The 57,671-nt window shown below is 57.6% G+C and carries 36 protein-coding genes and 3 pseudogenes (1 of these 39 running past the window's edge); 14 read left to right on the forward strand and 25 right to left on the reverse strand.

Annotation, left to right across the window (positions count from 1 at the left end; genetic code table 11):
* The 3 genes from repA (at position 1) to repC (ending at position 3,604) form a co-directional block, all read left to right on the forward strand.
* Positions 1 to 1,215 carry a plasmid partitioning protein RepA gene (gene repA, locus ABOK31_RS33305; RefSeq protein ID WP_349962991.1) on the forward strand — a complete coding sequence of 405 codons (1,215 nt, stop codon included), beginning with the start codon at positions 1 to 3 and terminating at the stop codon, positions 1,213 to 1,215.
* Entirely contained in the window at positions 1,212 to 2,234 is a 1,023-nt protein-coding gene (gene repB, locus ABOK31_RS33310) for a plasmid partitioning protein RepB (protein ID WP_349962993.1), read from the forward strand. Before repA ends, repB begins: the two co-directional genes overlap by 4 nt.
* A gap of 155 nt (positions 2,235 to 2,389) precedes the next feature.
* Entirely contained in the window at positions 2,390 to 3,604 is a 1,215-nt protein-coding gene (repC, locus tag ABOK31_RS33315; RefSeq protein ID WP_349962995.1) for a plasmid replication protein RepC, read from the forward strand.
* Positions 3,605 to 3,990: 386 nt separating this feature from the next.
* Here repC and ABOK31_RS33320 read toward each other — a convergent pair whose 3' ends face one another.
* From ABOK31_RS33320 to ABOK31_RS33340, 5 genes and pseudogenes are all read right to left on the reverse strand, one after another.
* Positions 3,991 to 4,140 carry a hypothetical protein gene (locus ABOK31_RS33320; RefSeq protein ID WP_349962997.1) on the reverse strand — a complete coding sequence of 50 codons (150 nt, stop codon included), beginning with the start codon at positions 4,138 to 4,140 and terminating at the stop codon, positions 3,991 to 3,993.
* A gap of 388 nt (positions 4,141 to 4,528) precedes the next feature.
* The gene (locus ABOK31_RS33325; protein ID WP_349962999.1) at positions 4,529 to 4,930 is read right to left on the reverse strand and encodes a hypothetical protein; all 402 of its coding nucleotides are present in this window, start codon (positions 4,928 to 4,930) and stop codon (positions 4,529 to 4,531) included.
* A gap of 139 nt (positions 4,931 to 5,069) precedes the next feature.
* Positions 5,070 to 5,368, reverse strand: a pseudogene (locus ABOK31_RS33330) (recombinase family protein); the annotation flags it as partial.
* 118 nt (positions 5,369 to 5,486) lie between these two features.
* Positions 5,487 to 7,034, reverse strand: coding sequence for a Fic family protein (locus ABOK31_RS33335; RefSeq protein WP_349963001.1), 1,548 nt, complete (start codon positions 7,032 to 7,034; stop codon positions 5,487 to 5,489).
* Positions 7,035 to 7,360: 326 nt separating this feature from the next.
* A complete protein-coding gene (locus tag ABOK31_RS33340; RefSeq protein WP_349963118.1) occupies positions 7,361 to 7,963 on the reverse strand; it encodes a LysE family translocator in 603 nt (200 codons plus the stop codon).
* 29 nt (positions 7,964 to 7,992) lie between these two features.
* Here ABOK31_RS33340 and ABOK31_RS33345 point away from each other — a divergent pair, with 29 nt between their 5' ends.
* The 5 genes from ABOK31_RS33345 to ABOK31_RS33365 all read left to right on the forward strand — a co-directional run bounded on the left by ABOK31_RS33345 (position 7,993) and on the right by ABOK31_RS33365 (position 13,501).
* Positions 7,993 to 8,490: an Lrp/AsnC family transcriptional regulator gene (locus ABOK31_RS33345; RefSeq protein WP_349963003.1), complete on the forward strand. Its 498-nt coding sequence runs from the start codon at positions 7,993 to 7,995 to the stop codon at positions 8,488 to 8,490.
* 492 nt (positions 8,491 to 8,982) lie between these two features.
* Complete coding sequence (gene tyrS, locus ABOK31_RS33350; RefSeq protein ID WP_349963005.1) at positions 8,983 to 10,245, forward strand: tyrosine--tRNA ligase; 1,263 nt, start codon at positions 8,983 to 8,985, stop codon at positions 10,243 to 10,245.
* A 345-nt stretch (positions 10,246 to 10,590) separates the two neighbouring features.
* The gene (locus ABOK31_RS33355; protein ID WP_349963006.1) at positions 10,591 to 12,609 is read left to right on the forward strand and encodes a methyl-accepting chemotaxis protein; all 2,019 of its coding nucleotides are present in this window, start codon (positions 10,591 to 10,593) and stop codon (positions 12,607 to 12,609) included.
* Positions 12,609 to 13,073, forward strand: a complete 465-nt coding sequence (locus ABOK31_RS33360; protein WP_349963008.1) for a chemotaxis protein CheW — start codon at positions 12,609 to 12,611, stop codon at positions 13,071 to 13,073. Before ABOK31_RS33355 ends, ABOK31_RS33360 begins: the two co-directional genes overlap by 1 nt.
* 86 nt (positions 13,074 to 13,159) lie before the next feature.
* Positions 13,160 to 13,501, forward strand: coding sequence for a hypothetical protein (locus ABOK31_RS33365; RefSeq protein ID WP_349963010.1), 342 nt, complete (start codon positions 13,160 to 13,162; stop codon positions 13,499 to 13,501).
* 55 nt (positions 13,502 to 13,556) lie between these two features.
* On the opposite strand, the pseudogene ABOK31_RS33370 reads toward ABOK31_RS33365, so the two are convergent.
* From ABOK31_RS33370 to ABOK31_RS33395, 6 genes and pseudogenes are all read right to left on the reverse strand, one after another.
* A pseudogene (locus ABOK31_RS33370) lies at positions 13,557 to 13,877 on the reverse strand (hypothetical protein); the annotation flags it as partial.
* Between the two features lie 226 nt (positions 13,878 to 14,103).
* Positions 14,104 to 15,219: a Fic family protein gene (locus tag ABOK31_RS33375; protein WP_349963012.1), complete on the reverse strand. Its 1,116-nt coding sequence runs from the start codon at positions 15,217 to 15,219 to the stop codon at positions 14,104 to 14,106.
* Positions 15,220 to 15,327: 108 nt separating this feature from the next.
* Positions 15,328 to 16,500: a tyrosine-type recombinase/integrase gene (locus ABOK31_RS33380; protein WP_349963013.1), complete on the reverse strand. Its 1,173-nt coding sequence runs from the start codon at positions 16,498 to 16,500 to the stop codon at positions 15,328 to 15,330.
* A gap of 484 nt (positions 16,501 to 16,984) precedes the next feature.
* Positions 16,985 to 18,334 (reverse strand): transposase, encoded by a 1,350-nt coding sequence (locus tag ABOK31_RS33385; RefSeq protein WP_349963014.1) that lies wholly within the window; start codon positions 18,332 to 18,334, stop codon positions 16,985 to 16,987.
* Between the two features lie 579 nt (positions 18,335 to 18,913).
* Entirely contained in the window at positions 18,914 to 19,270 is a 357-nt protein-coding gene (locus ABOK31_RS33390; RefSeq protein ID WP_349963015.1) for a hypothetical protein, read from the reverse strand.
* Between the two features lie 73 nt (positions 19,271 to 19,343).
* Positions 19,344 to 20,030 (reverse strand): hypothetical protein, encoded by a 687-nt coding sequence (locus ABOK31_RS33395; protein WP_349963016.1) that lies wholly within the window; start codon positions 20,028 to 20,030, stop codon positions 19,344 to 19,346.
* A 277-nt stretch (positions 20,031 to 20,307) separates the two neighbouring features.
* On the opposite strand from ABOK31_RS33395, the gene ABOK31_RS33400 reads away from it, so the two are divergent.
* The gene (locus ABOK31_RS33400) at positions 20,308 to 26,718 is read left to right on the forward strand and encodes an NACHT domain-containing protein (RefSeq protein ID WP_349963018.1); all 6,411 of its coding nucleotides are present in this window, start codon (positions 20,308 to 20,310) and stop codon (positions 26,716 to 26,718) included.
* A 322-nt stretch (positions 26,719 to 27,040) separates the two neighbouring features.
* Here ABOK31_RS33400 and ABOK31_RS33405 read toward each other — a convergent pair whose 3' ends face one another.
* The 4 genes from ABOK31_RS33405 to ABOK31_RS33420 all read right to left on the reverse strand — a co-directional run bounded on the left by ABOK31_RS33405 (position 27,041) and on the right by ABOK31_RS33420 (position 38,399).
* A complete protein-coding gene (locus ABOK31_RS33405; protein WP_349963020.1) occupies positions 27,041 to 30,175 on the reverse strand; it encodes an AAA family ATPase in 3,135 nt (1,044 codons plus the stop codon).
* Positions 30,172 to 30,867 (reverse strand): ABC-three component system middle component 1, encoded by a 696-nt coding sequence (locus tag ABOK31_RS33410; RefSeq protein WP_349963022.1) that lies wholly within the window; start codon positions 30,865 to 30,867, stop codon positions 30,172 to 30,174. Before ABOK31_RS33410 ends, ABOK31_RS33405 begins: the two co-directional genes overlap by 4 nt.
* Entirely contained in the window at positions 30,864 to 33,368 is a 2,505-nt protein-coding gene (locus ABOK31_RS33415) for an ABC-three component system protein (RefSeq protein WP_349963024.1), read from the reverse strand. The genes ABOK31_RS33410 and ABOK31_RS33415 overlap by 4 nt, the downstream gene beginning before the upstream one ends.
* Positions 33,369 to 33,854: 486 nt before the next feature.
* Positions 33,855 to 38,399: a hypothetical protein gene (locus ABOK31_RS33420; protein WP_349963026.1), complete on the reverse strand. Its 4,545-nt coding sequence runs from the start codon at positions 38,397 to 38,399 to the stop codon at positions 33,855 to 33,857.
* Between the two features lie 1,452 nt (positions 38,400 to 39,851).
* Between ABOK31_RS33420 and ABOK31_RS33425 the strand changes: the two genes are divergently transcribed.
* Positions 39,852 to 40,949, forward strand: coding sequence for a (p)ppGpp synthetase (locus tag ABOK31_RS33425; RefSeq protein ID WP_349963028.1), 1,098 nt, complete (start codon positions 39,852 to 39,854; stop codon positions 40,947 to 40,949).
* Between the two features lie 111 nt (positions 40,950 to 41,060).
* A complete protein-coding gene (locus ABOK31_RS33430) occupies positions 41,061 to 44,921 on the forward strand; it encodes a hypothetical protein (RefSeq protein WP_349963029.1) in 3,861 nt (1,286 codons plus the stop codon).
* A gap of 348 nt (positions 44,922 to 45,269) precedes the next feature.
* Here ABOK31_RS33430 and ABOK31_RS33435 read toward each other — a convergent pair whose 3' ends face one another.
* Positions 45,270 to 45,911 (reverse strand): formylglycine-generating enzyme family protein, encoded by a 642-nt coding sequence (locus ABOK31_RS33435; RefSeq protein WP_349963031.1) that lies wholly within the window; start codon positions 45,909 to 45,911, stop codon positions 45,270 to 45,272.
* Positions 45,912 to 45,995: 84 nt separating this feature from the next.
* Positions 45,996 to 46,307, reverse strand: coding sequence for a hypothetical protein (locus ABOK31_RS33440; RefSeq protein WP_349963033.1), 312 nt, complete (start codon positions 46,305 to 46,307; stop codon positions 45,996 to 45,998).
* On the opposite strand from ABOK31_RS33440, the gene ABOK31_RS33445 reads away from it, so the two are divergent.
* A complete protein-coding gene (locus ABOK31_RS33445) occupies positions 46,284 to 48,344 on the forward strand; it encodes an AAA family ATPase (RefSeq protein ID WP_349963034.1) in 2,061 nt (686 codons plus the stop codon). The two genes, ABOK31_RS33440 and ABOK31_RS33445, sit on opposite strands and share 24 nt — an antisense overlap.
* The gene (locus tag ABOK31_RS33450) at positions 48,344 to 49,759 is read left to right on the forward strand and encodes an McrC family protein (protein ID WP_349963036.1); all 1,416 of its coding nucleotides are present in this window, start codon (positions 48,344 to 48,346) and stop codon (positions 49,757 to 49,759) included. Before ABOK31_RS33445 ends, ABOK31_RS33450 begins: the two co-directional genes overlap by 1 nt.
* Here the strand turns inward: ABOK31_RS33450 and ABOK31_RS33455 are convergent.
* Positions 49,738 to 50,242: pseudogene (locus ABOK31_RS33455) on the reverse strand (IS5 family transposase); the annotation flags it as partial. The gene ABOK31_RS33450 and the pseudogene ABOK31_RS33455 sit on opposite strands and share 22 nt — an antisense overlap.
* Before the next feature lie 501 nt (positions 50,243 to 50,743).
* Positions 50,744 to 51,802, reverse strand: coding sequence for a uroporphyrinogen decarboxylase (hemE, locus tag ABOK31_RS33460; protein WP_349963038.1), 1,059 nt, complete (start codon positions 51,800 to 51,802; stop codon positions 50,744 to 50,746).
* Between the two features lie 385 nt (positions 51,803 to 52,187).
* Between hemE and ABOK31_RS33465 the strand changes: the two genes are divergently transcribed.
* Positions 52,188 to 52,634 (forward strand): hypothetical protein, encoded by a 447-nt coding sequence (locus ABOK31_RS33465; protein ID WP_349963039.1) that lies wholly within the window; start codon positions 52,188 to 52,190, stop codon positions 52,632 to 52,634.
* 145 nt (positions 52,635 to 52,779) lie between these two features.
* On the opposite strand, the gene ABOK31_RS33470 is transcribed toward ABOK31_RS33465, so the two are convergent.
* From ABOK31_RS33470 to ABOK31_RS33495, 6 genes are all read right to left on the reverse strand, one after another.
* Positions 52,780 to 53,145 (reverse strand): GtrA family protein, encoded by a 366-nt coding sequence (locus tag ABOK31_RS33470; protein WP_349963041.1) that lies wholly within the window; start codon positions 53,143 to 53,145, stop codon positions 52,780 to 52,782.
* On the reverse strand, positions 53,142 to 53,846 hold the full coding sequence (locus ABOK31_RS33475) for an HAD family hydrolase (RefSeq protein WP_349963042.1): 705 nt from the start codon (positions 53,844 to 53,846) through the stop codon (positions 53,142 to 53,144). The genes ABOK31_RS33470 and ABOK31_RS33475 overlap by 4 nt, the downstream gene beginning before the upstream one ends.
* Entirely contained in the window at positions 53,843 to 54,829 is a 987-nt protein-coding gene (locus tag ABOK31_RS33480; protein ID WP_349963044.1) for a UbiA prenyltransferase family protein, read from the reverse strand. Before ABOK31_RS33480 ends, ABOK31_RS33475 begins: the two co-directional genes overlap by 4 nt.
* 29 nt (positions 54,830 to 54,858) lie before the next feature.
* A complete protein-coding gene (locus tag ABOK31_RS33485) occupies positions 54,859 to 56,454 on the reverse strand; it encodes a hypothetical protein (protein WP_349963046.1) in 1,596 nt (531 codons plus the stop codon).
* Positions 56,455 to 56,899: 445 nt separating this feature from the next.
* A complete protein-coding gene (locus ABOK31_RS33490; RefSeq protein WP_349963048.1) occupies positions 56,900 to 57,175 on the reverse strand; it encodes an RHS repeat domain-containing protein in 276 nt (91 codons plus the stop codon).
* Positions 57,176 to 57,353: 178 nt separating this feature from the next.
* Positions 57,354 to 57,671: the final stretch of a hypothetical protein gene (locus ABOK31_RS33495; RefSeq protein ID WP_349963049.1), read on the reverse strand. The gene runs 681 nt beyond the window's last position; 318 of the gene's 999 nt are visible here — the last part of the coding sequence; its start codon lies beyond the right edge, outside the window; it ends in the stop codon at positions 57,354 to 57,356.

Genomic DNA, 57,671 nt, shown 5'->3' on the forward strand with positions numbered 1-57,671 from the left:
ATGGCGAAGACCGCCGCAAAAATAGCGCCTATTGTTGAAGGGCTGACTGCGTTGATGGAGCGTCATGCTGAAGCGCTCTCCAGTCAACTTCAAATACATCATCTCAAGGTATTTCCGCCGACCGCCGAGAAGGGCATTCGGACATTCGCGCCGTCAGAGGCATCGAAACTCCTCGGAGTCGGTGAATCTTATCTACGGCAGATCGCGTCTGAGATGCCGGAGTTGAATGTCAGCACCAGCCCGGGAGGGCGGCGAACTTTTTCCATTGAAGATATCCACGCGCTTCGCAAGCACATGGATCAAGTCGGCCGCGGGAACCGACGCTACCTGCCACATCGTCGCGATGGTGAGCAGTTGCAGGTTATCTCCGTGATGAATTTCAAGGGCGGCTCGGGAAAAACGACGACGGCTGCGCATTTGGCTCAGCATCTGGCGATGCGCGGATACCGAATCCTGGCAATCGATCTTGATCCTCAAGCCAGTCTTTCAGCCCTTTTTGGCAGCCAGCCCGAAACGGACGTTGGTCCAAATGAGACGCTTTACGGTGCGATTAGATACGATGAGGAGCGTGTGCCGGTCGAGCAAGTCGTTCGAGGGACGTATATTCCGGACCTACACCTCATACCCGGGAACCTCGAACTGATGGAATTCGAGCACGACACACCCCGTGCTCTGATGAAGCGGAAGGAAGGCGATACCCTCTTCTACGGCCGAATCAGTCAAGTCATCGAGGATATTGCTGAAAACTACGATGTCGTCGTCATTGATTGCCCTCCCCAGCTCGGCTACCTCACGCTGTCGGCGCTAACGGCGGCGACATCCATCTTGGTCACCGTACATCCGCAGATGCTCGACGTCATGTCGATGAACCAGTTCCTGGCGATGACGTCGAACTTGTTGCGGGAGATCGAGAACGCCGGAGCCGAGTTCAAGTTTAACTGGATGCGTTACCTGATAACTCGCTTCGAGCCGAGCGATGGTCCGCAAAACCAAATGGTCGGTTATCTTCGTTCGATCTTCGGGGAAAATGTCCTTAATTTTCCAATGCTTAAAACCACAGCGGTTTCCGATGCCGGTCTGACGAACCAGACACTTTTTGAAGTGGAGCGTAGCCAGTTTACCCGGTCAACCTATGATCGAGCTCTGGAGGCAATGAATGCCGTTAATGGAGAGATTGAAACGCTGATTAAAAAAGCATGGGGTAGGCCCACATGAGCCGAAAAGATATCCTTGGAGTGTCAACAAATACCGCCGACACTGCGGCAATCGAAAGTAGAACTGCCAAGAACCGCTCCATGCCGCTTCTCGGAGTTGCCAGGAAAGAGCGTGATCCAGCGACGAAATTGACCGCGAACATCGGTAACGCATTGCGCGAGCAAAATGAGCGGCTCGGCCGCGCCGAGGAGATCGAGAAACGTCTTGCCGAAGGCTTGGCTGTAGTCGAGCTGGATGCCTCGTCGATTGAGCCTTCTTTCGTTCAGGATCGGATGCAAGGCGACATCGAGGGTCTCCTGGCGTCCATCAGTGAACAGGGCCAGCAGGTTCCAATTCTGGTGAGACCGCATCCTGAGCAGTCCGGCCGCTATCAGGTTGCCTTTGGGCACCGGAGGCTGCGGGCTGTTTCGGATCTGGGTCTTCCTGTGAAGGCAGTCGTTCGCAAGCTCACGGACGAGCAACTTGTCGTAGCTCAGGGCCAGGAAAACAATGAGCGACAAGATCTGACCTTCATTGAGAAGGCGCGCTTTGCACATCGGCTCAACAAACAGTTTACGCGAGAGATCGTTATCGCCGCGATGTCGATCGACAAAAGCAATTTGTCCAAGATGCTTCTTCTCGTCGACGCCCTCCCCTCTGAGCTGATCGACGCTATCGGCGCCGCACCAGGGATTGGACGCCCAAGCTGGCAGCAATTGGCGGAGCTGGTTGAGAAAGCTCAATCTCCATCGGAGGCGATCACGTTTACGACCTCAGAGGCAGTGCAAGCATTGCCATCGGCGGATCGATTTAAGGCCGTGATCGCTCGTTTAAAGCCTAGCCGGCCCACGCGTGGTCTGCCTCATGTAATGTCGACCCCTGATGGCGACAGACTGGCGCAGGTGACGCAAAGCAAATCGAAACTGGAAATCACGATCGACAGGAAAGCTACGCCGGACTTTGCCGCTTTTGTGCTGGAGCAATTGCCGGCGCTCTACCAGGATTATCGGACCAAGGTTCAACGCAAACACGGAGAGTAATCCGCAAAAGAAAAGAGCCTCCTCAACGTCGCCGTCGCGGAAGCCCTTCTGTCTCTGTAGCAAGAACAGAATCGCATTTCCTCGAATCCTCGTCAAGAGTTTTTGGCGCCGTTTTGGTGGGCAGATTTCTTTTGCCTGATGAAAGGTGAAAGACGATGCAGACGGGAAGTGTGACGACGCCATTCGGGCGGCGGCCGGTGACGCTTGCGCTCGTACGGCGCCAGACGGCGGCGGCCGAGATAAAGCACGGCAAGACTGTTGATAAATGGAAGGTACTTAGGGACGCGTCGGCCGCAATGGAACTGCTTGGGATTCAGTCCAATAGTCTCGCGGTTCTTGATGCCCTTTTGAGTTTTTATCCCGACAATGAATTGAGCCAGGATGCGCAATTGATTGTGTTTCCTTCGAACGCCCAGCTTACGCTCCGCGCTCACGCCATGTCGGGCGCCACCTTACGCAGGCATCTCGCCTTGCTAGTGGAGGCGGGGCTGATCATCCGTAGGGATAGTGCCAACGGAAAGCGCTATGCGCGTAGGGACGGAGACGGGCAGATCGAGAATGCCTTTGGCTTCGACCTGTCCCCTCTCCTTGCACGCTCAGAAGAACTGGCGGCCCTTGCTCAACAGGTATTCGCTGATAGAGCAAATCTGAGGAGGGCAAAGGAAAATCTAACGATTTGCCGACGCGATGTTCGAAAGCTCATCACGGCGGCCATTGAAGAGGGTGCTGAGGGCGACTGGCTAGCTGTTGAGAATGTCTACGTCGCTCTTGTTCGCAAAATCCCGCGTGCGCCGACACTGTCGGACGTTAGGGCTATTCTTGAAGAAATGGAGATGCTCCGGGCGGAAGTGATCAACCGATTGGAAACGCAGAAACTTCCTGAAAACATAAGCAGCAATGATGCTCATATTGAGCAGCACAAACAGAATTCAAATACCGAATCCATATATGAATCTGAACCATGCTCCGAAAAGGAGCAGGGGGCGAAGTTCAGTGGAAACGCACGACCGCCGGGGGAGGCGACGAAAGCGTTTCCACTGAGTGTCGTGTTGAAAGCCTGCCCAACGATATCGAATTATGGACCTGACGGCACGATCCGAAGCTGGCGGGACCTGATGTCGGCCGCGGTGGTTGTTCGCTCTATGCTGGCCGTAAGCCCCTCAGCGTATCAAGACGCTTGCGAGGTGATGGGGCCAGAAAATGCGGCTGCGGCTGTCGCCTGCATGCTGGAGCGTGCTAACTTTATCAGCTCCCCCGGCGGCTATCTAAGGGATCTTACTCGACGTAGCGAACGAGGGGAGTTCTCGCTTGGGCCAATGATTATGGCCTTGCTAAGGGCTAACGGGCAGGTGGGCTCGCTGGCTGGCTAGATGCTGATGGGAGCCTCTGATGGTCAGCTGACCACGAGCATAAACCGCTGAAATCAAATGTTTTTTGAGCCGCGGGTAATTTCGGTCGGGTTAGAGGGTTTTGTCCCGGCTGCCAAACAGTAGTTGGGACCCAGACAGGATTGGAATGCCTATCCAGTGTAGATAATTGGTCGGCACGCAGATGCCGACAGAATGATGTATTAGGGCGTGACGCACTTGATTGCCGAGGAGCTGGAGCTTGCGTCGCGTTCAATGTGGCTTTCGCAACTGGATCAATGATCTCATGATGGGAGGAGAATCCATCGATTCTTATATTCGAAGGAAGAGTCTTTCGAGATAGCGAGGAATTCGACCGGCGCTTTTGTTGTGGTCAGCTGACCACTGTTCTAAACCATTGAAAACGAAAGATTTTGCTGAACCCTAATTTTGCCGCTTGTGGCATGAACGGCAAGTCGAAGCTTAACGATCACGACAGTGCCGACGATCTTGCCGGTCCTGATTGCCGCTTCGATAACCGCGTCCATCCGCTCTTTCATCGCAACAATCCTCCAATGGTTCCGAGTAAGCAGGCACAGAACTACTCATGGCGCTGATGTTCCACAAGGCGCGGGAATGGGAAAGTCGGTCTCTCATCTGATCGGGCATGAATACTGCCTCGTATCGCGCTTGCGCCCCGATGGATCTCTGTGAAGCGAATAGGACCTAGTCTGAAGGCGATGGGTATCAAGCGGATGGCCCAGCATTTAGCTGAGCCGCACGCAGAGGAGACCACTTGGCCGATGTCCCGACGTCCACAAAAGCGAAAGTCGATCGATGATCTGACGAAGAGGGCTGAACTCGGTAATGACGAAGCTCGCCCCTAGGGAAGACTGAGCGAGAGGTAGCTTCCGACAACTACTCGAATTGCGATTATTGTTTTGCGGTCTACTTGATGGAAAATTCGACGGTTCCCATTACCTTCCCGTCCACCGAGAGGACGACCTTGTATTTGCCGACGGGGAAACCTGCATTGGGTTTGCTAAGCGACGCGTCAACGTGGTTTTCGAGAGAACCGATATCAAAGCTGGCTTCGTCGATCTTATAGTTCGCCGGCGCTACGCCATTGGTATCAACAGCGATCCAGGAAACGGTAATTTTGGAACCGGAGCTGATGTCATCAGTGACGCCCGCCGACAGATAAATCGCAGCGCTGTCTGCAGGAAGTGTCGTTTCTGTCTCATCAGCGCCCTTCGCGTTCGAGATGATTATGTCCTCGAATCCTGACGCCCAAGCTGCCGAAGCAGAGGCGAGGGCACCGGTAAAAACAAGCGTCCGCATTACTTTCATGAGAATATGCGTGGATGAATCCTCCCAAACTGGTGGGAGACGGCGAGAGAGGGGAGGCCGAGTTTGGAGGACCGGCTATACGGGTTCTTCATCAACCAGATCCCTGAACCGTAAGTCGCCGACGTTCCTCGGCGCGTTGAACCGGATCCCGCAGCGACCGGAAATGTGCGCCCCTGATGGTGAGATCTTCGATTACCTTAAGCAGATGGCTGACGGAACGGGCCAAGCGATCGAGGCGCACGACGACAAGGGTATCTCCGCGCCGATCTCTCGGACGAGTTTGGCAAGGGCTGGTCGGCTACGGGAAGCGCCGGACCCGTGTTCCTGGACGATGAGCTCGCAGCCGGCCGAGCGCAGTTCGATCTCCTGTGCATGGGTTGTCTGCTCGTCGGTGGAAACGCGAGCGTAGCCGATCAGACGCCCCTTTGCTTGCTTCATGGCGATCTCCCCTGGCGAGATTGCTTTTTCGATATGTCGATGCCATCGACACGTTCAGATCATGTGTCGATAAAACGAGGATTTTTCGACATATCAGTTTCTGATGGATATCGTCGCATCATCTCGCTGCTTGCTGAAGCTCGGCGTAGATTGTCTCGATCCGTGTGGTCTCTGCGTCGCTGAGCGCCGAAAACTCCTTGTCACGTGCCCGCTTCGACAGTAGTCCTTCGTTCTGACGCAGGAAACGGAATAAAAGGTCGAGCAAGCGATCGGGCATATCGATCATCTGCTGCACTTCTATCTTGAACGCGTCATAGATGCGCAGGAATGCCGTCTCGGCCGGCAGATCCACATCGATCGTTCGGGCTACGCACTCGAACAAGAATTCGGCGTGCGGCGTCGCGTCGAAGTAGCGGTAGAAGTCGGCGGTGTCATTCAGCACCGTGACATTGCCACGATCCGTTGATTGCCAACGAACAAGCGGCAGAAGGCGGCGTGAGTAGCTTTCCAATACGGTTCGATAGGCATCGATGCGGTCCTGGATGACGGCCGAGACCGGGAAGACGAGACCGGGAGGGTTGAACCCGCGCTCGGCGAGAACATGATGGATCAGATAGCGGTGCAGCCGCCCGTTTCCGTCCTCGAAGGGGTGCATATAGACGAAGCCGAAGGCGAGGGCCGCTGCGGCGAGAACAGGATCGAGATGCTGTGCCGCTCCGCGGTCGAAGGAGGTCAGGCCATCGATCAGCGAGGACAGGTCTTCCTGCCGGGCGCTGATATGATCAGGGATCGGCGCGCCTGTCAGGCGATCATGCTCGCCGATGAAGCCACCCTCGACGCGCAGGCCGAGATGGACGAAGCGCGCATCGCCAATGACGATGCGCTGCAACCGCTCCAGTTCGGCGCGGTCTATCGGCCGGCGGCCAGCCTCGCCGATCACCTGGCCCCAGCGCTGGATGCGATCTTGTGGCGGATCTTCTCCCTCGATCTGGAAGCTCGAACGCGAATCCTTGAGCAGCAGGAATGCGGCGGTGCGTGCCAGCAGGTCCGCCGGTACTTCGGCTATCAACTGCCGTGCTTCGTCGCCAAGCCCGCGCGCAACGAATGCGTCGAGTGCGGGCGTGCGGGAGATCATCGGACAGAAGGCTGGTGTGCCGGGCAAATTGTTCTTCACCCGATGTCTTGTTGAGCTCGTTCCGCCCACTGCGAATTGCCGATCGGGATCGACCACAAGGGCATAGGTGCCCTGTGCCGCGTCGGGCAGATCGAGATGTACATCGAGTAGCCATTCATAGAGGAACCATAGCCGTCGCGCATAGGCGCCCGTGGGTGCTGCGCGCACCATGCTGACGATCGGTTCGGGACCTGTTTGCCGGAACAAGGCTTTCAGAACGGCAAGGTCTAGCCCTTCATAGCGCAGCGCGAAGGTCAGGTGTCCGGTAAGGTTATTGTCCGGCTGGTGGCGCGGGGTGTAAATGTTCCAGCCCTCGGCCTGATAGACTTTGTGGCGTGGACCGATCGCCGATAAGGCGATTGGCACAGGCGCGGACAATTCAAAGGCATCGATCAAGGCCGCATAGCCGACAGGGATGGCGGCTTCCGGCATCCAGCGGCCGTGAAAAACGCTGACCGCGCCTGAAAACGGTTTTTTTTGTCCTTGCTCCATGAATCTTGGTATCCGCTTCCGAAAACTGCTTTTCAAGCGAAGCTCTCATGAAAACCGATCATGAACAATGAAATTCGATGAAATATGAGGAATTTTGCGAAAATGGATTCTAGCGATGCGCCGGGTACAGCGTTTTCCAAATACAGAAGATAAGGATAAAAGATCATTTGCAGGCGTGTTTTATGGCTGGAATAAGGGGTCGCGTAGCGCGTTTTCTACTTAGGGATACGAACGATCTACCTTGGGCGTGAAATGCGTGACAGCAGCCTTCCGCAGGCGAAATGTCAAGAAACTAGCTGTCTTGAGAGGGAGCGGTTAGCTGCCTCCTACAAATTGCCCAATAAAATTGGTACTGTCGACGCGACGAGAACAAGCGCGACCGAAAGATTGAAGATACGTGCATAAGTCGGCCGGGTAAGCACATTGCGGAGCAGGCGGCCGGCAGCCGCCCAGACAGCAACACTCGGGATTGCCACAAGAGCCAGCAAAGCCGCAGCGATCGAGATATTCAGCAAATAATGGTTGCTGGGAATATAAGTCGCCGCGGCGCTCACTGTGATTGCCCATGCTTTTGGATTGATCCACTGAAAGGCGGCGGCACCCAAGAAGCCGATGGGCGAGTTCTCCGGGCCTTCAACAATTGGGCCGCTGCGCGCGATCTTCCAAGCAAGCCCCATGAGATAAAGCGAACCACCAATCCGCAGAATTTCGTGCGTAATCGGATAGGCGTCGAATAGCGTGCCTAGGCCGAAGCCAATCGCCAACATTTGCAAGGCGACTCCAGCAGCAATGCCACCTATGAGCGGAAACGACCTAACTAACCCTACACGAACGCCGGACGCCAGCGCCATTGCGTTGTTGGGTCCCGGCGTAACTGTCATGAGAAAGGCGAAGACGAGGAATGGAGCGAGAACTACTGGATCGGTCATACGCGCAATGTTAGGAAGGTTTTTGCGGAATGTCGGTGCAAAATTCATCAATGGAGCCGGAAAGATTGCAACAAAAGCCTGTATTTGATCGCATTGACCGTCATATATTGCGCGAGCTATCTGTCGACGCGCGCCAGCCGAATGTCCGTTTAGCTGAGCGCGTCGGCTTGTCTGCGTCGGCATGTTTACGTCGCGTTCAAGAACTGGAGCGCGCCGGTGTCATTACGGGATATCGAGCGTCGATTGATCGTGCGCGAATGGGAGCGGGTTTCCTCGCCTACATCACGGTCGGGCTGTCCGATCACACCAAGATGAGCCAGGAGGCGTTCGAGCAAGCGATGTCACAGGCTGATGAAGTCGTTGAGTGCCACAACGTGACAGGCACAATAGAATATTTGTTGCGTGTCGAAGTTACCGACATCGCCACTTACAAGGCGTTCCATACGAACGTGTTAGGCACGCTGCCGCAGGTCACGGCGATTACCAGCTTCATCGTTCTGGGCTCTCCAAAGGATCAAAGGCGGTGATAGACTCATTTGCGGGGGCAAGCGCGAGAAGCGCGTTAGCGGCCCTCCGTCGGGCACTGATCGCGAGAAAGTGTGGGGGAGGGGCTCATGTATGCCACCCACCAACAAATGCCAGAGGGCTTCAGGTCTTTGAGGCTTCCCGCCAAAGTCCCCCGAGCTGCATGATCCTGGGGTGAGTAGCAACGCGAGGAAAAAGCGTTGAAGTATCGCTATCATGGGCCGAATGAATGGTAGCTTCCCCATACAACGAGATAATGCAGAAAATCGCTTATTGGTTGCCCTCGGCACGTCGCGATCATGAGCGTGAGCTTGCGGCTTCAGGCTAAGTTTTGTATAAGCCGTCTCATGATCAAAACCGCACTTATCGCTGCAATCTATTATGCGACGTTTCCATAGGGAGCGGCGCGTTTTGATCATGTCTTGAAACAAGCCGCCGTCAGGCGGCTTGTTTCATTCTGGAGACCCCCTGGCGGCAATACCAGGAGAGTTCTGATGACAAATCCAGAGACAACAACCGACCGTTTCGAGCCGCGTTCGCCAGCGATGAAGACATTGGTTGAGCGCGGCTATATCAACCAGGCGACGGACCTTGCAAGTATCGACGCGGCCTTCAACGCGAGCATCGTCCCTGTCTACGCGGGCTTTGACGCGACCGCCGATAGCCTACATGTCGGACATTTGCTCCCAATCATGGCGCTACGCCGGCTGCAGCAGGCCGGCAACAAACCCATCGTCCTCATTGGCGGTGGGACTACACGCATAGGTGACCCGAGTTTCCGCTCGGATGTGCGTCCCATGCTAACGGACGAGCAGATCGCCAACAATGTCGTAGGAATCAGAAAGGTATTTGATCGACTTCTAGTCTTCGGTGATGGACCTACGGATGCGATGATGGTCAATAATGCCGACTGGCTGGACTGCATCCGCTGGCTCGACGTGCTGAGGGACGTTGGTAGGCACTTCTCGGTTAATCGGATGCTTTCCTTCGACAGTGTGAAGTCGAGGCTGGAGAAGCAGGAGAACCTAAGCTTCCTGGAGTTTAACTACATGATCCTCCAGGCCTTCGACTTCCTCGAACTTTCGCGTCGCACCGGGTGCCGCTTACAGATGGGTGGTGCCGACCAGTGGGGCAACATCATCAACGGGATCGATCTGGTGCGACGAGCCGATGGGCAGGATGTCTTTGGAATGACCGTGCCGCTTCTAACGACTTCCTCAGGGGTGAAAATGGGGAAGACAACTGCGGGAGCGGTATGGTTGAACGAGGACCGCTTGTCGCCCTATAACTACTGGCAGTTCTGGCGCAACACGGAAGACGCCGATGTCGTTAAATTCCTCAAGCTGTTCACAGACCTACCGATCGACGAGATCAAAAGGCTTGGGCAAGCCCGCGGTGCGGAGCTGAATGTCGTCAAGGAACTCCTTGCTAATCAAGCGACAGGTCTCGCGCACGGTACTCGCGCAGCGATGGAGTCTGCCGCAACTGCGAGGCAGACGTTCGGACAAGGTGAGGTCGCCGAAGGGCTTCCGACGATTGAGCTTGAAGAAACAGAACGGTCGCTTGGCATCGCGATTGTTGACCTTCTGGTCCGGGCAGGATTGTCGTCATCCAAAAGCGAGGCCAGAAGAGCAATTGAAGGACGGGGCGTACGCATCAACGGAGAAATAGTCGTTGAACTTGAAATGATGGTTTCCGCGCAAGCGTTACCTGCTCGCCTTTCCCTCGGCCGTAAACGTCACGCGGTCATAAAATGATGGCTTTCGCCGGGACTACAGCCCGGCGTTTGGTCCGCTCTTGGCACGCAGTTGGAACAATCAAGCTGGTTTCAGCAAGGCATACGCGTAGGCGACCCTCTTCTCGAATAATCGGTCCATGACACGCAGCCTTCACCAGATGTCGAAAATCGAGAAATTATATATTAACCATTATTCTCCAAGTATTACTTCGAGATATGTTTATGTCGTTGTGTGCATTCATAGTCTTACGGTTTAAATGATTTGAATCCGTATCAAAAAATGCGAATAATCGCGTAAATTGCTTCAATATGTACATTGACCAATATCTAGTTGTGCTCTCGGCTGCAAAGAGGACTGTCATCTATGCTCACGAATACATTGCAATCGCTTAAAATCGGGCGAAAATTGCTGATATTAACTCTCGTAACGGTTGCGATCGGTGCGGGCGTCGGTATCTACGAAGCGACAAAGTTGCGGTCGATTGACAACGCCTACACTGCGGTTCTCGATGATGACGCCAATGGCTCCATCAAACTGGCGGAGATTGCTGGCAAAACGGACTCGATCGGTCGCGTTCTGTATCGCATGATCGCGGAAACCGAAGTTTCGGATATGCAGAAGTCCGCCGAAGAGCTGAAGCAGGTATTTGACGAAACCGGTAAATTGATCGAGCAGGGAGCAGTCTACTATCCTGGCCAGAAGGATGACTTTGCAACGTTGGCCTCCGATCTTGCCGCCGTACGCGCCTCGGCAGAGTCGATCGAAAAGCCAGCGTTGGTCAATGACAACGCGACGGCCTTGCAGCTTACTAGGGACAGCTTCACGCCTGCTCGTCAGAAATTCGATACCGATGCCACCAAGCTCTATGACTGGGCCAAGTCGGAGCTGAAGCGGAAGAATGATGCGGCCAGCGTCGTCACCGATACGACGATTGTGACCGCCTATGTCGTTCTTGGCGTGGGGGCCCTGTTTGCAATCATGCTGAGCGTCTATGTGACCGCCAGGCAAATTGTCCGACCGATGACAGGTCTGACCGATACGATGACGGTGCTTGCCGATGGCAACCTGTCTGTCGATATTCCCGGCTCTGCCCGTGGTGATGAACTCGGTGCCATGGCCCGCGCGGTCGAGGTCTTCAAGCAGAATGGCATCAAGGTTCGAGAGATGAATGCCCAGGAAGCGGCATTGCAGGCCAAGAGCGCCGATCTGCAGTCGAGCATCGGAGAGGTCGTCTCGGCCGCGGTTGCCGGTGACTTCACCCAACGCATTACCAAGCGTTACGACAATGCCGATCTCGACCGCTTCGCCGCAAGCGTTAACGAGCTCGTGACCTCCGTCGACCGTGGCGTCGCCGAAACTCGCCGGGTTGTTTCTGCACTTGCCGACGGTGATCTCACGGAGAATATGCGCGGTGAGTTTCAGGGCGCTTTTGGCGAACTGAAGAATAACGTCAATGCGACCATGGCAAACCTGCGCTCGGTGCTGGGGGAGGTCCGTGCGGCGATCGACACGATCAATGGCGGGGCTGGCGAAATGCGGATCGCTTCCGGTGACTTGTCGAAGCGCACCGAACAGCAGGCCGCGGCACTGGAGGAAACGTCTTCCGCTCTCGAAGAGATCACCGTTGCCGTGAAAAGCTCAACGGAACGGGCAACAGAGGCCAGTCATATGGTCGACGAAGCCCGTAAGAGCACTGAGCGGTCGAGCGCCGTCGTCAAGGATGCGGTCGCGGCCATGGGACGGATCGAGCAGGCTTCGGGCGAGATTGGCCAGATCATCAATGTCATCGACGAAATCGCCTTCCAGACAAATCTGCTGGCATTGAACGCCGGCGTTGAGGCAGCGCGCGCTGGCGATGCCGGCAAAGGCTTTGCCGTGGTTGCTCAGGAGGTTCGCGAACTCGCGCAACGTTCGGCCACCGCCGCCAAGGACATTAAAGCGCTGATCAACAGGTCTGGAGAAGAAGTGGACACCGGCGTCAAGCTGGTTACGGCAACTGGCGATGCCCTCGGTCTCATTCAGGGGCATGTCATCAAGGTCAATGAGCATGTGCATTCGATCGCGACGGCAGCCCGAGAACAGTCGACCGGACTGTCGGAAGTCAGCACCGCGGTGAACCAAATGGATCAGACGACGCAGCAGAATGCGGCAATGGTGGAAGAATCCACTGCTGCGACCAACCGGCTTGCCGATGAAGCTGTTAATCTGGCCCAGTTGATCGCTCGCTTCAAACTGGATGGTCAGGTTTCCGCGCCACGTGCAGCACGGCAAGACAGCAAGCCTGTTGCTTCTCCTGCTCGTGCTTTGACCCAGAAACTTGCTGGAGCATTCGGCGGCCGCACGGCAGCAGCAGTTGCCACCAAGGAATGGGAGGAATTTTGATGGAGGCCTCGATCAGCAGCTCAACACTTGAAATCATTGCTTTCCATCTCGGCGAGCAGCAGTTCTGCATCCGGACGACTGCGATCCGGGAGATAAGAGGATGGGCGGCGGCAACGCCACTGCCCCATGCTCCGTCTGACGTGCTCGGCGTCATGAACCTGCGCGGCTCCGTGATCCCGGTAATCGACCTTGCGGCAAAGCTTGGGGTTCGCAGTGCCACGCATACCGATCGCAGTGCCATTGTCGTGGCGGAAATCGGCGACAACATCATCGGCCTGGTGGTCGACCGCGTTTCCGATATTCTGTCTATCGGCAGTGACCGGATCCAGCCCGTGCCGGATCTCGGCAGGACCTTCGATCCGGCGTTCTCGCACGGGATCATTCCGCTCGAGCACGGCATGGTCTGCTTCCTCAATCTTGATCACATGTTTGCCAATCTCGAGGGGGCAACTGAGGCCGCCTAGTGTGAACAATACGAAACCTTGCCGTTGATCGACCCTTGGCCTCAAGTGTGAGTCCAAGCTGCAACAGCTTTCGGACAATCGACGGCTTGGCCGAACTGACACTGGATCTCCTGTCTCCGTTCGAGTTATTCCGTGAATGGCGGGATGATTCGAGCGGGCGCGATAGCTGCTTCGTTCGCGAAGGATACATCATGACGGCGCAGATTGTTGCGGCATGGGCCGCACAGAACGGTTTCAATTTGCTCGATTCATGGAAGTATCGTCGCAGTGATGATGCACGCACAATCACCATCGAGATTAAAAGGCTTTCGGTGGTGCTGATCGATGAAAGAGCCGGCTTGCGCCCGCGGATCGTTTCCGCCTTGTTCAAAGATCTGCTTTTCGGGAATCCGAACGGCAAACTTGAGCGGTTGTTGCGAGATCATTGAAAGGCGAACGGCAAGGCTTTCCATCTCTCTAATTAGCCATACAATTCGACTCTGTTCAAACTCGCGATCTTGGAAGTTCGATGAATGAAGGGCTCAATTGCGGATAAGCCGAAGTGCGCGCTTCATCCAAGAGCGCTCTGACGGATGATGGTTGCCATTTTCGGCCATCATGGGCCGGTCGTTCACCTATTTGATCCAGTTGCGCCGCAATATCGCGTAGCGACAGATTAGGATCGGCGATCGTGATCGCGGCGACAAGCTTCATCAAGTGATCTTCGGGCGAGCGAGCCAGAAGCTCGGGGTCGGCCAGCTTCTCACGAACCATCCGATGCACGGAGCGACGTAGCCGTTCGATCGTCCAGTTATGACCGCGACGGACAGGCGTGTTTTATAATAGAATTAGAGGCCCATCCAGAGCGTTTTCTGGGTCGGGGCATTTCTACCCATCGCGGCGATGAAACGCGCGCTGGCTGCCTCCTTGACGGAACTGGCGAAAAGCTGCGTGTCTTGAGGGAGGCAGGCCATGCAGCGCCAATCTGCGCGGCCTGGGGCCGCGAAATCAAGCTGGCATCCGCTCACGAGAGGCAAGCGAATACACTTTTCTATTTCTTGGCTTCGGGCATATTCAATGTATATCGCGTATGGCGGCGTTCGCCGCTCCGGCTCATTGCTCCCTTCTCCACCATATCGTGAAGGTCGCGCGTTGCTGTCGCGCGGGAGGTTCCGGTGATCGAGATGTAGTTTTCGGCGCTTAAACCGCCTTTAAAGCCCCCAATCCCTTCTCGAAACATACGAGAGACGACCTTGTCCTGGCGTTCATTGAACTTGCCGCGGAATCGGTCATAGAATTTTCCCTTGCGGATATAAAACGCGATACGGGCAAGGGTCGCCTGTTGCGCGTCCAATATGGTCTGAGCGAAATAGATGAGCCACCCAGTTATGTCGAGCGTGCGCTGATTTGCTTCGAGCTCGCCGTAATACGCCTTGCGACTCTTTTCGATCGTGTATGCAAGTGAGGTCAGGCTCGGTTGCCCGATGCTTTGCGCCAGCGACTTTTCCGCCAGAGCTCGGCCGATCCTGCCATTTCCGTCTTCGAAGGGATGGATGCTTTCGAAATAGAGATGACCAATTGCGGCCCGCGTCAGAGCGGGCAGGGGAGTTGTGCCTTCCGGTGCGGATCTATTGAACCATGACAGATACGCATCCATCTCGGCCGGTACTTGTCTGGAAGGTGGCGCCTCGAAGTGAACAACTGGTTTGTCGAGACGTCCGGATACGATTTGCATCGCATCTTCGTGCGTCCGATAGCCGCCAATCGTAGCGATGTGACGATTTCCAGCCATCAGCATGGAGTGCCAGCGGAAGAGCGTCTCATGAACAAGCGGCTTGGACCAGCTCTCGAAGACGTCGATCATCATCTCGGCGATACCACGTTCCTGAGGCCGGATTGCTCGGTTGTCGGCATCAAGGCCGAACTGCCGGCGTAAAGACGACTGCACGCTCAGCCGGTCGAGCATCTCACCTTCGATCTCGGAGGTTTTGACGGCTTCGTCGCTTAAAAGCTCGATACGCAGTGACTTTCCATCGTCTTCATCAAAGTGCCGCACGGCGCCAATGATTTCTCCCGAGGACTTGAGAAACTGCCGCTCGAGTGGCTGGAGCGGTTCAGGGTCATAGGTAAAGTGCGGCCAGCCAGTTTGTGTCCAATTCCAGTGCATGAGTTATAGCCATCGTTTCTATAACTCAACTTTGCACAGATTTATGAGTTATAGCAATGGTGTCTATCGCTCACCAGATGTCGTAGAATGTAGGCTTGGCGGCCTGGTCTAGATTGCCAACCGCGCCGCCCGCCCGTTCTTCCGCTCGGCATTGTTATAGTAACTCGCCGCCTGCGTTACTGACTTATGCAGCGATTGCTGCATGGCCTCTTGCAGCGGCACGCCGCGGTTCGCCGCCTCCGTGAGATAGCCGGACCGCAACCCGTGCGCCGAAAACATCACCGGATCCAGACCAGCCTGCCTACACCGGCCTTTCAGGATCAGATTGACCGACTGCGGTGTCAGAGGTCGTCGATCGATATTACCCCATTGGTCGATACGCCGGAACACCGATCCGCTGTCGATCTGGGCCTCCGCAAGCCACTGCTTCAGAGCAATGACCGGCCGGCCGATCAGAACCGCATGCACTCGGTCGTCTGCGGTCGTCGTCTTCGTGCGACCAAGATTGACGGTGAGGCACGGCAGGAGAGGGGAGGCGGGGTTTCTTGGATCGGCATGGACCGGCTCTTCGTAGACCAGATCCTCGACCCGCAGATCGGCGATTTCCGACCGCCGGCGACCGCCGGAGGCAAACGCGGTGAGCAACAGGGCGCGATCGCGAACATCCGCGAGGCGATCGCCCTCGCAGGTCGCCAGCAGCTTTGCCAGCACATCACCGGTGACTGCTCGTTTGCTCTTGCGCTGCCTTGGTCGTCCACTGGCCCGCACAGCGAGCCGCAATGCGGCCTTCAGTGAAGGCGCGGAGAATTCTCCTGTCAGGCCACGCCAGCGGGTGAGGATCGACCAGGAGGTCAGCCGCCGGCGCACCGTGTCGGGTGCATGCGGACCCTCGGCGCGCAGCAGCCCCTGGGCGCGCAAACTGGCCTCGACCGCGACCGGCATGCCATGCTCGGGATTTTCGGCCCGCTCGACCCGATCCCAGAGATGATGGGCGATGAATTTCAGCAGGAGACTTTCCGGCGCCGGCCAGGGGAGGGGCGTACCGGTGGCGAGCTCGCACCAGGCTTCGAGGTAGCCGAGATCGGAGGCGAGCGCCCGGAGCGTGTTGGCGCCCATGCCTTCCTTGGCCAGATGTTTGAGCGTGGCGACATCCTCGTCGGTCAGCAGGGTGGCCAACTGGTCGCGGCGGGCAAACGGTAGGATGGCGTCGAGCGCATCCAGCTCTTCGGCGCGGGCGTGCACCGGATCGACGGGGGAGGGGAGGGCTTTTGGCTTCGGCATGGCAGTCCCTGGCGCTGTGATTTGCCCTGATTTTATCAATTTTGGGCCTCGAAATCCATCACTATCGATACTTGATACCTATCAATAGTAATTGCCACACAAAACCACCGTCCGAGCAACGGAAGCAAAGACCAATTTTGATTCATTATGGCAATAGAATAGCGTTAATTCATATGGTTAACGAAGCGGAAAATGGAAACTTCCACGGTAAACGGGGGTAAAAGGGGCTGCTTGGGAGGCAAGGCAACATCGATGTGCAAATGGGCCTCTGCCGAGTTTCTATCATAATCTGGAGGAGGACGCGAGGCGTCGATTGGATCGAACATCGTCGTGGGACGGTAGCTGTCGACGTTGTTGGTGGGATGCCGAGCTCAAGCTTTAGCGGCGACAAGGCCCGCCAGCGGTGGAACATCGTGGCCGTCGATGCCGAGCCGATCGCCGATATACTGATAGAAGGAGAGACCGAGCTTTTTGCAGGTCTTCATCAACCCGAGCATGGTATCGCGGGAGATGCGGCCGTCCCCGCGACAAACTGCGTTTGCGCTGGGCTGATAGTACCGCCGGAGACTTTTCTCTTGGTGACGAAGGTCCGCAGGTCGTTCTCCGACGCGTTGGTATGCAGAGGGATTTCTGGATGCTCGAGAACCTTGAGCAACTCGTCCTTGCGTCGATGCAGCCGCTCAAGCAGCTTATCGAGTGCGTCATAGCCGGTGCGCATGGTGAAGATCTTGTCGAACCTGCGTCGGAATCCCTGGACCGCGTGCAGTGAGGGCTTTTGCTTCCAGGCCTTCAGCGTCTTGTAGAACCGCCAAACGAGATCGCGCACCAGCGCAACCGATCGTAGCTCCTTCGGCTTCGCCGGCATCAGCTTTTGTAGGAGGCGTTCTGCGTGGACCCAACACAGAGCATGATTGCCAACCCGGAACTGACCCGCGTCGTCGGAAACGATCACCATATCACCCACGAGACCATGATGCCGGATGGATCCCCAGATGCCGGCTTCCGCCAACACTCCGACTACTTGCCTGTCGAATATGTCGATACTCTTGCCGGCCAGATATTCTAGGAACGGTACCTCATTGCAAAAGCGTTGCGGCTCGATGGTGCGCAGCCTGGCAACCAGCATCGGATCGGCGCGACGTTCCGCCGAATAATCGAACGCAGCGGCGTTGAGGACATAATCCTTATAATTACCGCGCAGCAGGGACAGGAAGTTTAGCCGCGATTTCGAGGCCGATGTGCGGAAAACGGTAAAATATTCGCCGCCGATCTGCGTCGTATGAGAATTGCCGCGTGCATGGCGGGCGCCAGTGTCGTCGACAGTGACATAGGAGGACGACACCAAGCCGGCATGCAGCACCGCCGCATCCTCGGCGACAAACCCATCCAGCCCTTTGGCCAGAAGGCGCACGACCTGACGCTTGGAGATGTCGATGCCGACATCATTCAACAACGTCGTTAACCGCCCGGTCGTTACTTGGCCTTGCGCATGCAGCATCAGGCAAAGCCGTCTAAGGTTCGGGCCATAGCTGCCCATGATCCCCGCCGGCAACGGTGCGATCACCGTCTTGCCATCGGGTGTTATCCAGCATTCGCGGCGATAATGCACAAGCTCGACCGCCAGCACCAAGTCACGTACGAAGCAGCTCTTATAACCCTTAAAGCGGGAACCGGCCGGAACACCCGCGCGCAAGATCTCTTCCCGGCTCACCCGCTCCGCATCCAGCTTGGGGCCGCGCGGCTTCTTCTTACTCGCCGACTTATCGTTCGCGCCATCAGTCGCTTTCTCCATGCCGGACGGTCGAAACGGTGGGCGCGACGGCAGGTTCTTCAACCGTGCGATCTCGTCACGCAACAGCTGGTTCTCGGCCTTCAGACGGGTATTTTCCAGACGAGGCTCCGCGTTCTCTTCGCGAAGGGCTGCGTTTTCGGTCTCAAGCTTTGCGAGCCGGACTTCAGCTCGTTCAGCTCGTTCCAGCAGGCCGGTCACCAAACTGCGCAACGCGTTCAGCGAAAGCGTGTCGGCATGCTCTGGGGAGGGAAGCGGTCTCCGTGCCATGCCGGAACTGGATCATGATTTGCCCCGACCAAGGAATCCCCGCACCGGCAACCAACTCGCTGAGCGAGCGCTTATGCACACTTCTCTCATCAGTTGGCTGAAAACGTCGCCAACCAAAATGCCCCACTTACAAATCTCGGCAATTGGGGCAAATTCGGCTGCCGTGCCACGCTAGCATGCCGCCGGGATCGGTGCCTCTCTCCGTGGATCAGATGGATCCCGGGCGCAACGATGATCTGATACGTTATGGCCGCATGGTTGTTTGACTGCTCCGAAGTGCGGCAGGCAAGATTGCAGGGATCGCGTTAAGCGGGCCTAGTCGGGTAGTGCTGCGACCCGCGCTCGTCGGTTCGCTTATTTCTCGCGCAGATAGCCTGTTTTGGCATAATTCCGCCAGTCACGAACCCAATCCGTGTCGGTGCAACTTGGCCTGTACAGGCCGCGCCCGCTCAGCAGCGGCTGCTTGAGGACGCCAAGTTTATTAGACGAAGCGAGGTCCTTGAGGGTCTCATCGACTTTCTTACGCTCCTTGGCAGAAAGCACGTGGCACTTGTCGTCGATTCTTGCGGTATGGAAGGCCAGATTGAATATCAATCCATAACGCGCGGTATTGCTCGCAGCGCTTGCGCTTCGGCAGCCAAGGTACGGGACTGAAGTAGATAGAAGCATGATCACCATGAACACGATGCTTGGTCTTTTGAGGTGCTGCATTTTTCTCTCTGTCAAAGAAGCAATGTGTGATGCGATCGGTAGTAAGGCCGTCAGCGGGGCCTGCTCGATCCTATCAAGGCGGCGCGAATTTGTGGATCTCACTCCACGGCTGCTTGCGGGCCTCTTGAATATAATCATCGGTGAGTGCGCTGCCATCACGAGAGTTGAAGACTAAGCGAACGTCATTGTAGATAATATGCGGGACAGGAGGATATCCCTGCTTGAACCAGTTCATGAACCAGCCCTTCCAGACCTTACAGTAGCCGGATTGCTTCAGCATGGCGCTGTAATGGCGAGCTTCTTTTTCTGAAACATCAACCCGCGACAGCATAATCAAGTTGGCCAGAACGCTGTTGAAGTTCATCGAGCTGATCGTTTCGCTCGGCAGCCAGAGCGATAGCCTGTCCTGAGCGGCGACCGCATCATCCATCGCCTTGACGATCTTCATCCGTTGGTCGGTGCCCTCCAAGGGCTTGAAGTCGTATCCGAGGTCGGTCGCCTCAACAATAATCATTGAGTGGTTCTGCGCAGACCGGACATCAAAGCCGATATATCCGCCGGTGGGATCGAGCGTTTCGCACAGGTCAGACCACTTGTCGAGAAAGCCCTCGAAGGTGTGATTGAGGTCGGAAGCAGTCAGCGCCTGCTGGGCAATTTTTGCCTGAGCTGCCGTCTGGTAGGCGGCATAGGCCGACGCGAGGGCCGAAAACGCCGAAAGGCCAATGCCGATAAGAATTGAATATCTCTCAAACGTATTCACGTCGCGCCCCCTGTGCCCGAACGCAATATAAACAAGCTCTGCGCCGGGAATAACTTTCTATTGCCGAAATTCACAACCTGATTCAGCATGAAGGCGAGGGGCGGTTCCTATGCACTGATCCTCTCCCACTTCTGGATTCCCTCGAGCATCAACGCCCGACCATCTAGATTCATTTTCATCTCTGTGGATGAGACTCTCTGATAAGTTGTGATGAGCAGGCGCTAGCTTATCATTGTGGTCGCCAATTCCTTTTCCGATCGGGCGAAAGGTCGACCAAGTGCTGAATCTACACGTCGATAACGACACGGTACGCGCATCTCGTGCTGGTCACACTTTCCATGAGAGGTGGGCCGCTCGCCGCGCATTGCAGCTCCTTTTTCCGACCGATGGCCTCAACGCGATGGCCGTTGAAGGTATTTCTCATACTGAAACCGCAAACCCCGGGCGGCGGGCCGAAGAGGTTGCCGACCTTGTTTTCTATTATGGTCTTGGCGATAACTTCGAGACATGTACGAAGCTTGAGACCGTGCAGTTCAAATACAAGGTCGATGAAGAGCCCGTAACGGCTGCGTATCTCAAAAAAACCGTCGAAAAGTTTGCCGACACGATCGTTGGCTACGAAGAAAAGTTTTCTACTTCGGAAGTAGATGCGAAACTCTCCTTCATCTTCGTCACCAATGCACCTTTTACCGATTCTCTTTGGAAGGCAATCGCCGCCGCTATCGATGGCAGCACACCCTCAGATCGCGGCGCAGCCACTCAAGCCAGAAATCTCCGGCGCTGGTGTCGCGATCGTAGGCTCTCTGAGCCCGCCAGACTCTTCAGCAAGATAGTTTTCAAAGCGGGAGAGGAAAGCCTCGCAGCTCAAGATGGCGCGCTGAGGCGAACGTTAACGGATTGGTCAGTCAGCGAGGACACAGAGGCTCGAGCCCGCCTCTTTGAATTGCAGGGCCTGGTGGTAAGGAAGGCTGGTCCGACCGGTCAGCGCAACAATCTAATACGACTTGAAGACATCCTGAATGCGCTCGGATGCGAAGTCGAGGATCTGTTTCCAGCCGAGGAGCGCTTTTCACCTGTTGGCGAGGTAATCCAGCGAGAGGAACTCTCACTGGTGGCCGACGTTTTGAAGGGCCACCTTCCCGTATTCGTCTATGCAGACGGCGGCGTAGGAAAAACAGTCTTTGTTCAAAGCCTAGCCGCAACGATGACGAATGAGTTCGAAGTGGTCGTCTTCGACTGCTTTGGCGGCGGGTCTTACCGATCTGACAATCAGTCACGCCATCTACCGCGGATCGGTCTCCTCCAGATCATCAACGAGCTCGCCGCAAGGACACTGTGCGATCCCATTTTGCCGAGCGGGGACGACAGCCGGAAGATCGTGCGCACTGCACGACGTCGCTTAGCGCAGGCGGCAAAGGCGGTAAGGACTCAGTCTCAGAAGCACGGTATCCTCCTCATTATCGATGCCGCTGACAATGCGCAGCTGGAGGCTGATGTTCGCGGTGAACTGTCTTTCGCAAAGCTGCTACTCGAGGCCATCGATGAAGAGCCTATTGAAGGCGTCAGTCTTCTTCTCACAGCCCGTCCATACCGAAAAGCGGGCGTCATAGGCCGCACGAGAGTAACGGAGATCGAACTCGGTCCATTTACCGAGCCAGAGGCCCGAGCATTCTTGGCGACTCGAAAGCCTGACGCCTCCGCCATAGAGATAACGACGGCTTTGGCTCGTTCAGGGCGAAATGCCCGCGTGCTCGACTATCTTGTCCAGACCTGGGACACCAACGTCGTTGCAGGCAATGCGGCAGCGACCATCACCGTTCCAGAAATCATCGCCCAGCGCTGCGCCCAAATCATCGGCGAGCTCCGTACCATCGGATGGCCCGATGCGGAGGTCGTTGAATTCTTTGTGGCAATTTCCCTTCTGCCTCCGCCAATCCCACTTGACCAACTTGCCCTGGCACTGGGTTGGTCGATCTCGCACGTGAGGACTGCCGCATCCGATCTTGCGCCTATGCTGGAGATGACCTCGCATGGAGCCATCTTCCGTGATGAGCCCACAGAGACCTACATCAGAGAAACATACTCGCAACGAACAACGGCGCAGCGGGCGATAGCTGACCGACTTCTCGCCGTTCAATCGACGTCGGCATATGCGGCCGAGGCCCTCCCGCACTTCCTTGTTGTCATCAAAGACAGCGACCGCGCCTTTGCTCTTGTCGATTCCACGACTTTTCCGACGTCGGTTCAATCGGATTTCGGCAGGCGGCGGCTCACTCTAGCACGGCTCCGCTCAGCGTTTCGCTTGGCATCAGACGAGAATGACTTTGATCGTCTGATGGGTCTGAGCATGCGGCTCGCCCAGGTAACAACAGCCAATCTGCGCGGCGATGAGTTTATCAGGCGGTCGCCGGAGCTGGCTATTCTCTTGGGTGATGCCGATTGCTATCGCAGGCTTGTCGCTGATCGTGCAGGCTGGAGAGGTGCGAAGAGTGCGCGCCTAACGATTGCCCATCACTTCGCCGGTGATGAAGACGAGGCAGAAATTCAGTGTGAGAACACAGTCCGATGGATCAACTGGCACGTTGAACAACCACGTGACCGAACAGAGTCGAACGCGTCTGGGCCCGACGCGACCGACTATGCAGCGATCCTGCTGCATAACGTTGTGAGCGGTGCCTTCGAGAACATCGATCGCAATCTCTGCCGATGGAACGATAGCTTCTCATTTTCCGTGTGCAGAGAATTGCTGCGATTACTCGAGCTTTTCGACCCAGGGATCTTGGCGGGCCTCGTGACGTTTGCGGTCGGTAACAAGTGCCAGTCGAAGATGCTCAAGCTTCGGCTGCTTTCTCTTCCGCAGCTGCTCACCCGGAAGCAGGTCAAGCTGCTTGCGGCTGCGATTGGAACGCTATCGCCTGTCGAGGACGATCATAATGAAAGTTACTCAGTCCAACCACCCAAGAGCGGCACGCGCGAGATTGTAAGGGCCGCATTGACCGCGCTCATTTCTGGTTCTCGGGCCTCTGCAGCCACCATCACCGGCAGTGTCGTCGTCGAGCGCCCTTCTGCATACGACTATAGCGGGCGGTATGGCTATTCTCGCGCATGGGGACCAGTTCGCCATGCGGCTGTTCGCATATGGTCATCAGGTAAACGGCTGCAGTTCCACCATCTGCTTCCGCGCAATGCAAAGATCGACAAGCATTCAAAGGCGGTATCATCCAAAGCCGAGGCGAAGAAATTTCTGAAGAGCCTCACGGAACCTAAGCCAGCCTTCAAACTGAAAAAAGGAGAGAAAAAGGGCCTTCAGGCGAAGTTCAGTGACAGGGAAGCAGACGAGATCAGTGAAGCTGTCGAGCTCGCGCTTTCGCTACTTCGACCGATAGAGGAAGCGGTGCTGTCACGAAAAGGGGTTACCGAAGCTACAGTCACTGCCTTTATGTCGGTTTGGCGCAAGTGGTTACGCAACGATGTGCACTGGCAAACTGAGCGTTCTGCGGACTTGCTCGCACGCACAGCCGGTCTTGGTTGTCTCGACATCTTGCTGACCCACGCTCCCAAGGTCGCTATCACGCAGGCAGAGGAAATCACAACGATCCTTTCCACCGGCCGCTTTTCTGTCTCCGAGAAAATCAATGTGCTGACAGAGCTTGCGAGAAACAACGACCTCCATGAGGTCGCAGGCCGGTTTGCTCAAACGATCGCTGAGCAAATCCGCCAGGACGACAACATTGACCAGCGTGGAGAGTACTATGCCGATCTAGCTGCCGCGCTCATACCGATGAGCGTCGATGAGGCCAGAGAATACTACCGGCAAGGCTTGGCGCAATTGGATCAGATGGGCGGCGAGAGCTATGACCAGATATATTCACTGCTCCATTTCGCAGCCGTCCAAAGCGGCGGTTTCCTTGCACCTCAGCTCGGTCAGCGATTAATGAACCTGTGCCAGACCATTATTTCCCACGAGCCGAGCAAGTTCGGTTGGACATTGTTTGCCCGAGCCGCCGCAAAGTCCATCGGCTTTCCGGCCGTGTTGAAGCTCATTCGATGGCACGACCAAGATGTTTCGCAGCTCTCCTACGGTTTGCCGCAGCTCGCATGCTTCCTCGCCGAAAATGGGCATCTGGACCCACGCCGCGCGGCATTCATACTTACAATCTGTGAGGACCACGGCTGGTGGGATTGGAAGTCCGGTGAGGCAGTTTCACAGCTGCTCCAGATGTCCTCACTCTCAGATCAGCGGCGAATCTTTTCCACGATATTGGAAAAACTTAAGATCGAGCATTCATTCGGGGGTTGGCCTAGCCTGTGGGAGGGCTATCTTGCGACAGCAACGAAGTTCCCCAACCTTATCACATCCGACGAGATTACTGAGCTCGAGGCGCTGAAGGCCGAATCCCAGAGGAAGCAGGATGAGTTCAACGACCGAAGCAAATCGTCGCATGAATTTCTGGCAAAAGCAGCCTCTGAGCCAACCGAAGCCGAAATTGAAAAGTGTATCGCGAAATGGGTTGCTGACTGCGACGATTTCAGCGCTCCGTCGATCGACAGCGCACTCAAAGAAATTGAGCTTGCAGAAAAGCGCCCATACAATATCCGTCAGGGCTTTATCCGAGCCCTGCGCGCGGCATGTCCATATGCGGAGCGGCTGCCCTTTCTCTTCGCAATCATTGATTCCACAGAGATTGGTTTCGCCCAGTCGCTCGATATCGTTTCGGAATGTATTGCCGCTTGGAAGGGTTCGTCTGCACACCTGGCCTCCCAAACAGGATTGCTCACAAAGCGCCTGTTTGAAACGAAAGGCGCCGAGATCTTCGAGGGACAGTTCTCCAGTGTCGCCCGTGGGATTCGCCAGCTTTCCGAATTCTGCAATGACGGCAGGTTGGTATTGAAGCTGATCATTCGCAAGGTGGCAGCAGATGAAGTTGAGCTCGACGGTGATGAGTGGCTTCAGCTTGCAACAGCCCTTTGCGATGCAGCGTCGGGATCGGCAAGCATAGCCGCTTTGGAGTTGATACTGGGAGGGCCGGCGTCTCGTATCGCTGATGAGATCGGCGAAGGGCCTTTGCGTCCGGACCAAATACAAGTCCCAAGTGAAACTGATATGTTCGCCGACCTGCTTTGGCACCTTCTGGGCGATAGCGATGCGTATATTCGCTGGACTGCTGCGAGAGGAATGAGCGCTTTAGTGCGCCTCGAGCTGGTTCCCGACATAGATAATCTGCTTGCCCGTTTTGATTTGAGAAGTATCCCAGGACTTGCATCGACCGATCATCCTCTGTCCTTTCAAAACTCCCAGCAATGGCTATTGATGGGACTAGCGCGGGCGACATGGCGTGATGGCAGGTCGCTGGTAAGTCTACGACCTAAACTTCTCTCACTTGCGAAACGAGAGGATTTGCATGTCGTTAACAAAACCCATCTCGTGCGGGCGCTGCGAAACATCGATGGTGGCCTGCAAGATGTGGAACTGGCAACACTGCAGGTTGCGAACGATGAGCCTGCAAAAGGGATCGTCGTAAGCGACGCCTACGCGTCTGGCACCGGACCCAAGACGACGTTTGACTTCGACTACGAGTTCACGAAGACTGAGATCTCTGGTCTGGCACGTCGATTCAACGTACCCCAATCGACCGTCGTGGAAGCTATGGGGCATCAGATCCGACGGCTTTGGCCGGAAGCGACGTCTATGGCGTTCTTCCCAGGCCGGTCACGGTATCGGTGGGACTTGGGCGACCGCTATGAGTTCTATCGCGAGCATATTCAGAAACATGCATTGCTGGGCGCCGGCACAGCACTTTCAAAAACTCTCCCGGTGGTCATCAGACCCTATGAGGTCGATGAGGGATCACCATGGATAGAGTGGCGCGATCGCTACGATGTGACCTTTGATGATGGTTCCTGGTTGTCAGACCGGAAGGATCGAGTCCCAGACCAAGCTATGGAGAATTTGCTTGGTGAAAGGAAAGGTCGGCAGGAGACATTGCAGGACCAACACACAATCCTTCGCAAATTAGGTATCGATGCTCCCACAGAGATGGCTCTAACGCCGATCTATGGCAGGTGGACCTCGCCTGATGGCGTGACGGTAAGCATCACTTCTGCGCTTACAGATCAAAAGGGTGCTATTGGCCGCTGTAAGGATTTCGTTAAAGCGTCGGCTGGTGACTTTTGGCTTCCCGAGTTTTGGGACGATGGTTACTACGATCACCGCGGTCGTCGGAAGAGCCCATTTGATCCCCTTATCTGGGCGCCCGAAGCGAGCAGGCTAGGCGTCGATGAAGGTGATGAGCTGGCTGCCGAGGGGCCAGCGATCCGCCCTCGCCTCGGAATTGACCTAACCGCAGACCTTGGCCTTCGTCAAACGACGGAGATTACCGATTGGTTTGCAGCCGAAGACGTGCTCGCGTTGCGGAGTCAAGTTTGGGGCAGTTGGAAGCCAGACCCCGATGAAAGGAACTCTCGTCATCATGATGACGGCAGGATCCTGTGGGCGTCTCCCGTTTGGCTGGATCCAACGCTTGTAAAGTTAAAGCGGCTGCTCGTGTCGACCATCTCGCTCTGGAAGCATCAGTCGACCAGAGACTATGACTCAACGGGCGTGGAATCGATATTCCTCGTCCTTAGGGATATGAACGGTTCGTATAGGATTTGGCAGGCAAAGAAGGCTGCCAACCAAGAGTATTAAAGCTCCGAAGGAACGGCTGCCAAATGCGCCTGCACCGCGCAGTTGCATTGATCATCTATGAAAGGCATTTCTGAAGATATGGGGTGCGGTGTTGTAGCACTAGCTGTGAGCCCACACGTACGATTTCGCACTAATCTTGTTCTGCCCCCTTATAGACGCCGCGCTATGCTGCGATCCGCGACACTCTGCTCATCCTCGTGCAGCGAAACGAGAACGCTCGAGCGGAATCGACGCGGACATGGGGTCAGACGGGAATGCCGATGATCTTCGACGAACTGATCGTACTTGAACCCAGGTCATAGAAACCTTCGTTTCAACCGCGTTAGGCGTTGCTGACGCTCGGGGGGTGTGCATCCGTGCGCAATATCAGCCTTGCGGCCTTGTTATATTCTGGTGGGTTCCAGACTACGCCTTTATCCGACGGCGCTGTTAATAGGACCGTGGAGCAGGCAAGGCCGGCCGCATCGAATTTGCGTGCGATGAACTCGCTTTCGCCGCGGTCATGGCTCGACATGATCAGCTGATAGCCGTTCAATTCGACCATATTACGCATCACATCGACAAAGGCGGCCGTGTGAATGATGTCATTATGCTGTAGCGGATCGTCGAGCAGTAGGGCGCGCCAGCGGGACCAAGGATAGGCGGTACTCGCCGCGCAAAGGATGCTGAAACCATTCGCGGCAAGCTGACCCTCGCTCAAAACGACCTGAGGCGGCAAATCTTTCTTCGTCTCGATCGCATTGGCGACCTTCTCGCGGTAGCGCAGCGCCATGCCAAAACTGGTCGCATCGACCCTCGTGTCGGCCTTGAACTGAATGCTTTCACCGGGCGTGCTCAGCATCGCCTCATTAAAATCGTCGATTACCGCATTGAGCGGGTCTAGCACGCGCGCCGAGAAATCGTCAGCCTGCTTCTGAAGGTCCTCGGAGTAGCGGTTCACCGCACTGCGTGCCGTGGTGGTGAGTTTGACCGCCGTACGCGCCGCCTCGAGCTTTATCTTTAGCGCAGCCAGATAGGCCGCCGGATCCCGAGCACCGTCGTCACCTCCGGTCGCCCGCATCGAAGCGGCGATCTCGTCCATTTCGCTCTGGAGAAGCGCATCCTCATTTTCGCGGCCAAGGACCAGTTGGCGTTCGGCCAGTGACCGCAAACTCGCCAGCACGGCCTCGATGGCGGAGAGCCCGCGGTCATATTCAGCCTGGCTCGGAATGTCGTTGAGACCAGCACGCGCCCAGCGCTGCTGCATCTGCTGCGCCGCCTGTTCCGAGGTTGTGCGGGCCGCCTCGGCTGCGGCAAGGTCGCGCTGCGCGAGGTCGAGCGCCGCCTGCTCGCGCTGGACGTCCGCAGACGCGCTGGTCGCCGCCTCGCTCAACTGTGCTAGACGAGCCCGCGCGTCTTCGCCGCGCTCGCGTTCAGCCGTTAATCTCGCTTCAATGTCGCCGATCGTAGCATTCGATAGATTGCGTGCGGCGATGCGATCAGCGCAGGCCCTGTCCTCTGCCTGATACTGTTCCACCCGTGCGCCAAGCTGATTGTCACGCGCGATCAGTTCGTCGAGATCAGCGGCAACGCTCGATCGCTGTTCGGTTGCCGCGGCCGCGTTTGCCGACAGCAGTTCCAGCGCTGCCTCTGCCGCTGCAAGTGCGGAATCCGCATCGCGTGCCCGGGCTGCCGCAAGCGTGGTAAGGTCGCTCTCGGGGGCGGTAGCGAGCGTTTGGGCAATGCTGGCACGTGCATTTGTCACCGCATCAGCGGCTGTCCTCGCGACGCGTTCGAGCCCGTCGACCGCCGCCACGACCCCGCGAAGGCGACGTATTCCATCGCCGAGCGCGGGCCGGGTGCTCCGCAAGGCCTCCAACGCGTCATCGGCTTGCGCAAGGCGATGGTCGCTGCCCGACGCCGCAGCATCGGCAAGCGCCTTGAGCGCGCCCGGCTCAAACGGTGTTTGACACACCGGGCAGTTGGTTTCGTCCTCATGGATATGGCTGGCAAGCTGCGACAAGGCCGCACTGACCGCTGACGCATGGCGATCGGCCTCAGCGCGTTCGCGTTCGGCATCGGCAATCTTGCTGTCGAGATCGGCTAGCTGCGTCTCGAGCGGGACAAGTTCGGAAGCGGCGCGTACGGCGGCCTCGCGTCCATAGGCCAGTGCGGACTCGGCAGCCCCGGACTCGCGTTCGAGTTCTTGGCAATCCGCCATCGCCTCGTTTAGCGCACGCGCCGATGCGGCGAGACTCCGCAGCCTCGCAACTTCGGCACTCGCCTTGCCATGTTGGCTTATCTTCGCGTCTGCGTCCACGATCATCATGCGGTGCTCGGCGATCGCCCCGGTCAGCGACGTCCGATCCTGCTGCTCAGTCGAGATCAGCTCGGCCAGCTGGGCACGACGGGCAAGATCAGTACGCGCGGCATCAAGTACAGCGATGTTCTGGTCGATCGTGGCGATCGCTGCGGTCTGCGCGGTCACTGCGGCGCTGGTCGAGCCGACCAGCGGTGACGCCAGATCGAGCCGCGCCCGCGCATCGCTGATCACGCTGCGGAGCCGCACAAGACTTGGATGATCGAGCCGACCTTCGGCCTGGCTAACTAGAAACTGCGCTGGAAGCGCCGAGAGTCCCTCCAGCGTTGCCTTTCGTTCGCCGGTCACCCGCAGGGCTTCGCCGATCCGATCGCCGAGCGCCGCGAGGCGCTGTCCGAGGCCCTCGCTCGTGACGGAAAGCGGCTGGCTCGATGCGAGCCACTGAAGGTCATTCTCAAGCTGGTCGATCCGCGCAGCAACCTCGTCGGCAGTCAGCACGCCGGTGGCGCGGGCGGCAGCGCGAAGCCGCTCAAGGCGGCCCATCCATCCTTGCCAGTCCGCGATCTCCCGATCGAGAGTGGCGACGACGCCTTGTTCAGCGTCGAGCCGGCGCGTGAATGCAGCGATGGTCGGTCGCCCGCGCAGGCCCGCGCGGATACGCTCGAGCCGATCGATGCCGCTCGGCCCCTTGAGCGCCTGCCACTGATCCTGCGGGTCGCGGCTGGTGAACCGTTGCTGCGCTGCTTGGCCGAGGAAATGAGTGAGGGCGAGATATGTCCCCAGATCGTTAATCGTGCGGCGGTCTGGCCGCGCAAGTTGAGCGACGATGTCCGCCATCGCCGTGCCGCCGGTTGCGGTGCGCTCGACAGCGTCGCCATCCGAGAAGGTCAGCGCGACGCTATGTGACCCCGGCTCAGCGCCCCGGCGCGTGAGATAATCCTTCTCGACAAGTTTCTTGCGGCCTTTGTTGATATAGGGTTCGAACCGGCGGATCTTGTTGGTTAGTCCCCATTCGATCGCATCGAAGAAGCTGCTTTTTCCCAGTCCGTTGGTGCCGGTGAGCAGAACAAGACCGGGCGCCGCCGGAATGTCGATCGCGAAGTCGCCGAAGGTCCGGAAATCCTGGATCGCGATGCGGGAAAGGAAAATCTCGCTCATGCCTGACCCCTCCGACCCCAGGATTTGACCAACGCTGCGACAATATCATCCGGCGTCTTCTTCTCGTCGAGCGCTATCCGCTCCCATTCGTCCGCCGTCGTCCGCGGTAGACCCGGTGTGGTCGCACCGGTGCCGCTCAGCTCGTCGAGCGCCACATCCTCGAACTGGCCTTCGGCATGGACCCATGGCCGGGCAAGGAAGGTTCGCTTGAGGAAGTCGGCGAAACTCTCTTCGTCATTCAGTGGATCTTCGGGACGCAGCCACGCCAGCTTGCGAGCGACGCGGTCATCACGCTCGACCATCAACGCCATCGCGCGCCAGGCTTCCTGCCCCTCGCTCGCTCGTGGTCCCAGTAGCATCAGCTGCAAGTCTAGTGTCTCGTTAGCCCCAAGGAACGAGCGCGCGACGACACATTGATTGCGGTAGCGCCGCAGCGTCTCGAGCACCGCTTCCATGGCGGCCACGTCGGGCAGGATGCCCAGCACGATATTGAAGCGATCAATCCGGATCGCATGGCTTTCCGCCGGCAGATCGGTCGGACTGAGCGTCGTCGACTTGGCCGATCCGCCGTTGAAGGTTGCGCTCGCTAGTTTGGGCCGATCCTGGACCTTGAGCTCAAGCTTTAGCGCCGCGTTGCGCAGCCGGTCAGCGAAATCAGCCAGTCCAGGTGACAGAGTCGCACCATCCGTCATGCCGCACCTTTCATGATCGTCTTTTCGAGCGCCTCAAAGTGCCGCGCCTCCACCGTTGCCAGCAGGGCGCGTAGCTCGGCCAGACCCGCCGCCGCCGCGTCGATGAAATCGCGACTGATCGACATGATCACCGGACCAGAGCCATCCGTATCGCTCAGCCCCGGCTGGTCGGTGTCGATCTGCGCGAACGGCCGTTCGGCGATTCGGTTGACCTCGATGGCACTTTTTACGACGAGGATGACGAATTGAGTCTGCCACATGAAAGAGGCAGCACACAATGACATCTCGTCACCGTTGATCATGTCGGCCGCGCATCCATGACCGGCCCATTCGCTGTCACCGTCACGTAGGCGAACCAGATTACCCGGCCTGGCGCCTTTCGGCGATGTGGTGTCCCAGGCTGCGGCGATGGCAAGCGCGACCGCGGTGCCACGCAGGATCACGGGCCATTTGCTGGGGCCGACGAGAATCTGTGCCGCGTCGCGATGTTCGTCCTCGTCGACCGCACAGATCATCAGGCGCAGGAAATGGTTCAGCAGTGCCGGGTCGTCTGTAAACGACGCATGCCAGATCGCCCAGGTCGCGGCCATGGCCGCCCGAAGATCCTGTGCGATCTTGACGTTGATCGGGCGGCCGGGATCGGCATTGCTGGCGAAAAATGGCTGGAGGTGTACGTCTAGGCGCTCGAGCAGCCAGCTATCGAGCGACCGGTGAATGCGACGCGCGAGAATATCGAGCGGCAGCGCAACCGGATCCTGGGCAGCGCCGCCGGGATTGCCGGCCACGATCGCTGGCATCGTCATACCTTCAGCGTGCGGCGATTCCAGGCTGAGTTCGCGGACCAGCTGGCTCCACAGGCCGGGCGCGGCGTGGAGCCGGCAATTGATGCTGTGACAGGCGACCCGCAGCACGGCCCCCGCAGCGGCGCCAAGAGCCTCGGGAGCATCGGGCAAGATGATTTCAAAGGGCTGCTGCTCGCTCCACGATCGGATAAGCTGCTCCGCCGGAACCGCGCCAGACCAGCGGATGTTGGCACCTTCGCGCAGAAGCTGCACTGATATGGGGAGCTGGTTGGCTGCCTGTCGCTGCAGCCGCGGCGCGAGGATATTCGCGCTGCGCGCTGCCTCCCGGAAAAGGGAACGTGCCGGTCCTGACAATTTCGGGACAAGCGTCGCGTCGCCATGGCGGGCAAGCCATTCCCTGTGCGTCACATCGAAACTGGCCAGGTGCGGGGCAAAGGGAGCCCGCACGACTTCGCGCTGGGGACCGCGCCGCACGATCACCGCATCCGCCGCGACCGTCTCCCCGGCGCAATCGAGCCAGAAGGGGGCGATAACCGGCGCCGGATCCGGCGCGTCGATCCGCGTGACGCCGCCGCATTGCAGATGCCTGAAGGAGCGCTGGGCGTCGCCCGCACAGGCTTTGATGGTGAGATAGGCGGCGAGCCGGTTGAGCGTTGCCGTTGAAACGTCGAACAGCTCGGCATGCTGGGTCTGAAACGTTAACTGCACGCCGGGGCGGAGTTGCTGCGCGACCGCAGCCACGAGGCCGATGTCTGTGAGGGATTGAAGAAGCTCAGTGTCATAGGCCGCCATGAAATCGAAGCGGGTGCCCTTGGCATCCTCAGCGCGAGCACGCATATCGATCGCGGCAAGGACCGGCTTCAACGCCGCGATGCCGGGATGTTCGGAGATCAGCCGAATCGTCCCGGCGTGATCGAAATCGCGGGCTCCGGCGGCCACGAAATCGATCAGGCCGCCGTCGCCCGCGCCACTGACGAAGAATCGCGGGGTCGGCCGACCTGCAAACTCGGCAACCGGAACGCCGGCATCGGTCCAATAGCTGGCACTCTGTATCGACGGCAACGGTTCGCCCGGCTCGAGCCCGAACCCGACGGCGAGAAACACCATATGAAACTGTTCGCGCAGCTCCGCGCCTGGCGGCGGTGGCGGCGCATTGAGATCGGTGATGTCGAGCTGATAACCATCTGCAGTTCGTGTGAGCGCGGTAACCTGATGGCGCAGCCGTCGCTCGAGTCGCGGCGCGAGTCTGACAGCGATGTCCTCGAATCCAAGTAGTACATCGTCACGGACGGTGCGGCATGTCCCAGATTCCCAGTCAAGGATCGGCAGGTCGGCTATGGGATCGGTCGTGTCGTGTGCCGGCCAATCGTAAATATGCGGATCGAGCCGCCGCCGATCAGTTGTCGACTGAAGTGGGAGAAGCGCAGCGGCGGATTCGAACAAGATGACCTGCGACCCGGCTACCAGCGCTGCAGCTGCGGCTGCGGTGACGCCTGCCGCGCCGCCGCCAACGACCGCTATCCTCGGATTGGCATGGAGATAGCCAAGTTCTTTGAGCGCGTGGACCAGCGATAGCGCCCGGACCTGTTGGGAATAGAAGGTGATGCGCCGGTCGAAACTGCCGATCACGAACAGATTCGGCCGGTCGCGAACAGCCGCACCGTCAAGAATATCCTGGGCGAGCAAGGCATCAGCCAACGACGCGCACCCCCGCAGTCGCTCGTGTTCGCTGTTGCGAAACCATGAGTGTGAAGTGAGCTATCGCACACGTATTTAGCAATATTCTCCCCCTCCGGTTGCGTCGCCGTGACAACCGGCGCTTTAATCTATATGAGGGAAGCGAGGGTGCCGCAACATTCTAATGGTTTTTACAGCCGGGTCGCTGCTTGCCGCTCAATTTCATTCATTAGCACTTCCGCGCAGTGTCTCGACCTACGCCATAAACGGCGGGAACCATCCCAACCGGATAGTGCCAGGTGGCCGAAGCTAGACGGACCCGGAACTGCTCTGGCGAAGCAACTATGGGTTATACTGGCTCTACAGGCATCTTGAACAAGGGTTCACCGTTCACCTCAAGCCGTTTGAAAGCTGCCTGCCTTCCTGGAACCTGCCGTTCGTTCGGCCTGTCCGCTGCACGATCGCAGTGGCAGAATAGGAACCTTCCCCGGAGTACCCGTCAAGTCGTCAATGATCTTTGTCGGCCTTCTTCGCCGCGTCCTCGCGCTGCTTGAGCTGCTGTTTCCGGACCTGACCCGCTTCGTGGAAGAACTCGAAAGGCAGTACGTCGAAGACGTCCCCGAGATTTGAAGGATCGTCCCGCGACCAGAGAAAGAAGGGATCGACCAGCTCGATGATCGCCAGGAGCCTAGCCCATTGGAGGGGCTTCGGCGACGTCAACAGAAGGGCCCGATGCTCCATCGCCGACGCTTCCAGCGCACGCCGCCGGACGGCGTCGCGAGCGGCTTCCTGAACGCCGGGCGAAGCATCCGCGGCGAGCGTGTCGAGCCATACGAGCGAGAAACAGGGAGGTATCACCGCCGCCAGCCGGGCGGCGATGGTCCTGTCCTTGGCGCGCGAGGCCGTTGCGAGTGGGGAGGCCAAGGCCGCGAGTCCCTCGCCACCAAGGTGGATGCGCAGCCGCCGCTCGAGCTCCAGGCGAAGCGAAGGCTTGGCGGTGCGATATCGCTCGATCAGCTCCCGGCCGGCGCGCTCGGGATCGATCTCAAGCATGAGGTCGGCCGCCGCGGCGAGATCGTGGCGAACCAGGAGGCGACGGGCGGCGAAATATGCCTCTTTGGGTTCCTCCTCGCGCAGATAGTCGATGGCAGTGACCGCGTTTCCGCGGTCGAAGCCCGAATAGCGGTAGCTCGCCCGCACCAACTCGTCATGGGCCCATGTGTCGCCGGCTTCAGCAAGCAGCTGCAACTGTCTTCCGTCGATCACCAGATGCCCATTCTCGCGAGAGCGCCGGAGAAACTGGATGATAGCTGCCTTTCCCGCGGGATCCTTCAATAGCACGTCCAGATAGTTCCGCCGTGAGCTGGAATTGGTGCCGAGGTCTTGCGCCGACAGCCAGTCAATCACAGCCTGTTTGGCTTCCTTGTCACCCCTCTCGGCAAGATAAGTCGCGATGAACTGCGCCTCATTATCGAACTGGTTTTCTAGCATTGCGCGCGTCAGCGGAAGGATTTCAGGGGTGTAAAACTGCAATGCCCTGAAAGAGCCGAGGATCCTCCGGCGAAGAACAACTGGCGTGTCCGGCGACAGGTAGATGGCGACCAGCGGCTGCGCGTCGTCAGGATCCAAAAGGAAGCCAGTGAGTGCGGCCGCGGTGTCGAGCGATGCCGGATCACCGACCGCCAGGAGCTCGGCGATCCGAACGCGGAGCCCGGACAAGTCCCTCCCGGCCGAGCTCCGCATCTCGGAGGCGTTTATGTAGACGCCGGCACCAGCACGGACCATCGCTTCGAGCTGCGCATCGCAACCATGTACCGCCAGCGCGTCCATGCGCTCGCTTTCGCCATGGGGCTGGACGCCAGCGTCGGGCGGCACCTGCTGAAGCGCGGAAGCGATAGTGCTCGAGCTCGACCAGAGCGACGCTATGTAGCCATCCTGGCGCCCGAACACGTTGGGCCTGGCGAGCTCGGCCAGGACCAACTGGTCGTAACCCTGCCCAGCAATCATCGCGAGGATCCGCTCGCATTCATTTCCGGTTGTGTCGAGGGTCATCGAAATGCGTCCGCGCCGGGCCGATGCGAAGCGGACAAGATGGGTCTCGAGTTCGGTGCCGGCGCGGGCTCGTAGTGCCTCGAACTGCCAAGGCTCACTGAGACGCGGCAGGAATCGTAAGGGATGACCGGGACCGTCTTCGCACCTGTCGGGATCGTCACTGTTCGTATTGAAGGTGCGAAGGTTCTCTGCGAGCGTGTCGAGCAGAAGGTCGAGGGTCTGGGGGTCCATCGCTTCAGGGTTGAAGCGATAGTAGAAGACCGTGTCGGTATCGGGCTTGTCGCCCGACTGAACCCGCGTGCGGATGGCAGCGGCGAGCGCGGTCGGGTCCGCTGCATGGAGATCGTCGAACCACCAATTCGCGGCCCGCCAGCCATATACGTCGCTGCCATCCGCGATCTGGCGGATAGCCTCATGGGGATCGAGCAGCGATAGGCTGCGCAGGACCCGATCACGAATCCATTCGTCGTCTTCAGCCGTGGCATCGAGGATCGGCAAAAGCGACGTCTCGCGAAAGTGGCCGATAGCCGCGATTAGGGCGGGGCTGGGCATCTGCATCAGTGTGGCGATCCGGTCGCGGTGACGGACCCAGATCTCCGCCGCAGTCTCGCTATCGACCGATTTGATATCTTTGAGCACCCAAAGCATTTGGTCGATCGCGACGGCCTGGGTTTCGGTGGCGAGCTTGGTGTCGAGCCAGCCAGGGTTAGCCCGGATCGAAGCGTGAAACGCCTCCGAGCTCAGTTGGTACGCGAAGAAGGCACTCGACCGATTGTCTCCATCAGCATCGCTCTTGGCGGCTTCGAAGGCGATCGACCGGGCAAAGTGCACCCCCCAGATCGCGTCCAGCGCCGCTGCAGCCGGGACAAGACGGGCAGCCCTGAGGCCGATCACCACTTCACGCTCGTCGTCCGAGGCGACCTGTCGCGCGATCAGTTCCCGCACCGGTTCCGGGTCAGACTCCGCGACGGCCGCGAGCGCCAATGGGATGTTGCGCGGAATATCCCAGTCGCGCTCCTCGTCGAACACGCGTTTGCACAGCAAATCGAGGGCGGGCACTATACTCGACCCGATGCTGCCGAAGCCGGCGCGCCACTTGTCCTCCGACCGTGCCTCCTGCGGCAGGCCGATGATATGCTCCCAGGTCAGGTCGGCGACGAACTGCGGATCGCATTGCTCGGCCAGCAGCCAGAGCGCATCGAAGTAGACGTAGCCGAGGCGGTTGCCGATCCGCTCCTTCTTCTTGGTCAACAAGCCATCGATCGAGGCAAAGAGTTCCTCGGCCTGCGGCGCGGTCAGGCCTTCCTCCTGGATCTTCTCGGCGACCGCTTCGGCGATCGCCCAGTTGAGCATCCGGTCGGCAGCGAACTGAATGCGGTCAGCGACCGGACGGCGGAGCAGGCCGACCTGCTCCAGCCTCAGGATCGCCTCGTCGTTGAGCTCGACGGCCTTGAGGTCAGGGATCCGCCATGGATAGTTGCTCTGACCGCCTAGCAGTCGGGCAGCCAGCGCCCGAAGCGCATATTTGTCGCTGGGATGGTCCGCCTGCGCGCGCGCTTCGCTGATGGCATATTCCCAATAGCCGCTGAAGAGTTCGTATTCGGAGACGCCGGCCCAGGACTCGCGCTTCGGCAGCTTGACGAAGATGCTCGCATGAACGGGCTTCAGGAGAAGCTCGAACACATCGTCCGGCATCGTTTCCAACGCTTCGGCGCGGTCATGATGCGTGAGGAAGCGATGCAGGTCGGCGCTGCGGAAATTGCCGATCTCGATGATCTCAGCATCCTTCCGGATATCCCTAATGACTTTGGTGATGCGGGGCTGGGCCGAGACGATGACTCGGACACCATGTTCGTGCCACTTGAGCCGGGCGAGCCGTCCGGCGAACTCGCGGTTCTGGACGTCGTCGATATAGACGGTTAGCCAGAAGCCGTTGTCCCATTCGAACGCGTCCCGTAGGCTCTTCGCCATGATCGCGATCGTCCCCTCTACCCCGTAGGCGGGCTCCCAGATCCGTTCGCTGATGCAGGCGACGATGTCCTCGATCTTTGTGGGAGACCGCATCACGATGGCGAGTTCATCCCGCTCGATCTGATCGAAGCCGAGCTGGGCGAGCGTATAGGTCTTGCCCTGACCGGATTCACCGGACAGGATCGCGAAGTTGGCCAGAATCTCGGGTAATCCCCGACGTGCCTGTTGCTCCGATACATAGCCGGCGAGCTGCGTATCCTCGTCGATATGGCGCGCCAGCAACTTAGGCAGCGACTGGATATGGGCAAGGCGGCGGTGCGCTTGAGGGCTGATGAGCGCCAGCAGGTCCTGTGGCGTCAGCTTCGCGCCGTCAGTGGCAAGCTGCATCATCTGGCCGAGAAGCTGGTGGCGCTTGTCGCTTGCGGACTCACCCGGCATGAGCAGTGGTGTTAGCCGTTTGTCGATATCGTTCTGCGTGGCGTCGACATCAATGACTACGATACTGAAGCGGTCGAGCAAATGACGCAGCTCAGGGGTAACCGAAGCGAGCCCTGCGGCCTCTGCCAGCCGCAGTTCGAACGCGTCGCGTGTAAGGCTCGAATTGCCCCATTTAAGCCGGCGTTCCGATCCTCGGACGCGGGCCGCGACATAATCCTGTAGGCGACCAAGGCCCTTGCCATTATTGGTAACGAAGCGAAATTCCTGCTCCTGGCCCAAGCAAGCTGCCTTCAGAAGGTCGGGAAAGACATCGGAAGCGATCTCGCCGCTGTCCCATGTTCTGGTAGCTTTGCGCATTTTCACCTGCTCGACGATGTCGCGAGGACCGCCAACGACCTGAGCGTCGCCGCCCTCTGCGGGCTCGAGGTGTAAAACGAGCTGTGATCCTTCGCTAAGCGCGGTGAAGGTGAGGCTCATGTCCAGGCCGAGCTTGATGCTGCGCAGGATCTGCAGAAGAAAACCGGCAATCGAGCGCCGACCATCCGTCTCGGCGCACATGTTGATGGTTATGGCCGGGCGCACTGCAGGCATGTGACAATTTTTCCTTCGGCAACTATCCAGAACGCCCCCTGCCTCTTCTAATGGGAAATTGGACACAGTGCGATCGCCGAGGAATATGGTGTCTAAACGCCCGCTGAACAACGCTCCGGGATGGGCTTTTACTTGCTGAAAGCTGAGCACGGAAGGTGACCAACCGTCATTCAGAGGCGCAAAGCGAAATACCCCGCCACGTCGTCTCGGGACACGGTCGGCAGGCGAGTACGTGGACCTGGATTGGCAAATGTAATGGAGCTCTAACTTGCCGGACAAAGTGTGCTGGTCTAGATCCATTTTCTAGTTTGGCCGCTTCATTCGTAGTAGCGAGAACGCGGATTGAAGCCACGCATTTTTCCGAAATGGCGACGGAGCCAAAACCGCCGTAGGTTCCTCAAGAACCGGCCTGTATTGCGTGCTCGCTTTGGAAGCGCTGGTTTACCCAGCTTTATGTCCCTTAGGTGGGCTATGGCGCGGTGGTAACGGATGGGTGCGTGATCGTCGAAAGTTACGTAAATTATGTCCCCGATCTTCTCCCAAATTACAGCGATGCTCTTTGATGGCGCAAACTTAGCATGCCGGATGCCATTCCCGTTGTGGCGTAGCATTTGGCCCCTACTCGGAATGGGATCAAAACCAAGATTCCCTATCAAAGCCTCGATTTGCGGTCGCCGCTTGTAGAGGTCAGCCTTTGATAAATCAGCGCCATCCTTATCCTCAATCTCCTCGATCAGCGCCTGGAGAATTTCGAAATGCTTAGCGTTCTGAATCTGGAGGTTGTCGAACCAACGCTTTGCGTATGTGCGGTTACAGAAGGTAATCTTCGAAGACACTGCCCGAATTCCGAAATTAATCGACCAGCTGTAGCCATGCACTACAATCTAGCCGAGCAAAAGCGAAAAGTTGCTAAGACGTCTCGTTGGCTTTTGAAGGATAACGCTTTTCAGATGAATCAACAGCTTATGAACTCGGCTCAGCAGACAACGGTTCGAATCCTTTCACATCATATGGATCCGATTTTACTTACTGGGGGTCGTGATCTTTAAAAAGTGGCGTTGCAGCCAAACGCGGGATGACTGCTTTGCGCCCTCATTCCGGCCGTTCGACTGACGCCTGCTACCTCCCGAAGCCGACATTGCTTACGGCGCAGCCGAGCGCCAGCCCAATATTTCGGTGTTCGAACCCCATTCGGCCCGTCAGTCCCGCCGATTGCCCTCTATGCGCGATAATCTACGCGGTGGCTACCCAAGCACCGCCGATTGCCGCCGCAAGGAGGAGCTGTGTGTTTTCTAGCAATTATGTCTCTCCAGATATCCTTCGGTTTAGACATCGATGAAGTGGCTCGATTGCAGGGAGTGCTTTCCGCTTCAAAAATAAAAATAACCCCCGTACAGTATTCCCTTCGAGCAAATCTCAACGTAGGGTTACAATAAGAGACTGAGGGATGTGATGGCGTCGCAAGATTATGAAACTGAGAAAGTCGTCTTTCGCGATTTCTATGATGCCTCATGGGATACGATGGAAGCGGCCCGGAACGCCTTCCTCACCCTAGTTCGGTCGCTTCTTGCCACGGATGCAGCAATCGCGGGCGCCAAGGTCGAAGGGCGCATCAAGGAACGCGAGGAATGCTTAAGCAAGTTCCGGCTAAAGTATCAGACGGAGCTGGAAAGCACCAAGACGCCTTATGCCATTCGCGACCACATATCCGATCTGATCGGCCTACGTATTGTTTGCTTCTATGAGGATGATGTTGAGCGGGTGAAGGCGCTCATATCGGCGGAGTTCGACGTGCTTGGCGTCACCGATAAAACGGCGCAGATGGAGAAAACGGCGGACGCCTTTGGTTACAAGGGCCTGCATCTCGATCTACGACTGAGCGATGGTCGAAGGACGCTGAAGGAATATGCAGCCTATGCCGACTATCCGTTTGAGCTTCAGATTCGGACCGTTGTTCAGGATTCCTGGAGTATTCTCGATCATAAGATCAAATATAAGAAGTCGATCCCGAATGGCCTGAAGCGACGCATTAACACACTCGCGGCCCTGTTCGAACTGGCTGATCGCGAGTTCCGCGCCATTCGCGATGGGACGGCCGAAGAGATCGAGCGAACCGGTGCCTACGCCGAGATCGAGGAAGAATCGGAAGTAGTCCCGGCGGAGCCGGAAGCCGTCGTCGACGCCGCACCTCGTAAGTATGCCCCGCTCAACGCCTTCAGCCTCTTGCGGATCGCAAAGCATTTTTTTCCTGGGCAGGATTTCGAGCCGCACAAAGTCGATGGCTTTACCCAACAGGTCATCGACCTCAAGCCCGACATTAGCCGGGGCAAATTCAACTTCTATCTGCGAGAGACGATTAGCGAGGTGCGGCGCTACAAGGCCGACTTCGAGGCCGGCCCCGATGGCACTCCGCTTAATCCCTTCACTGTCATGCGGCACTGTCTTTATGCAGGCGATCCTGACCTCTTTGCTTCGCTCCTGACGGACAGGGCGCGAGATAGCTTCGATGCTTGGCGGGCGGATAACAGGCCCGCTGTGGAGGTCGACTGACATGGAGGTGCAGCTATCATGCATAGAAGCTGACAAAGGCGCGCACCCCATTTTGCGAACGGTCCAAGCCATCACAACTCGCGGCATTGGATCGGATGAACGATCCTGTTCTTGCGCCTCAATACGCTCGCCAAGTCAGGTGTAATCGTGGCCAAATCTCCTATCAACAATGCAGGCTCTAAAGCCGGTCGTGGATTTCGGTATCAGGACGCGGTTGGCGTACTGCTCGCTGTCCAGGGCTGGGCCGGGCTGTCTCTGTTCGGGCGGATCACGCCTGAGGCCAACGATGATTTGGACCTCGCCAGCTCGAACGAAATTGTATTCGCGCAGGTCAAGTCACGGCGCGATGTGGCAGGGCCGTTCTCGGCTTCGGCGGTCGCGACCTTTGTACTGGAACTTTGGGATCGGTATGACGCTGCCGTTGCTACGCCGGATCAACTGCTGCTGATTCTGGAGCGGCCCTTGAAGGACTGGATCCCGGTTGCATCCGGGGTGAGTGGTGACCAGTTGCCTGCGGCCATTCTGTCGGTTCCCAAACTTCGGGATGATCCGCGCGCTGCAACGCTCGCTGCAAAGACGCGGTTGATTGTTCATGCATCGCCGATGGAGGACGCAATCGCCCTTCTGTCCCGGACCCTGGGCTGCACGTCCACCGAGGCCTCAATCCATTATGGCGAAATTCTACGTCTCGTAGGGACGCTCTCCGACGAGAATGGCTTCAGGCCGCCGAGCGCCGTCGGGTCTATTGGGAAAACCGATATTACCGCCCTAATCGACCGCATGCGATCGCTCGTGGCCTTGGGCGACATGGAAGCAGCGTTGCAGGCGGGAATTTGTGAAGCGATCGACTTCATTACGCCGGTTAGGGACCACAATTTCTACCTCGGCGTCGATGTCGAGCCGGGCCACATCGCCGCTGGCCTGGTTGCGGAACGGCCTGAAGCGCGACTTTCTGTTTTGGAGGCTATCGAGACGCGCGGTACGGCGCTGATAGCGGGACCATCTGGGGCGGGAAAATCCGCGCTCATGTGGGACGCGGCATCCGTCAGCCGCCATGTCGTTCGCTGGTATCGCGTGAGGTCGTTGTCCGAAACCCAAGTTCCCATGCTGCCGCGTCTGGCCAGGGCGCTACGCGCCAATCCCGCAGCGCCAGTTGGCTTCATTTTCGACGATGTTGGTGGAGAACTGCGAGCCGGCTGGGATGCGCTTGTGCGGTTGACGCCTGCGTCGTCAGGTACGGTCTTGCTGGGCTCGATCCGCGAGGAAGATCTGTTCCAGCTCGAAACCCGCGCCAAGACCGTCGAAATTCGGGCGACCGCCGACGATGCGCTGGCCGAGCGCCTTTGGCGGGAACTGGGCGAACGTGGCCAGACCGCATGGGCCGGTTGGCGCGAACCCTGGCAGATGGCGAAGGGGCTGATGCTCGAGTTCGCCCACATTCTGACGCAAGGGGAACGGATGTCGGCGGTGCTGGCCGAGCAGATCGATCGCCGGGACCGTGAAGCGCGTGACTTGGAACTCTCGATCCTCCGGATTACCAGCTTCGCCGGTGCGGCCTCCGCCATGGTGGACGTCGACCGACTCGCTCAAACTGTTGCAGCGTCTGATGCGGAGGTCTCCCGGGCTCAACGTCGGCTCGTCGACGAGCATCTGTTGCGGGCGACGACCGACGGTCTGATCGGCGGCATGCACCAATTGCGATCCGCTGAGATTTTGCGTCTCACGCACAGGACACCACCGCCGACCCTGGCGACCACGATCGACCGCACTGTACCGACTATTCCGGCCGACCATCTCGAACGCCTCATTGCTCACGCCGATCTGACGGAACCGCATCTCGATGTCCTGATCGATAGCCTCACGCGTAGGCTGGACGCGGAGCCGGACCCAGATGCCGCTACCTCCGCTTTCAGGGGGTTGGGCGAGCGGCACATCAGGGCGACGCTTGACCAGTGGCTGCCGACGGTTCACGCGCGCGGCGTCGCACCGACCTTGATCAGCACCGCCGTCATGTTCGGCATCGCCGGCGTCGATTTGATCGAACTCGCGCCGCTCGATCAGATCAACGCAGCGGCGCGAGACCTGCGCAGGGCTCAAACTGGTGATCCCCGAAGCATCCTCCTGAGCCGCCTGTCTGCCGCTACGCTGAAACGGTTCGCTACCGACGCGTCTGCTGAATCTATAGAAGAAATGCTTGCGAGCCTTGTGGGTGTTGACGTGCGCCGGCTTGTGCAGGCGCTTGAGTCTCGGGACATCGACCTTGCCGACCTTCCTCTCGACCTCGTGGTTCGCCTGCTCGGGACGATCAGCCTTCATGACCCACGACTGGCCCTTCGCCTCGTATCGTCAGCCGGACAGGAGGCGGTGCTGGCGCGGCTTCACTCTGAGACGCCATGGTCCTCTACCTTCACCGTCCAAGACGAAGCGGAAGGCCGGGTGGCGACGGGTGAAGTCCGCGTGGTCGCCGCATCGATCCAGACCGATATTCACGGCGAGGTGGTTGCCGTCGCTGAGAGGCTCTTTGCTTTGGTGCCGGATGCGGACATCGCCGCGGTGATGGCCATTTCCGCGGATGGCGAGCCGGCTGGGCTGCCCAATTTTCCCACGGCGGTGAAACGTATGCTGCGTTCTGCCTTGCCGGCGGAGGCGCTGCCGCGCTGGAACAGGCGCTGGCTGTCAGCGACCTCGGCAGCTCTGGGCACTTCGAGCTACACCGACTTCCTTCGACGTGGGCATGAAGGACTCAAGCTTGCGGTCCCAGCCTTGGAGCACCTGATCGATGCCGCGTTGCGCGGTAAGGAGGCAGAGGCAGCGTTGGAGCGCCTTGGCGAAGCTTTCGAGATTTCTCGACTCCTGACTTCGCCGGCAAACGGCGTAGCGATACCCGGAACGCCGGCATCGGACAGCGGCGCCTATGTCTCGGATCTACAGAGCGTAATTCACGATGCCAGCAGCGATTTGCTGCGCAAGTTTATCCGGTTGCCTGACGGGCATGGCGCGTTCGCCCTCTGGACCGGTGGCCTTCTCGAACGTGTAAGCCGCGCTGAACAGGAACCCTGGCATCTTCTTGATGCTGACGTTGCGCCGTTGTTCGAGCTGCTGCGAGACCTCATCAAAAACATGAAAGTGCTTGCGGGTGAAGCGGCGAGACGAGCAGAAAATCCGGCAATGCGATGGAGGCGCCTCGCCAAGGCAGCGAGGCCCGGTAACGCCTTGCGTTTGGTCGCGTGTCAAGCGGAGCAGAGTGTGGCTCGCAGCCTCGCGGCGCTGAAGCTGGAGACGACCAGACAACTGGGCGAGCGCGGCCTTATAGGGCACGTATATGTGCGCTGTGACGATGCACCGTCGGTCGCCTGGCCGTTCGCGACTGTCTTGATGGTGATCGAGGTGGAAAATATCAGCGATTGGCACCCGCTTATTCGTGTGCATTGGGAAGCGCTGAAGGCGGCCGTCGGCGATGGTCGTAGTCTCGTGCTCGCACCGCTGATCGGTGGCATCGTCGCCTCGCGTCTCACGGTCGAAGGCGTAAGCGTGGCTTTCCCAGCTCCCTATGCGGCCGACCAAGACCTCCAGGCTGAAGGTCAAAGCCTGCTTGACGACGTCCACTCCCGTCGGCTCTCTAGCTTGCTCGACGCGGTGTTCGAGCAGGCCGCCATGCGTCTTTACGACTATGGTAATGCGGGTCGCCCGCGTTTGGAACGCGATGCCCGCGAGGCCGCTGCTGCAAGCCGGACCGATGCCTTGGACCTGTTGCTTCAGGGTCTGGGCGATGAATTGCCGGATTTCCCCTCGCTGCTCACCCAATTCCTGCATCGGATTGACCAAGGCGAACTTGCCTTCGCCGAAGAACTGGCCGCCACCCTGCATGGCCATGATACGCTTGCGGGCCGGCAGGTAGAGCGCCTCCAGCATATGCTTTTGGCAATAGACCTCATCACCCAAAAGCAGGGGCGGGAGAACGTTGTCACCTGACCTGGTACCACATGTACCTTCCGATGGTCATCGCTCGCGTCCGGACCCGGTGAATAGACATCGTCTGCAAACAGCGGTACGAAAAAGCGGCGTTATAGTGCTAAAGCGTACACGTAGTGCACATCATCGGGCGTGGCCCGCTGGAGGAAATTCGAAACGGTACCTCATGTTGCGGACACGCTGTGGATGTCTGCTTTATCAGCCATGCTTTTCGGAGCCATACCGACGGCTTCCGGCCACAAATAGGCCATTACATGCGGGCAAAGCCAATGTCCGTTACTGAGGAATTTCAGACGGATAGCTTTTGTAACAACCGGGTCACCGGTTCGTATCCTTTCAAGAGCGCGACTATCCGTGACCTAGTCGTGAGATTGTTCGAAAACCCAGATTGCAGGTCGTTGAATCGGGCGTGTTGGACATGCGGGCGGCAACGCGATAGCGCTCGCAGTAGCTTCTGTGGCACAGATACGAACCGCCGCGCGTAGTCCGGCGGTCGCCCGCTGCCGGACCGGAAGGGTCGTGCGGCGGCGATCGCGTGTAATAGTCCCTGTCATACCAGTCCGCACACCATTCCCACACATTGCCGATCATGTCGTACAGGCCGAAATCGTTCGGCGGATAGCTTGCCACCGGCGCTGTCGCCAGCCAGCCGTCGGCGCCCGTATTGCGTCTTGGAAAGTCCCCCTGCCAGACATTCGCCATGTGAACGCCGCCCGGCTCGAGATCATTGCCCCAGGGAAATCTGAGGCCCTTGTGCCCGGCTCGGGCTGCATATTCCCACTCCGCCTCGCTCGGCAGGGCTCGCCCGGCCCACCGACAATAGGCTTGAGCATCATCGTAGCTAACGTGGACGACCGGATGCCTGCCTGATTCTTCGATGCTCGAGCGACGGCCGAAGGGATGGCGCCAGTCAGCGCCCCTAGGCACCGATTTTGCGAGTGTGACGTCCTTCGTTGAGAAAAGGGCAAGGGAAGCGACGAGCGGCGTCACGAACCTGCAACTACTGTTATAAGATGGTCGATAATCAATTCGATTCGCGCCTGCCCAGGATTCTACAAATTGCAGACATTTTCTTCACAACACTTTGCCTTGCTCCGGGAATGGCAGGGTCGGAAATATGACCGAGACAACCCCGATCACCAGCGCGTTTATCAAGAGTTGAAAGCCGCATACGACCTCACAAAGCAGTGGGCTGACGGTGTCCTTGCCGCCCTTTTCCCATCGGGAACCGTCACCTGCCGGCGGCGGCCGACCAATCAGGGCAACAATTTCGAACGGTACAATTGGGCCCGGATATACCCGACGAAAAATGCGCCTGAACGATTGGCCTACACGGTTGGAATCGATGCCGAAGGTTGCTTCGTGGTCAAGATCGACACGGTCCATCTCAGCGATAATGATCCAATCCGTAAAAAATATGCGGAGATGCGCGGCCCCTATGACAACGCTTCCCCGATAGTGGCGATGATGTCGGCGGCGGATGGGGTGGACAGACCTATCTCGGACCTTGTCGCCTGGAGCGTCGCAGAGATCAACAAGTTTTCTACGGGTTACGATGAATTGGCAAAAGCGCTAGGCCTTGGATCCCTCGACGATGAGGAAATCCTTCGCCGGTTCGACGGAAAGGCCGCCTTCAAAAGTGCCCGCGCGTCATGGACGCCACAGGAGACCGAACTCTTTTGCCGCCTAGCGCGCCTGGTGCATGAGCGCGACCTTGATTGGTGGCATATCGACACGGACATAGAGGTCCGGTTCGGCCGCAAGGAGCCAGGCAGCGAGCGCGCTATTGGCGTTCTCGGGACTGTTCACGGGCGCGCGTCTCGGACATTAAGCCTCAGGCACGACTTAGGAGACCTGTCGAAGTTCACGCGGCAGCCAGTGACGGCGGATCTTGTAACGCAGCTTGAGGCTGCCCTTTCGTCGAGCAGCGCCGTGCTCCTCGATTGGGCGGCTCCAAGCCAGGACCGCCCCGGCTATTGGCCCGATGAAGCGTCGTTTGAAAAGGCAGAGGGCGACGTCGAGAGTGAGCGCGATGACATCTGGTCCTCCGCGAAGGCAACCTCGCCATCTCCACGGAACGTCATCTACTACGGTCCGCCAGGGACCGGAAAGACCTTCGCAGTTCGCCGCCTGATCGAGGCCGACTATCAGGAGACGTCGGTGACACATGACGCCGACGAATGGCGCAGAAGCTTCATTGCGGAGAAATTCACCGAGCTCCGGTGGTGGGAAGCGATTGCCGCCGCACTCTACGACCTGCGGAAACCTTCGAGGGTGACCGAGATCCGGGACCACCAAATCATTCGAACAGTGGAGGCCGCGAACAACAACAACCATGTGCCGTCGACGATCTACCGTGTGCTTGCATCGCATGCGATTGCCGCGGCACAGGGCCAGGCGCACGCGCCGATCATTTTCGAGAAAAGCGAAAACGCGCTTTGGACTCTTGCGGGCGAATGGAACGAGGCCTGCGGCGAGATCGTCAAGCTCGTCGACGAGCTCCGCCGCGGTCCTCCTGCAGGCAGTGTTATCAAGCGATATGAGTTCGTCACCTTTCATCAGTCCTATGGGTATGAGGAATTCGTCGAGGGCCTGCGACCGCTCCTCGACGGGGAAGGCGAGGGGAGTGGCGTCGCCTACAGGATCCGCCCCGGCGTCTTCCGCGTGCTTTGCGAGGCAGCCAAAGCCGCACCGGATCACCGTTTCGCGATCGTCATCGACGAGATCAATCGTGGCAACATCAGCAAGATCTTCGGAGAACTGATCACTCTTATCGAGGTCGACAAGCGCCGGGGCATGAAGCAGGAGATAACCGTGACGCTTCCCTACTCAGGTGACAAATTTTCCGTGCCGGCAAACGTCGACATCATCGGTACGATGAATACGGCTGACAGATCGCTCGCCCTCCTCGACACCGCGCTGCGGCGCCGGTTCGATTTCAAGCCGGTCTATCCGGACAGCCGCGACGAAGCGGGTGCCCCACTACAGGGTCTGCGAGTGCAAACGGAGGAAGCGACGATTGATATTCCGCAGATGCTTTCAGCCATCAACGAGCGAATCGAAGCTCTCTATGATCGTGACCACACGATCGGCCACGCCTACTTCGAGCGTTTGAAAGATCGCCCAGATGGGCTTGAGCGGTTTGAGGCACTTTCAGCAATTTTCCGGGCGAATATCGTACCGCTGCTCGAGGAATATTTCTTCGAAGACTGGCAGAAGATCAGGCTCGTGCTCGGCGATAACCAGAAAGAGCCGCCGGCGCAGTTCGTGGCTGAGGTCGGTGATGCGCAAGAGGAATACCGGAGGCTCTTCGGCGCGAATTCATCGATAGATTCCTTCGCCGCCAAGCCTAGGTTCGCTCTCCAGCCCGGTGCGTTCTCTATGCCATCGGCTTATGTCGGCATATACAAGATCTTCCGCTGATGGTCTATCCGAACCCCGGTCGCACGCTCACGATTCACGAATTCGACATGCTCGTCGGAGAGGACGCGGCGCAGTCAGGGCAGAACGCAGCCGCGGTTGTTCCAAACCATGTTTTCCAATGGCTTCAAGAACAATGCCTGGCCCAGACGGAGGGTAAGGAAGCAAGGTGGGCACGGCTGGCGCAGCGCGGCGGCCGACTACTCGTGCAGGTCACAAACTATGTTGGCGTGATCCGCGCGCCGGGCGGCGTGCAGATCGAGGTCTTGCCGAAGGTCGGCCGCGCTGGTGGTGCCGACGAAAGTTGGGCACGGCGCCTGCTTATCCGTATGCTCTCCTGCCTCGGTCCGTTTCGGCATATCAGGACCGCCCGCGCCGAGCTCACCGCGACCAGAATGTCGCTGCTCGAGGTTTTCGTGGCTGAATTCCTCGATGCGGTTTCCGCCGTCATCAAACGCGGACTCCGGGGAGCCTATGTAACACGCCAAAGCAATCTTCTATTTCTGCGGGGCAAGCTCATGATGTCTGATCACCTCCGACACAACCTTGTTCGCGCAGACGCCTTTTTCACGGAACATGACGACTTCTCAACCGATCGCCCTGAGAACCGGCTAATCCACGCAGCGTTGAATGAAGTGATCGCTCAGTCGGTTTCGCTTGAAAATCAGCGACGGGCGCGGGAACTGCGCTTCGTCTTTTCCGATGTCCCTCCAACTGGCGACGTCACCGGGGATCTCAGGAAGCTGCAGCCGGACCGGAGCATGATCCACTATGGCGAGGCACTTGCCTGGGCCGAGCTGATCCTGACCGGCTTCTCTCCTTTGACGGGCGTCGGCAACAGGTCAGCGTCATCACTGCTCTTTCCCATGGAAACGCTTTTTGAGGCCTATGTCGCCAAACACCTCGAACATACGATCGATCCCGCCTTGCGGCTGAAGGTTCACCCGGCGACCCATTATCTCGTCGAGTACGAGGCGGAGCAATGGTTCCGGCTGGAGCCGGATCTTGTCGTGCGGAAGGACGGCCGAAACATTGTGGTGCTTGACACCAAATGGAAGCTGCTCGACGTTATCGAAACAATGCGGAAAGAGAGGTACAATCTTTCGCAAGGCGATTTCTACCAGCTCCACGCTTATGGTCACACTTACCTGGGAGGGGAGGGCGACGTGGTGCTCGTCTATCCAAAGACAGAGGCGTTCCGTCGCCCACTCGAGCCTTTCATCTTCCCGAGCGCACAAAACCTTCGGCTTTGGGTGTTGCCGTTCTGCCTCGATACCGGGACACTGGTATGTCCTGCTAACCAGCCCGATAGGCCTTCCTTTCCGATGATCCTGCAAGTGCATCGCCACGCTGCCTCTATTTCAGAGCCCCCTTACCCCCACGTTTTTCCCAATCCCATCGCACCGTCTCGATCTTGAATATCGGTAGGCTGGGGATCAAGCATAAGTGCTCGACCATCCATGTCTACCATCGCCTGTCACTTGCGACCTTTGATCTTCTTGCACGCGTCATAGCCACGCGGACCCCCGCTCTCGATGGTCTTGACGCTCTGGCTATCCAGGACAGCAGCACTCGACTTGGCTTCTCGACCAGCCCGCTCACGGTCCAGCGATACGAGGCAGCGATTAATCCTTGTAAACTGCCCGCTATCGCGCCATCGGCAGAAATAGCCGAACACTGTGCTTTTCGACGGTAGGTCTTTTGGAATAAGCCGCAAGGGGATGCCGCCGCGCAGAACGTAGAATATCGCGTTGACGATTTCGCGCATGGCCAGATAGGCTTGCGTCCTCGTCGCGCAGTGTGAGGCAGGAGCACTGAAAACACCTCCCATTCCGCATCCGTTAGGCCGGTTTCGTATCGGAGCTGATTGCGACTATAATGCCGGTGGTCGGATTCCACATGGCGCTTCCATTCATGTCTCAGACCCCCGATTGGAATCATCTGCGGCCCGATCACTCAACCCCAATTCTCGGACGGAGTCAGAGCGGGCAGCCGAAGTGAGACGTGTGACGTGTTTTACAATTTAATTCGGAGGCGCCGCTCAACACATCTCGCACTGGCTTGCTATGCAGTCTGCGATTGAGGAAGGTAAAAAGCGAACCGAATCCGCAGGTGTTCAATTTCACAACGCTTTGACCCGGATTTGCATTTGAGGCTGATCCATTCAGTGGCTGAGAACGCATTGACGAATTTGCGATATCGCCATCCGGGCAGGGTCGCGATGAAATGCAAAACTGGGTGAAATCTCGACACAAATGAACATGGTGCCGATAGAGTGCCGGGCTATCCGTGATTCAAAACGGTATCCGCAGTTGGAGAAGATTTTCCGACGGTGCTGATTTTGTGTGCGACCGCGACGAGGAAGGGAAGAAATCGGCGAACCCTATCCTTTCGTTGGACGGCTACGGGCGCCACTCCCGGACCTGTCGCACGAGATCACCGACATGAGCTGGAGGCGTCGTTTTCATAATGCCGTGCCCCAGATTGAACACAAAGGGCCCTTTGCTCGTCGCACTGAGGATGCGGTCGACTTCGATTTCCATCGGCCGTCCGCCAATCAAGAGCATTTGGGGATCGAGATTGCCCTGGATGCAACGACCAAGGCCACGTTGTAGCTTTTCCGCGGCCCAGCTTAGCGGCACAGTGGTGTCGAGCCCGATACAATCGGCCCTGGTCGCCTCGGCGTATCCGTCATAGAGCAAGCCGGCTCCCCTTGGGAATGCGATGACAGGTGTTGCCGGACGCGAGAGATGGAGCGCGGCGACAATCTTGGCGACGGGCTCCACACACCACCGCTTGAAATGCGGCTCGGGCAGAATACCGGCCCAGCTGTCGAAAAGTTGGACGGCCTCAACACCTGCGTCAATCTGGTGCTCCAGATACTCGATCACGGCCGTCGTCAGCATGTCTATAAGCGTCTGAAACCCATCCGGATCGTTGAACGCCCAATGCTTGACCGCTGCATGGTTGGATGATGCGGAAGCCGAGCCCTCGACCATGTAGGTCGCGATCGTCCACGGCGCACCAGCATAGCCGATCAGCCCGACATCGGACGGCAAGGCCTCAGACAGCAATCGAGCGGTCTCGTATACGGGAGCGAGTTCTTCATGTAGACGCCCGAGCTCCAGGCACTGTTTGATATCGGACGTCGATCGGATCGCAGGCGACAGAGCTGGCCCCTCATCGGATCGGTATTCGAGCGTCTGCCCCAACGCTGCGGCGATCTGCGGCAGGTCAGCGAAGATGATTGCGCCGTCAAGGTGGAACCAGTGGATCGGCTGCAGGGTCACTTCAACCGCGTGATCCGGAGACGTGCACAACCCCAACATACCGCCGGCGGCCTGTCGAGTCGTATGATATTCCGGCAGATATCGTCCGGCCTGCCGCATCAACCAGATCGGCGGCCGCTCCGTTTTCTCCCCGGCTAGAGCTCGCACAATCAGTTTTCTTGGATTCGTCATCCAACACCGCAAGTTCGTTTGAAACAACCAGTCGTAACGACGGATGTAACCAGACGAACGGGGAGACCGCAACTCCCTGACAATTGGACGAAGGGTACGATCGCGACGAATATCAGTCGTTCGCGGTAGGGACGCTCAATACTGAGCGCCCCTACCGCGAACAGTGCCGAATTGCTAGGCGGCGGCGCTCGCGCGCTTTCCACTTTGGCAGGTAGGCATCAAACGTTATCAGCATTCATGTCGTTTTCTTCGCAGTGACCAACAGACGTCTACGGTCGCGCTCCGGGCGCTAATATAAACGACTACAGCGCGCCAGTTCGCGCCATTGCGATCTCAGTGGAGTGCCATTAGGTTCATGCGCTGATCGGCGAATGGATCGAGTATAATGCTGAAGATTGCAATGAAGTACTGCCGGCGGGTTCTTTTCCTCACCGTTGCCATCGTTGTCGCCATTTGGTGGATCGGCATTGACGGCTTCCTGGTAGCATCGCGCGCGGAATCCGCAGCGGGCGACCGGCCCTATTGCATTGAGACGGTAGAACCCAAAAACGCGTCATTTTATCTTCGAGTTGAGAGGATCGAAGACCTCTCCTGGCGGCATATGTTCAACAGTCGGGGCCTGACGGAAATGTCAGGCCAAATTGGCGAACATCACGCAATCATGAAACTCGTCGATTCGCCCTGGTATCTAAATTGGTCCTACCGAGCATCTGCTTTCGTCGCGGAGGTCGCGAACCGGGAATATCTTATCAACAAGCCCAATGACTACCATGCGCCACAGCTGGACTGCACGCCCGTTGCCCACTTCGTAAAGACGCTAAAATGGTATTGATGATGACGAAGACGCACGTTCGCTTTCGACCGATAGTCGACGTCACCTCCATTAAAACGGTACGAGTTAAGACGCGTTCCGTATCGGAAAATCATCTATCAAAAATTCGCAAACGCGGACTTTACGGTACAGCAATTTCTAGGTTCTACTTAAAAACCCAAAGGAGGTTAATCAGGAAATTGAAAATAAAGGCGGTGCCTATGCCTAAGAATTTTGCCCAAAAGGGTGCGATCTCGAAGTTTCCCACAAGCAACAGCGTCATACAGACATTGATCGACAGACCCAACAGCGCACCCACCAAAAACAATGATGCGCGCTTGCGGCTGACAGCCTGCTTGAAGACATACCGGCTGGTGAGGCCGTAATTGACGGTGGCGGCGATCAACCAGCTCGAGGTCGCTGAAAAGCCCAGCGGTACGCTTATAGACAAGAGACCGCGAAACACCCCGAGATCGACAACGGAAGCCAAGCCTCCCGTAAACACATAGCGGATCGCCTTCGACAATATCATTCGAACACTTTCTCCCTCAGCAATGGTGCAAACAGCCGATCAGAGTAGTTCGAAAAAGTGCGCCAACCGTCGCGCGGCTTTTTGGAGCGAATGAACGGAAGGACGCCAGCGCGGCGGGCGGCGAGACCGTCCCGATCGGGCCTGTCGCCGATCAGAACCGTTTGTTCTGGACTTACGCCGGCGCGCTGCATCAGGACCCGCAGGCCACGCGGGTTCGGCTTCAAGACACCAACACCGACGTCGTCTGCGGATAATATATAATCGGCGGACAATTTCATTCTTTGCAGTTTCTCTTCGGCAGGGTAGTCGGAATAGATTCCGATTGCCTTGTTTCTTCTCCGCAGTCCCGCAAACAATTCGACCAGTCCGTTGTACCGACAAGACTCGATATAGGCGAGTGGACGACGTTGGATCCATTCAGCAACGATTGCCTCTATTTGTTCTGCTGAAACACCGGTTCGCGCGACGGTTTGCACCATTAAACCCTCCTGAAAACCGTCAATCTCCTGCTCTCCGATTAATTCACGTACCGATCGGTACTCCCGCAGCACCCGCAGATTGGTCAACTCGCGCGTCGCTAATGCATCGGCAATCATCTCGCCTGCCATGCGAAGACGCAGCTCGCGTTGATTGTAGAGCGTCCCGTCAACATCGAAGACGACGAAGTGGATCCTGTCCCAGTCAAAATGCTCCGCGATCATCGGATGGTAATGTAGTGCTGCTCGGTCAGGGTCACCAGCAACGGGATATCCACACACGTCGTGAAGATGAATGTTGCCACCAATGCCATGACGATGGCGAGGAGAGCTGGTTCGCGGAACAGTTTTTCCGGCTTCTGCGCCGTAGACCCCGGCTTCGTCGCCATCACGAAATAAGTCGTGAACATCGCAACAACAAAGGGCAGCACGAGAATGTACTCGATCCGATATTTGACCAGAAATACCGACAGGAAGGCAATGGAGAACAGGGAATAGGCGATGCAGGACGCAGTCAACGATACCTGCGTATATTGGGCGAAACTCATGCGGTATCGCGACAGTAACTCCTTGCCGTGCGACACGACGATTTCATCATATTCCGAAAGACGTTTTGCTGCCATCAGGAAGGCGCCGCCGAACCAGTAGGCCAGAATAATAGATCCCGGCGGTAAGGTGGTGGGGTCGATCATCGACCAGCCGATCATCAAGCGAATCGGATTGTTGATCGATTCCGAGATAACGTCGAGATAAGCCTTATCCTTGCTCCTGATCGGGTCGAGATTATAGATGATGCCCTGCATCGCAAACAGACAGGCGACGAAGAACAGAAGCTTGCTCGACAGGATCGCGCAGCCGAGTCCGACAAAGAGCAGTACGGCCCATTCGAGCTGAACCAGCCTGCCGTTCATGGCGCTTTGTACAGCAGAGCGTTTCGATTTCGTTGGATGATGCCGGTCGAACTCACGGTCGAACCACTCGTTAATGCAATAGTTCGCCGATGCGATACAAATGGCGGTCAAGAACCCGAGTAAGATGGATGAAGGCAGATCGTCGTTTCTGACTCCGCGGAGAAGAAACGCGAGGATAATGCCAGGAACGATGAAGATGTGCTTCGTACTATGGTCGAGCCGGGCGATGGCGATATAGTCGCGAAAGCCTGCCCGCCCCGACGCAGGCAACATGCTTTTACCCAAGCTCGTGTTCACGCCGAATGCCTCCCTTGTCTTCGGACAATCTATTTCCGATCATCGCCCAACAGATACACATCATAGGTTTCAAAATAATTTGCAGGTCCGAATTCCGCGAGTAGCGTGGTCTTGGACAGAAAGTCATTGATCTGCTGTTGCGAGGCATGAAAGGTCCAGTTGTAACCCTCGCCGTAGATCTGACCGGGGATCATGTTCTTCAATTTGTGCTGCATTAAAATCACCACCGGAGATCCGGTTCTGTCTTGCAGATCCTCGCTGACGTTCAAGGTTTCTCCGAGATCCGTGTCGAGCTGACCCTGTTTCGTAAAGTGGACATAGTTCCCGAATTTGTGTTCCCGGATCAGGTAGATCGGATTGGAGAGGTAGAATGGCAGCGCCTCAGCCAAATATTCCGGTTCAGCAACAATGATTGCCTTCGCCAGCTCCGGCCGAGATCGAATCAAACGACTAAGATCGGCACTCCGGCTCTCGACTCGGCCCTCAATAATCGCCAATCCTGCCGTCTTGAGGCCGAGGACTAGCAGCAGGCACGCCATAATCATGAACATTCCACAGCCGAACCGGAAAACAGCGTTCCAACGCAGCTTTCGTCTGCCTGAAAAACAGTCCGTTATTCGATCCCAGCTTATCCAGTAGAGGGCAAGGCAGAAGCAAAACCAAACCAGAGCATGCCGTTCGCTACCCGCTGATGCCAGACTGGAAAAAAGCGAGAAAACGAGAAGCGAGACAAGGGCCGCAACGAAGGCCGCCGGTCTGGCCAAAAGGCCAAGGGTTGCGCCAAATAGCACGAATGATCCGAGCAGGCTCGGGACCGTTGGGAGCAAGGTGCCTGGCGTCGTGCTTGCTGGATTAAACATCGCGCTCAAAGCAAGCATTGCCGGCGATTGCATGGAGAGGTCGATGACTGCGGCATCGTTGAAAGTTGGAAGAATCGTGACGCCGCAGGCGGCCAATCCTGCCGCCGCAATGAGCGCGTTGACAAAGAAGTTCGTGAGTGCCGGGGTCCAGCGCATTCCGCCTTCCTCAAGCAGATCGAGGAACCAGAAAAGCAGGAATCCCCCCGTCATGATCGCCGCGATGACGTTGGTGTTGGCGAGAAGGAAGAGGAGACAACCTATCAGATACCCGCGCTGCCGCCAGGCCGGATAGCTTGCGGCGACAATGAACATCACGAGCGCCGATATGCCGTAATTCCTGGCCATGACTGAATATTCATAAAGGAAGCCGTTGCTTCCCATGAACAGGACGACCAGGGTAAGGGGAAACGGCGAGCGGAAGAGGAGTAGGCCCACCGCAGCGGTCGCGATTAGGAAAGCAAGACCGGGCAACACCTGCACGCTTCCGAACACCGCATAAGCTAGACGTAGCAGCAGATACCAGATCGCCGGATGGCCTTCGCCATGGATCGTCACCAGCATCGCCCATACGTTCTCGCCGGAAAGAGCCAGTGACAGAGCTCGGACTTCATCCCGAAACATCACGTGCTGGTTAACCTGGATGCTGATCGCAACAAGCCAGATCGCGAGAACGACAAATTCGACAGGCCGGCGAGACTCCGTTCTCGACCGAGAGAAAAGCTTGAGCGGATCAGCCGATCTGGGTGCGGTTAGAGTATGCATCATTCTCGAGCTGCCACATAAGCGAGCGAATGCCCTGTATAAAATATCCCACCGCCAGCCAATTTGCCGCGACGTTGTTCTTCAGGACATCCTCACGAGAATTCCCAAGCCACACTCATGTTCTTAGCAACAGAGAAACTAAGATAAGCTTTAGACAACCACTCTAAATGTTGTGAGAATGCCATCGACTCTAAGTGGTATAACTGTTCGCCAACGTGATGCACTCTTTGAGCAGGCGGCTGTTCGTTTGTGCCGAGATTTTACCAACTTTTGCATTTCATCGCAGCCCTGCCTGGATGTCGGTATCGCAAGTTTGTCAAAGGGTTCTCATCCGCTGGATGGATCAGCCTCAAATGCAAATCTGGGTCAAAGCGTTGCGAAACTTAACACTCTTTGATGTTCAACCCCCCGGGTAGATGCGAGGTAAGTAAATGGGAGGGTTGCTCCGTCAGCGCGCCGTCCACGTGAAACAGCCCAAGGTGCCAGAGCCCCAAGTCGGAGAAGTCGCAGGCGCGCCGCTTGTGCTCGTCTGCGAGAGGCGGTTTCCATTTGCATCATAGCTGTAGGCGACACAGACGTTGCCGTTGTATAACGCAGTGGTCAGACGCCCCAACTGGTCATAGGTGTAAGAGGTCACCGCGGCAAAAGTGCTATCCGGGATTGCCAGCAGTCCAATCACCAGAATTTTGATCCACGATTGCGCAGGCTTGATCTGATTGATCATCTCTGTCCATCCGAATTGGGGTTTTACATCGTCGCGGCCTGCGACGCATAGCAGCGATTAAAGCCCATCATCGCAGTCGCCGGCCGGTTCACCGTGTATCCGCGAATACGGGGCGGATGGCGCAATACAGAACGAAACCGTGATTTGAAATGGACTTACGCCTCGTCCCAATTCAATTTCACGGAATCACTCGATTGGATGCAGGATCGTCATCAATATCCCAATAGGTTACAAGACCTCCTAAGGTAGAACCTGGGCGCCATAAGCTCGTCGAAGATATTCCTGTTATTCCACCAATGCCCACATAGGATAAGTTTCCATTCAGAAATGTCGTCTTTGCTTCTGACCAGAAAATGAGCCAGTTTTGACCATCCCACGAGGTTGAGAAAATTATATTTGTTCCATCGAACTGGATTCGAAACCAATTGGGTGCGTCGCTGATACCTTGGACATATGGATTTGTGTTCAGACTAATATTGGAATCGCACCGTTTGAC

The organism is Rhizobium sp. ZPR4 (assembly GCF_040215725.1).
GTDB classification, from domain to species: domain Bacteria; phylum Pseudomonadota; class Alphaproteobacteria; order Rhizobiales; family Rhizobiaceae; genus Rhizobium; species Rhizobium rhizogenes_D.

Coding starts and splice junctions, on each gene's coding strand:
- repA (WP_349962991.1), top strand. CDS start 1: ATGGCGAAGACCGCCGCAAAAATAGCGCCTATTGTTGAAGGGCTGACT.
- repB (WP_349962993.1), top strand. CDS start 1,212: ATGAGCCGAAAAGATATCCTTGGAGTGTCAACAAATACCGCCGACACT.
- repC (WP_349962995.1), top strand. CDS start 2,390: ATGCAGACGGGAAGTGTGACGACGCCATTCGGGCGGCGGCCGGTGACG.
- ABOK31_RS33320 (WP_349962997.1), bottom strand. CDS start 4,140: ATGAAAGAGCGGATGGACGCGGTTATCGAAGCGGCAATCAGGACCGGC.
- ABOK31_RS33325 (WP_349962999.1), bottom strand. CDS start 4,930: ATGAAAGTAATGCGGACGCTTGTTTTTACCGGTGCCCTCGCCTCTGCT.
- ABOK31_RS33335 (WP_349963001.1), bottom strand. CDS start 7,034: ATGGAGCAAGGACAAAAAAAACCGTTTTCAGGCGCGGTCAGCGTTTTT.
- ABOK31_RS33340 (WP_349963118.1), bottom strand. CDS start 7,963: ATGACCGATCCAGTAGTTCTCGCTCCATTCCTCGTCTTCGCCTTTCTC.
- ABOK31_RS33345 (WP_349963003.1), top strand. CDS start 7,993: ATGTCGGTGCAAAATTCATCAATGGAGCCGGAAAGATTGCAACAAAAG.
- tyrS (WP_349963005.1), top strand. CDS start 8,983: ATGACAAATCCAGAGACAACAACCGACCGTTTCGAGCCGCGTTCGCCA.
- ABOK31_RS33355 (WP_349963006.1), top strand. CDS start 10,591: ATGCTCACGAATACATTGCAATCGCTTAAAATCGGGCGAAAATTGCTG.
- ABOK31_RS33360 (WP_349963008.1), top strand. CDS start 12,609: ATGGAGGCCTCGATCAGCAGCTCAACACTTGAAATCATTGCTTTCCAT.
- ABOK31_RS33375 (WP_349963012.1), bottom strand. CDS start 15,219: ATGCACTGGAATTGGACACAAACTGGCTGGCCGCACTTTACCTATGAC.
- ABOK31_RS33380 (WP_349963013.1), bottom strand. CDS start 16,500: ATGCCGAAGCCAAAAGCCCTCCCCTCCCCCGTCGATCCGGTGCACGCC.
- ABOK31_RS33390 (WP_349963015.1), bottom strand. CDS start 19,270: ATGCAGCACCTCAAAAGACCAAGCATCGTGTTCATGGTGATCATGCTT.
- ABOK31_RS33405 (WP_349963020.1), bottom strand. CDS start 30,175: ATGAGCGAGATTTTCCTTTCCCGCATCGCGATCCAGGATTTCCGGACC.
- ABOK31_RS33410 (WP_349963022.1), bottom strand. CDS start 30,867: ATGACGGATGGTGCGACTCTGTCACCTGGACTGGCTGATTTCGCTGAC.
- ABOK31_RS33420 (WP_349963026.1), bottom strand. CDS start 38,399: ATGCCTGCAGTGCGCCCGGCCATAACCATCAACATGTGCGCCGAGACG.
- ABOK31_RS33425 (WP_349963028.1), top strand. CDS start 39,852: ATGGCGTCGCAAGATTATGAAACTGAGAAAGTCGTCTTTCGCGATTTC.
- ABOK31_RS33440 (WP_349963033.1), bottom strand. CDS start 46,307: ATGGACCGTGTCGATCTTGACCACGAAGCAACCTTCGGCATCGATTCC.
- ABOK31_RS33450 (WP_349963036.1), top strand. CDS start 48,344: ATGGTCTATCCGAACCCCGGTCGCACGCTCACGATTCACGAATTCGAC.
- hemE (WP_349963038.1), bottom strand. CDS start 51,802: ATGACGAATCCAAGAAAACTGATTGTGCGAGCTCTAGCCGGGGAGAAA.
- ABOK31_RS33465 (WP_349963039.1), top strand. CDS start 52,188: ATGCTGAAGATTGCAATGAAGTACTGCCGGCGGGTTCTTTTCCTCACC.
- ABOK31_RS33470 (WP_349963041.1), bottom strand. CDS start 53,145: ATGATATTGTCGAAGGCGATCCGCTATGTGTTTACGGGAGGCTTGGCT.
- ABOK31_RS33475 (WP_349963042.1), bottom strand. CDS start 53,846: ATGATCGCGGAGCATTTTGACTGGGACAGGATCCACTTCGTCGTCTTC.
- ABOK31_RS33485 (WP_349963046.1), bottom strand. CDS start 56,454: ATGATGCATACTCTAACCGCACCCAGATCGGCTGATCCGCTCAAGCTT.
- ABOK31_RS33490 (WP_349963048.1), bottom strand. CDS start 57,175: ATGATCAATCAGATCAAGCCTGCGCAATCGTGGATCAAAATTCTGGTG.